Consider the following 41574-nt stretch of genomic DNA (forward strand, 5'->3'; position numbering starts at 1 on the left):
AAATCCAGTTCCTGCCCACAAAGAAGCATACTCTGAATTATTCATTTGTGTAGCTTTTGCTCGAATAGGCTTTGTCATGTAATGAATATGAGGGTAGGCGGATGGTGCTGATTTATCATAGGAAATAAAAAAGGCATTCACAAATCCTCTAGCACGTTTCCCTGTAAAAGCTCGTGTGACACCTGTTTCATTAAAACGCTTTTGAAGAATGCTTTCTTTATGAAGAGCACTCGCTCCGCTTTCTGGACAACAAATAAAAGCCGTACCTAACTGAGCGGCAGAAGCTCCTTCTTGTAACACACGTTTGATGTCAGATCCCGTCATCAACCCTCCCGCAGCAATCAATGGCTTTTTAGTGATTGAACGAACTTCTTTTAGCAATTTCATAAGCGGGTAATCCACCGAACTCTCTAAAAAAGTAGATCGATGGCCGCCGGCTTCAATTCCTTGCAAACATAGAGCATCCGCTCCTGCTCTCAAAACCACTTCGGCTTCTTGAGGTGTTGTAATCGTAACGAAAACACGGCTTCCAATTCCTTTTAAACTTGCTACAATCTCTCGATTCGGGCACCCAAATGTAAAGCTCACAGCAGGTACTCGATGTTTTTGAATGATGTCGAGCTTGGCATTCCATTCATCATCATCATTCTTTGGTATACCAACTTGACACTCCAAATATTCAGCTGCTTTTGACAGTTCTTTTTGGTAACAATCAAGTGCATCAACTGCTATTTTTTCATTTGTCGGAACGAACAGATTCACTCCAAAAGGTTTTTTCGTAAGTGAGTGCATCTCTATAATTTCCTGCTCCAATTCACGCGCACTTTTATATCCCGCAGCTAAAAACCCTAGCCCTCCGCTATTAGATACTGCTGCAGCTAGTTTAGGCGTCGAAACTCCTCCTGCCATGGGAGCTTGTACAATTGGATACTCACATATATTTTCCACACTTATCACCTCAGCCTTTCATGCGTTCTCTCTTCATTCTACTATAATCCCAGAAAAAAAAGCCCTCCAAAAGGGCTTTTCTTCCATATATAGATAGATTATAAATGATGCTAAGGAACGCGCACTATCTGACTATTCCCTCAAAGGTTCACCTAAGCGGATGGCACTAACCCCGCAAGGGGAGTGACATCCGCTTAGGTTTAGAAAGCCAGACCTGATTGTTTTTGGATCAGGTCTGACTTTCTACATCGATTACTTGTAGTGGAGGAACTTTACGCACACAGCTTCTGGAACCGTGACGTTAGATTGAAGAAGCGTTAGCTTTCCACTTTCTTGGTCTCTTTCAAACAGTACCAAGTTTCCTGTTTCTTGATTAGAAGCCACAATAAATTGTTCTGTTGGATCCAAAACAAAATCGCGCGGCCAGTCGCCTTCAGTTCCTGTCCATTCTACGAATGTTAACTGTCCAGAATCCTGATCTACTTTGAATGTTGCAATGGAGTTATGTCCGCGGTTTCCTGCATAGACAAAGCGGCCGTCTGAAGAAATGTGGATCGCACTCCCTTGATTATTTTCTGTAAAATCAGCCGGGATCGCTAAAGTAGCTTGTTGTTGAGTAAAGCTTCCTTTGCTTTCGTCATAAGTTAAAAATAAAACTTCAGAGCTGAATTCTGTCATTGCATAGGCATAGCGGCCATTTGGATGGAACGTTAAATGTCTAGGGCCCGAACCAACAGATGTAGAAAGACTGTTGACTTCCTTCAATTTATTATCTTCCACTTCATATGTCACGATTTCATCAATACCTAAGTCCACAACGGCCACGTGCTTTTCTCCAGGAGTAAAATCGGCATAGTGTACGTGTGGTTTTCCTTTTTGTCCTTTTTTGAGGTCTGAATGAGGATGTTCCACTACGGATGCTACATATTCAATTTCTCCTGTTTCTTCATTAACAGAATACGTCTCAACGCTCCCTTTATGAAAATTAGCAGATAAAACAAGCGTATTATCTTCATTCACTGAAACGTAGCAAGGAGGCGCGCCGTCTAGCAGCTGTTTGTTTACAAATTTTAATTGCCCTGTGTTTGGATCAATCTTAAAAGCAGCTACTCCGCCTTTTTCTCCTTCTTTAATAACTGTATAAAGATGTTTGTTGTCTTTGCTTGCATTTAAGTATGTAGGATTTTCAATTTTAGCCACGGCTTTTACTTCTACAATCTTTTTAGCCTTCGTATCTAACGTAAATGTATAGACACCTTCACTGCCTGCTTTTGTATATGTACCTGCAAATCCAATAAATTTTCCATGTTCACTCATTTTCCTATACCCCTCCTAAAGAATTGTTTTGTTTCATTTATTTTACTATATCATATCGCATTTGTTATAGAGAATGCTCCAATTCAACGTTCATTTATCAGTTTTCCCTACATGCCTATCGTCAAACCCTTCCTTTTAAAGCCTGCATCTTGCATTTTCCTACCATTGGGCGTTATGATTAAGGATGATTTTATATCGCCCAATAGCAGACGGTTCCTGTATTTCTTAGATTTTCAAATAAAGAAGAATGAACTGATGAATAGTCGACTTCCATCGCTATAACCGCTGCTCAACTTTTTTCGTAAAGTTACATCAAAAAAGGAGTGAACAACAATGATCACATTAAAAAGTGAACGCGAAATTAATTTAATGAACGAAGCAGGTAAATTATTAGCTTCTTGTCATAAAGAAATCGCTAAAATGATCAAACCAGGTATAACAACAATGCAAATTGATAAATTTGTTGAAGAGTACTTAGAAAAGCACGGAGCAACGCCGGAACAAAAAGGATACAAAGGATATCAATATGCAACGTGCGCTTCTTTAAATGATGAAATTTGCCACGGTTTTCCAACAACTAAACCGTTAAAAGACGGGGATATTGTAACCATTGATATGGTTGTAAATTTAAACGGAGGCTTAGCAGATTCCGCATGGACTCATACCGTTGGAGAGATTTCAGGCGAAGCGCAGCGTCTAGTAGATGTTACATACGAAGCGCTTTTAAAAGGAATCGAGCAAGCACAGCCAGGAAATCGCACAGGTGACATTGGCCACGCTATTCAAAGCTATGTAGAAGGCGAAAAATTCTCTGTGGTACGCGACTTCACAGGACACGGAATTGGAAATACCATGCACGAAGCGCCTACAATTCTTCACTATGGAAAAGCTGGCAAAGGTACACGTTTAAAAGAAGGTATGGTTATTACAATTGAGCCAATGGTAAACGCTGGTACATGGCATTCTAAAATGGATAAAAACGGTTGGACTGCTCGTACAACAGATGGTAAATTATCCGCTCAATTTGAACATACGCTTGCGATTACGAAAAACGGTCCTCTTATTTTAACGGCACATTAAGAAAACAGCCCTTTTGAGGCTGTTTTCTTAATGTAGAGGAAGTTTAATAACAAAAACTGTGCCGCGGGAAGAAGTAGATAATAATTTAATCTGTCCTCTGTGGCTTTCTAGAATACGCTGAGCAATTGGCAGACCAAGACCTGTTCCGCTATCTTTTGAAGTGGAAAACGGCTGGTACAGCGACTGCTGCATATGCAAAGGAATTCCTTTTCCATTATCTTCAATATACAGACAATAATTATCATCATGAACCTGTGAATAGATTGTAATGACTCCTTCACCATCCATGGCTTCCATACTGTTTCGAATTAAATTATGAAGAACTTGTTTGATTTGTTTTTCATCTACCTTTAGTATATGCGGCTGCAGTTTCACATCAAAGATAAGCTTATCTTTTTCTGTAAATTTACTTGAGTGAGTAATCAAAGGCAATAGCTCGTTAATAATATCCTGCATGCTGACTTTTTTCATCACCGGAGTCCCTGGTTTTGATAACAACAGCATTTCTTCGATGATGTAATTAATCCTCTCTAGCTCTTTCATAAGCAGAGGCAGGTAAAAACGCTTTTTCTCCTCATCAGAAAGAGACTGATTCATAAGAGATATAAATCCATGAATCACGGCAAGAGGATTACGAATCTCATGAGCAGCTCCGGCTGCCACTTCTCCAACCAGGGCAAGTTTTTCAGACTGATGCATTCGCTTTTCTAATTCTTCGGTATCCGATATATCAATAAAATAAAAAATTCTTCCGATGCTCTCGTTCTTCTCATTAAACAGCTGCGTTTGAGAGACTAAAAAGCAATAGCACGTATCTTTCGTTCCAAATAACACTTTTTTATTTTCGTGAATTTCTCCCGAATTCAACATGCTCCAAAATTCAGTATTATATTCAGGACATTCTTCCATATACCCGCAAATATCCTTTTCGTCGAGATCTAAAAACTGCTTTGCTGAGGTATTGGCAAATATACTATTTGTCTCATCTTCCATTGTGATAATTCCAACAGGCAGTGAATTTAAAATCTGCTGGCGATACGCTTTATCTTTAATGATTTTCCAAAATGAATCTTCTAAACTAACCGACATTTGATTGATAGAAGCCGAAAGCTGCTTCAGCTCAATTTGCTTTGTGTCTTGAAGAACAAGACCGTATTCTCCGTCTGCAATGTCATTCACTTTTTCAATCATTTGTTCAATTGGTTTCGTAAGGCTCGCACTCATGCGATAAGAAACATAAAGAGAAGCCATAATAGCACTTACGGTTAAAACTAATAGTAAAATTAATGAATCTTTAATAATGACAGACAGTGTATCTGATAGTGTATCAAGTGAATCAACCGTCTCTTCTTTTGAACTATTAATATCTTTTTTTATCTGGTGCAGATCCGGCAAATAATTTCTCTTAAGATACTCTTTTGCTCCCTCTATATCTCCGTACTTCAACAGTCCCTGCACGTTATTAGAAATCTTAAAATCAAGCAGCTCAATTTTTTCCTTCAGTGGAATCAACGATTTTGGCACAGGCTGCTTATACTTTTCATTGTCTTCAATAACTCTTGTATCATATGATTGATATTCTTCTATCAAAGAGACAGTGGGGTTCTTTAGATTATTTTTCACAATGTATTCTTTTATGTTCAGCTGCTCTTCCCAATAAGAAAGCCACACCATTTGAGGAACATCTTCATCTTTAATTTCGTTGCTTACATGATTCATTTTATCAATGGCATGCACTAAAACTAAAGAGAACCCGCTTAACATAAATGTAATCAAAAGAAGAATCGTTAATATTTGGCTACGGAATGACATGTTGCGAAATAATTGATTCATAATCATCTCTTTCTTTTTCATAGTTACTTCGGCTGTGTAGACATTCTAACTTTCGAATATAAAATTTGTTTTTCCCGTTTACTGTACATCGGTCCAAAAGGCGCTAGTTTATAAACACCATCCCTGGCGTCAAGCTTGACTTCTCCAGATGGAAGACCTTTTTTACTGAAATAGTCTTTCATAATCACGTTGTAAGCTTGAGGAACATCGTTGATCACGCTGGTTAAAATAACAGACCTACCCATGTACGCCTGATCATCTAAATACCCTATTACGTACATTCCTTGTGTTTTTGCTTCTTGAATAACTTCTTGATTATACGAATTTCCTTTAGCATAGACGATATCAACACCTTGATCTTTTAACTCACGGAGCAGCTTTACTGCTTTTGCTCCATCGTCTCGGCTGTTTACAACTCGATAATAAAAAGCAATCGATGAATCATACGCTTTGATTCCTTTTTCAAATCCTGGATTTTTTTCTTTTGCAAATGTATCGAGTAATCCAATTTTTTTCGTTTTTGTCTTCATGGCAGCTGCCATGCCTGCCAGGTGCTCTATTTTTGTTTGATCAAATGTATATACAGTTTGGTTTTTATACATTGAAGTACCGTGAATGGTGACGAAATGAACAGGAGGATACTTAGGAGCTAGTTCTGTAAAAACGGTAGAAAATTCTCTTCCATGTCCAATTACGACTTTTGTTCCATTTTGAATAACTTTTTCAGCAGCTTCCTTCATTTTTTGGTTCGTATTTACTTCGCTAATAACTTGAGCCGAAACAGGATACTGCTGCTCAATGTTGATTTTTCCTTTATAAGCTAGACTGCCCCAGCTTTGATCCGTCAGTACATCAGAGGTGAGAATTGCAACGCTTGTATTTTCTACTTTTTTTGTCGTTTGCTGACTTATAATCCCATGTGTTTTCGAAATAATAATAATTAAAAACGAAGCGACAACAATCAGGGCAAGCAATAAAATCAGCCTTAACTGTCTTGATCGTTGCATAGACCTTCTCCTTTTTGTTTAACATACTTTCATTATATAAAAAAAGCATCTAAAAAGACTACATCTTTAACGAAATTCCAACTTTTTTCGACATTTCTTTCATATCTTACCTTTTTTAACACTTTCACTTCAAAAGAAAAAAGCAGAAAACATCTGTTTTCTGCTTCTGCCTTCAATCTTCATCTTTTACGTCCATATCTTCAGGGATAGGCTCATTTAAGTATTCTTCAATTTGTTTTTTGTACTTTTCCATTTGCTCTAAATGGGTGTTAAACTGCTCTTTATTTAATAAGTAGTTTTCACCATCAAATATAGCTCGTACTTTTCCTTCTTGAATCAATTTCTGCACATATTCTTCAGGAAAAGATAGATACTCTGCTGCTTCTTTTATCGTTAAATACATCCTGCTCCACCTTTTATACGTTGTAGTGTACTTCTTCTGTAGCTTTAACCATTAACTCATACTGACGCAAGCGAAGCTGGAATAATGTTAACGGATCATAGTAAGCTTCAGGATTGGCTTTCATATGACTTAAGACGTCTTGATTTTCATTAATATGCGCCTGTGTTTCTTCAATCGTTTCTTTTAAAACCTCTTTTGGCTTTTCAAAGAATAGTTCAATATCAACTTCTAAATTTTTCTCAAATAAATTAAATTGCATAAAAAACTTTGCCAGCATTGATTCCGTGATATCTTGATAGTCTTGACTTTCAATGTATTTTTTATATTGATTATAAAGCAGCGTTTGGTTTTGAAGAATGGAAGAAAACAGTTTTCCTGCTCCTTTTAACAAGAGCTGCGTTGGATTAACGCGAAGTAAAATATTTTCTTCATCCAGCTGAACCCGATTAGCCATACGATTAACGTCGCGGCGCCAGTCGTCCAGCACTTTAAAATCGCAGGCTAACGTTAATTTTTGCTCATTGTACATCTTATTTAATGACTCTGCTACTTCTTCAATATCTACTTGACTCGCAATCAGCTCTTCATTTGATGTAGCAATCCAGTCCTTTAAAGAAATGCGGAACTTGGGCAGGACATCTTGCTGCAAGTGCTCTTCCACGCGCATATTCATTTGTTTATTCAGCTCAATATGAACCGTACTAAAATCACTGTCTTCCTTCACTAATTCTGAAGACTTTTTGAGTAAACGAGGAATTTTATTTTTTAGCTTTTTGCTAATATCCTCTTTGATGCCGTGATAAGCCGAAACAATACTGCTTGCTTTTTCTTGTTCTAAGTCATCCACTCGATGCAAGAAGCCATTTAATCGCACAAGCATATCTTCGTTCCATTTAATACTTTCGATCAAATGATTTTCTGTTTGATTTCTCTTCTCCACTAAGCTCTTTAGCATGTTTTGAATGAAGAACAACAGTCTGCGCGCACGCTCTTCTACTCCAACGTCGTTTGGATCGTAATAGAAATTAGCTTTAATAAACTGAGCCAAGTCTCCGTGGTGCTGACTCGATACGTAGTGAGGCGTATAGGCTAATACATGCGCCTGCGGGAAATCTGCTCCAATGCTTGCTTCAAATTCTTTTGTAATTCGCTCAATCGTTGCTTGATTATAAAGACTGTCCATATTATTGATGACAAAATGAACTGGCGTATTTGGCGCATGCTCTTTGATCTCCAGCAATAATTCTCTTTCTTCATCAAGCAGCGATTCTTTTGCATCAAGCACAAACAGTAAACCATCTGCTAAAGGAGCATATTTAAATGCATCCTGCTCACGTGCCTCTTGTTCTGTAAAGCTTGGCGTAACAATGCATGAACAATTATGCTTCTCAAGGAACACAAAAGGTTGTTTCACTTCTACAAGCGCCTGGTGAGGAGATTGCTCCGCTCCGTCAATCGTTTCCATCGGAATGATTTCTTGATCAGCGATTTGCTGGATAGATTCTTCCTCATCATGAATGAACACAAAGGTTGTTTCGTGATTTTGCGGTACCTTTTCTTCCGTAATCGACCCCACAAATGAAGACGTTGCAGCATTTGTTCCTGTAATTAATAAGTGTGTCGTATGAGCATCTAATAAAAAATCTACCCACCATTTAAAGGTGTGCCCCACTTCTAAACCATTTTCATTAGCCCATTTAATAATGCCATGGCAAAGCTTATAGTGATATTCAAGACCATCAATGTCGTTACGCGCCTCAAAAATTAATCTGCCTGCATTTTCGATTGTAATGATATCGATAGTTGACGGAAACTTTTCATTCCATGAAAGCACGGCCGCAGACGGAAATAACGCACGTGACTTATTGGTAATTTTAAGCCAGTTTGTTAATACGTTCGGAATGACTTCATGCAATTCCTTTACAGAATGATCACTTTCCATTAAGTCAGTGTACGTCTCTTGATAAAGAGTTGAAATCTCTTGCCAATAATCATAGAGGCCCACTTCAATATTCAAGAAAATATCATTGATGGTTTTAATCCAAGCAAGATAAGGAGGCTGACTCTTATATTGTTTCCATAAAGCTGAGACAAGCTGTTTGAAATACACTTGATCCACTTTGTAAAATGCAATCATCACTTGATAAAAATAGTTAGGGATAAAGTTTGCTGTATATCCTTTATCTACGTAAGTCTTTAATACCGCAAACCAATTCAACGATTCTGTCCGAATACACTCATCTACCGCAAGCTCCACTGCGCTGTTAAAGTCTTCTTGCTCTTCATAAAATCTGCGTGCAATCGCCGTGACGTTTGGATAATCCGGCTGAGAAGCAACCAGCTCGTTAATGACTTCATAAGCTCGTTCAATATTGTTATGATCCGTATAAAGTGAAAACAGCTTTAGCGCTATTTCAGCTTTTAATACTTTTGAATCCGTTTCGATGGATAGGTAAAGCTCTTCAGCGAGCGTAGACAACCCCAATTCATAATGTGCGTCGGCTGTATTTTTCTTCGCCCACAGCTTAAACTCGCCATTTACATTCTCCCACTTAAAAATCGCGGATTCAAAATCTTGGTTATGGAAGTACACTTCTCCCTGCGCTAAGCGAATGAGCGATAAGTCGTACCACTCTTTTTGCTGCTCTTCGTAATAAGCTTGTCCAAGGACTTTTACAGGCGGCTGATTTTCATTTTCTTGCATAAACGTTTCGTAATATTTCTTTTTCGTTAACTGATATTCTACCGTCATATAGTCTCTCCTTTTTGATGTCAATATTTTATGTACTCTATCAAATTCCCTTTTTTATACTTTTCATACACGATATTTTCTTACTCATATTTTACGCAAAAAAAGCCTCAAGAACTACTCTTAAGGCTTTTTTTATAACTTTTATACTATAAAAATGGCTATTTATCATAAATCCGCGCTGAAATAACAAATATATTAATAAGCATCCCGTCGAAACAGCCCCATTACTTCTACCGTTTCCGTAATATTTACGAAAGCTTCGGGATCCACCGATTGAATTAACTGCTTGAGGTTTGCAAGCTCATAGCGCGAAATAACCGTCATTAATATTTTACGGTCTTCTCTTGAATAAGCTCCTTCACCGTTCATTAACGTCACGCCGCGCACTAAATTGGTAAGAAGCTGCTGCTTCATTTCTTCGCCTTTTCTCGTAATAATGGTTAAGGTAAGCTTAATATGGCGAGTATGAATCGCATCCACTACTTTTCCTGTGACGAAAATCGAAAGCATCGTATATAAAGCCGCATCCCAATTCACAAAGAAACCTGAAACAAATACAACCACGGCATTCATCGCTGATAATATAGCGCCAAGAGGAAATTCTTTTTTATGCGTAAGAAGCATCGCAATAATATCAAATCCACCTGTCGAAGCTGACTGACGAAAAACAAACCCTACGCCAATTCCAGTTAAAACTCCTCCAAAAACAGCTGACAGAATAGGATCTGTACTAACAGCTCTCAAAGGAATCACGTATAAAGCAATTGATAAAGCCAAAACGGACAGCAGCGTATGTAAGACAAACCGCTTTCCTAACTTCATAAAACCAATAATTAAAAGGGGTAAATTCAACAAAAAATTCATTGTTCCCGTGCTTGCAGGCGTTAAAATTCCTATAATCATAGCAATACCGCTAATACCGCTGCTTAGCACTTTATGGGGGATTAAAAACCAATTGTATGCAAATCCAATTAACACAGAACCTGCTATAATAGCAATTGCTCTATACATGATGTCCCTTCACCTCTTACAACAAATATAATTTTTTCGTTTATTGCTTCTTTATTATAATTCCTAAAATATTGAAAACCTTAAAAAAAGTATATTCAGAAATTTGCTGTGTTGGTGAGGTGGACAAATGGCAAAATAAAACGGACATACAAGCAGATAATGCTTTTAGTATAGAAATTCCGACTTTACTTTTTCCGTACTTGTTTAAGCAAAAAAGCTTCTACCTTTACTAAGATAGCAGCTTTGATGAAGAGTTATTTTAATTTTAATACCGCCACATTCTCCACATGCGTAGTATGCGGAAACATATCAACAGGCTGAACTTCAACGGTCTCATAGCCGCCTTTTTCTAAAATAGCTAGGTCACGTGCGAGAGTTGCTGGTCCGCATGAAACATAGACAACTTTTTCCGGCTTCATGTCAATGATGGTATTCAAAAGAGCTTCGTCGCATCCTTTTCGCGGCGGATCTACGACGATGACGTCTGCTTTGATGCCTTGTTTGTACCAGTTTGGAATGACGACTTCTGCTTCGCCTACTTCAAATTCAGCGTTGTGAATACCGTTTAGCTCAGCGTTGCGCTTTGCATCTTCAATCGCTTCAGGCACGATTTCAACGCCATATACTTTTTTCGCTTTTTGAGCGAGAAATAATGAGATTGTTCCGATTCCACAGTAAGCGTCAATTACCGTTTCTTCTCCTGTTAAATCTGCATACTCAAGCGCTTTGTCATAAAGCACTTTTGTTTGCTCAGGGTTTACCTGGTAAAATGATTTTGCTGAAATGGCAAATTTAACGTCGCCGATATAATCGTAAATATATTCTTCTCCCCAAAGTACGTTCGTTTGGTTACCTAAAATGACGTTTGTGCGCTTGCTGTTTACGTTTTGAACAATTGATTTCACGTTCGGCACGGCTTCGATAATGTCTTCTATAATACGCTTTTTGTTTGGCAACTCAGCTGTACGAGTCACAATGACAACCATGATTTCACCCGTTACAAGTCCATAGCGCGCCATGATATGACGAAGTGAGCCTTTATGTTTTTGTTCTTGATAAGCAGAAACGCCATGCTTTTCACAGATTGATTTGACAGCTTGAACAACATCATCATTTGCCTGCTGCTGAATCAAACAGGCATCCATGTTAATGATGTCGTGGCTTCGCTGCTGGTAAAACCCAGCGACCAAACCGCCTTCTCGTTCTGCTACGGGAACTTGAGCTTTGTTTCGATAGCGCCAAGGATCGTCCATTCCTAGCGTCGAATGTACCGGAACGTCAGGTAAATGGCCAATTCGCGCCATGACGTCTTTTACTTGCTTTTGTTTAAATTGCAGCTGCCCTTCATAGTTTACATGCTGCAGCTGACAGCCTCCGCACTGCTTGTAGACCGGACAGGGTGCTTCAACACGCTGTTCACTAATTGTATGGTGCTTGATAAGCTTGCCAAACGCATAGCCTTTTTTTACTTTAATGACTTTTACTTGGCCGCTTTCGCCGGGCAGCGCATTTTGAACGAAAACAGGAAATCCGTTCACTTTCGCTACACCCGCTCCGTCATGCGTTAAATCTTCAAACGCAACATCTATATATTCATTTTTTTCTACAGGTGGTTTTAATTTTTCCATTTATCGTTACATCCTTTTAGTCATTTGAAAATGCTGAACTGATTGTACCATAAGAGCCAAAGCCAAACAAAGAAAAGCATGAAAAAAGATCGCAATTAGGCGATCTCATTTTTTTCCATCAATTCAGCTGTTGCTTTTGGAACAAAGATTTCTACATGGCGATATAAGTTTACAAATTCTCCAGGCAATAATCCGCCGTACTCGCCATCTAGATTTAACTGCATTTTATCATTTGTATGAATTTTAACACGGTTCGCTTTTGTGTAGATAATATGAGGATCATTGATGTGTTCTCCTCGCAGCGCAAGTGTCGCAATTCGAATAAATTCAGCTAAATTTGCTTTCTTTAAAATAATTAAATCAAACATGCCGTCATCTAAAGAAGAATCTGGTGCCAGCTTTTCAAAACCGCCGACTGAGTTCGTTAAGGAAACGAGGAAGAACATAATCTCGCCGCCAAAGAATTTTCCGTCATACTCAATTTCAACAGATGTTGGTTTAATAGAAGGAAGCATTTCCATGCCTTTTAAATAGTAAGCTAGCTGTCCAAGCATTGTTTTTAACTTGCTTGGCACTTCATATGTTAATTCAGTTAAACGGCCGCCTCCGGCGATATTTACAAAGTAATGCGTTTCTCCGTCGTTTGTTACACAGCCCAAGTCAATTGGCTTTGTTACGCCTTCTACAATGACATCAATAGCGCCTTCAATCGTACGTGGCACATTAATGGCACGAGCAAAGTCGTTGGTTGTTCCAACAGGAATAATACCTAGTTGCGGACGATAGTCTTGTCCAGCGATACCGTTTACGACTTCATTGATGGTACCGTCTCCACCGGCTGCAATTACAACGTCAAAACGACGTTCTACTGCTACTTTAGCAGCTTCTGTTGCATCACCAGCGCAAGTTGTAGCATGACAAGATGTTTCGTAGCCTGCTTGCTCTAGCTTTTGCAAGACTTCCGGTAAGTTTTTCTTAAAAATTTCACGGCCCGATGTCGGGTTATAAATAATTCTCGCTCTTTTCATATTCATCATCCTAATAATGATAATTTGTCACAAATCTTTGCCTACTTTTATCAGTGAAAGAATGCCCCCTCACATTACATCATCAACAAGAGGGGGCATGAACAAACATATTATAAAGAAATTAACCTTGATATACAATATTCACGTTTCGGTTTTTATTCATACCTTCAGCGCGATCGCCCTTACTCATAATAAATGTGAGATGGATATCCACCTCACATTTAGTTATCAAATTTAGCGTTTATTAATTTCTTCTAAAAGAATTTTATTAACCATCGGTGGGTTCGCTTGGCCTTTTGAAGCTTTCATAATTTGACCAACTAAGAAGCCAATTGCACGATCCTTACCGTTTTTGAAATCTTCAATAGATTGAGGGTTTGCATCTAATGCATCTGTTACGAATTTACGTAAAGTTGCATCATCAGAAATTTGTACAAGACCTTTTTCTTTTACAATTTTCTTTGCATCTCCGCCATTTTCAATTAATTCTTTGAATACTTTTTTCGCAATTTTAGACGAAATTGTACCTTCTTGAATTAATTGAATCATACCAGCTAGACCTTCAGGTGTTAAGGCTACATCTGAAAGTTCTTTTTGTTTTGAGTTTAAGTAAGCAGAAACTTCACCCATTAACCAGTTAGAAGATAGCTTCGCGTCTCCGCCCGCAGCAAGCGTTGCTTCAAAGAAATCAGACATTTCTTTTGTTAGCGTTAATACCATTGCATCATAAGCAGGTAAGCCAAGCTCTTCTACATAGCGCTTTTTACGAGCATCTGGAAGTTCAGGAATCGAAGCACGAACGCGTTCTTTCCACTCTTCGTCGATGTGTAATTCTAATAAGTCAGGCTCTGGGAAGTAGCGGTAGTCGTCAGATCCTTCTTTTACACGCATTAGAATTGTTTCGCCCGTAGACTCGTCAAAACGGCGTGTTTCTTGCTCGATTAAGCCACCAGACAACAACACTTTTTCTTGACGAATTTCTTCGTGTTCAAGACCGCGGCGCACATAGTTAAATGAGTTTAAGTTCTTTAACTCAGCTTTTGTACCAAACTCTTCTTGTCCAACTGGACGTAAAGAAATATTGGCATCACAGCGAAGTGAACCTTCTTCCATTTTACAATCAGATACGCCTGTATATTGAATAATTGATTTTAATTTTTCTAAATAAGCATATGCTTCTTCAGGAGAACGCATATCTGCTTCTGATACAATCTCAATTAGAGGTGTACCTTGACGGTTGAAGTCTACTAGTGAATAGCCATCGCCTGTATGCGTTAGCTTACCAGCATCTTCTTCTAAATGAAGTCGGTTGATACGAATACGCTTCGTTTCACCTTTAACTTCTACTTCAATCCAACCGTTCTCGCCAATTGGTTTATCAAATTGAGAGATTTGATAAGCTTTTGGGTTATCCGGATAGAAATAGTTTTTACGGTCAAACTTTGTATCTGTTGCAATTTCACAGTTTAGCGCAAGCGCTGCTTTCATCGCAAAATCAACTGCTTCTTTGTTTAACACAGGTAATACGCCAGGATAACCTAAGTCAATTACACTTGTGTTAGCATTTGGAGCCGCACCAAATGCGTTTGGACTTGCTGAGAAAATTTTAGATTTTGTCTTAAGCTCAACGTGTACTTCAAGACCAATAATCGTTTCAAAGTTCATCTTTATCTCACCCCTTACAGTGCTGGTTTCGCTTTATGATGCTCAGTTGCTTGTTCGAATGCATGAGCAACACGATAGATTGTGCTTTCGTCGAAATGCTTACCGATAATTTGTAACCCTAATGGCAATCCATTTGATAAGCCGCAAGGCACAGAAATACCAGGTACTCCAGCAAGGTTTACTGGGATTGTTAAAATATCGTTTGCATACATTGTTAATGGATCGTCTGTTTTCTCACCAATTTTGAATGATGGAGTTGGCGTAGTTGGTCCAATGATAACGTCATAGTTTTCAAATACAGACTCAAAGTCTTGCTTAATTAACGTACGTACTTGCTGTGCTTTTTTGTAGTAAGCATCATAATAACCAGAGCTTAACGCAAACGTTCCAAGCATGATACGGCGTTTTACTTCGTTTCCAAAGCCTTCGCTTCGAGACTGCTTGTACATTTCGATTAAGTTCTCAGCATTATCTGTACGATATCCGTAGCGAACGCCGTCAAAACGAGATAAGTTAGCAGACGCTTCAGAAGAAGATAATAGATAATACGTAGCTAATGCGTATTTAGAGTGTGGAAGCGATACTTCTTCCCAAGTTGCGCCTAGTCCTTCTAACACTTTTAGTGCATCTAAAACAGACTGGCGAGCTTCTTCGCCCACACCTTCGCCTAAGTATTCTTTTGGAACAGCAATTTTAAGACCTTTTACGTCACCTGTTAAAGCAGATACATAATCCGGTACATCAACATTAGCAGAAGTAGAGTCCATTGGGTCTACGCCTGAAATTGCTTGAAGTAAGTATGCATTATCTTCAACAGAATTTGTGATTGGTCCGATTTGATCTAAAGAAGATGCAAATGCCACCAATCCGTAACGAGATACGCGACCATACGTTGGTTTTAATCCGACAACACCGCAATAAGCAGCTGGCTGACGAATTGAACCACCTGTATCAGAACCTAAAGAAAACGGAACTTCACCTGCTGCTACAGCTGCAGCTGAACCACCGCTAGATCCACCTGGTACGTAGTCTAAGTTCCATGGGTTGCGCGTTAACTGAAGACCTGAGTTTTCAGTTGAAGAACCCATTGCGAATTCATCCATATTTAATTTACCGATTGTTACCGCTTCAGCTGCCTGTAATTTTTGAACAACTGTTGCATCATAAATCGGATCAAAGTTTGCTAGAATTTTACTAGAGCAAGTTGTACGTAAATCTTTTGTGACAATATTATCTTTTACACCGATTGGCATACCAAATAATAGGCCAAATTCATCTTTTGTTTGTAGTGCTTCATCTAGCTCTTTTGCATAAGCACGAGCATTGTCTTCATTAAGCGCTAAGAACGCACCTACTTTATCATCTACTTCATTAATACGTTTATATGATTCGTCTACTAAATCTTGTACACGTACTTCTTTCTTGTGTAAAAGGCTATGTAGTTCTGAAAGTTTACGATCGAATAAAGACATCGTAAAGCCTCCTTCCTTATTCTAAAATAGTTGGCACTCGAATGTAGCCATCCTTGTGGTCTGGCGCATTTTTTACTACGTCTTCAATTGGTAAGCCTTTAGCTGGCTTATCTTCACGCATTACGTTTTTCATATTCAATACGTGAGAAGTTGGTTTTACATTTGTAGTATCTAACTCATCTAATTGTTCTGCATATGTAATAATAGCATCTAATTGTTTTGTAAATAGTTCTGCTTCGTCATCCGTCACCGCAAGTCTCGCTAAGTTTGCAACGTGTTTTACTTGATCAACAGAAATTCTTGACATGTTCCTTCACCTCCGAATATTCGTCCCACTACAATATACTGATAATACCAAACTTCACTAGCAACAGGCAACATTTCTGAGACTAGTTCCTAAAATATTAAAAACCCCGCCAGACAAGACAGGGCTTACATTTATCACTTCTATTTTATACCAAATCTATTTCATTCAAACAACATTCCATACTTTTCCTTCGTCATAAAATATTTCTCTCTTGCATAGGTATAAAATAACCTTCTTTTTAGAAAAGATAGATAGAAAGAGAAACATGCTTCAGATGAACACACCACCATGTTTTAATTTCACTAGTCTTTGGGAAAGTAAAGAAAACGCATAACTACTTTACCGTAAAAGAGGTGCTATAAAGATTGAATAAAATACTTATACAGTCAGTCATCCACCAGCGCCCTGTGTATCAGCAAAGCGGAAGATGGTTTGTATTAGATGAAGAATTCAAGTGGGATATGCCCACCTTGCAGAAAGATGTTTTTGCTTGTTTAAATAAAGCCTTTCATATTCCTATAATTTTTTGCGATTCATGCGAAGCCAATAAAATTGTCTCTGCTCTTGGAGAAGAAGAAGCAGAATACCTGCAGTTTGCATCAGGCGTCTACTGGCGAGAAGTCGGTATTATATTTATTTTTAAATTTGATGACTACCTCCCGCTTGTTGAAACCATTTTTCACGAGCTGCGCCACTATATTCAAGATCACATCCCTTATTATCAGAAAGAGTTTGAGCTGGATAAAAAACGCACGTATGAAGAGCGGACAACCGAACAAGATGCATTTGCATTTGCTGCTTATTATCTTGCTAAGTTTACAAGACAAAATTCTCACGCCATTCCTTCATAGAATTAGAAAAAGACACTGCTTGAGCAGTGTCTTTTTTTGCTTACTCTTCGTAAATATGAACGAACGGCTTGTCTTCATCTGCTTTTCTAACAATGAGAGCTTCCGGTCCGCTTACTGAGTTAATAGAGATACTCGTTTCCATATATGAAGGGAAATGATCAAGCATTAAACCAGCAACGTACTGAGTAAATCCTACAATTTCACCTTTTCCGTAAAATTGTACGGGAATATCAATCGTCATTTTTTGAAGCTGTCCATCTTTGTAATACCCTTTCCCTACTACGCTTGTAAAGTTCGGGAAATAGTCTTCGATTTGCGCTTTAAACTCATCAAATTTCATCGCATCATCTCGGTGATCTTTTGTTGCATCTGATGATGGGAATAAATAATATTGCTCATCTAAATTATCCCAGCTGCCAACGGCCGTATCATTTGAACCTGCATTTCCGGCAGCTATAAAGTTACCCGGTGTTAAAGAGGACTTAGCACTTTGTTTGAATAATGCTACTCGAACTGGCACATTTTCTAAGCCTTTGATGTTGCGCATACGCTTAACAATCTCATCTGCCATTTGCTTTCCTTGGGCTTCAATCTCTTTATTTGTAAGCTTCACTTCACGGGCATAACCATTTTCTTCTGTATAATAATGAACGGAATTCATCGCCAGGCCAATTGTGACGCCTCCAAGTTTTACCTTGTCGTCTCCGTCTTGAATAAGGTAATCTTGCTCAGTAATGTTCGCTAAGTACATTGGACTTGTTTCATTACGAGTTTTCAAATCGCCTTTTTCTGTATCAATTGGGTTTAATCCATTGTTTTTAAGCTTCTTTTTCGCCGTCTCATCTTTTGTTTTGCTTTGAAGATCTTTAAACTGTTTATCACTCAGCTTACGGCTTAACCAAGAGCGAATAGTATCTTTATCAAGGTACTGGCCTTCTTGATACACATATTTTTTCGGAGAATAGCTATCTGTCGATAAGCGCATTAAGCCTGTTTCAAATTCTTGCGCATCCAAGCGGTTGTTTAAGTTTGCTGCTACTAAGCCTCTTGCCACTCCCGCTTTAAATGGAAGAATTGTTCGGTAATAATCATCTGAAATACTATACTTCGGAATAACTGCTTTTTCTTTCTTGTTGTTGGTTTGTTGAACAGTCTCTTTATCGTCCGAAAGATTCGGTGCACACGCTGAAGTTACAAGCATGACCGCAAGAGAAAGTAACAATATCTTTTTCAACTACACACACCTCTTATTTATTTAATTCCGTAAGTAGCCTTGCCTCATCCCATACTTCAATTTCAAGCTCATTAGCTTTTATCAGTTTGGAACCAGCCTCTTCCCCTGCCACAACAAGGTCTGTCTTTTTACTTACGCTTCCTGTGACTTTACCGCCAAGTGCTTCAATTTGTGCTTTTGCCTCATTGCGAGATAGCTGTTCAAGCTTACCTGTTAATACAACGGTTTTACCAGCAAAAACAGAATCTACATTTTCTACACTTACAAGCTTGGGTCCTTTGTATGTAAGGTTTACTCCATACTCTTTTAATTCATGTATAAGTTCTTGAACCTCTTCTTGTGTAAAGTAAGCGACAATAGCATCAGCCATTTTGGCACCAATTTCATTAATTGCCACTAATTCATCATACGTTGCTTTTGTTAACTTGTCTATGGTTTCAAAGTGCTGAGCTAACGTCTTTGCAGCTTTTGCTCCGACATGGCGAATGCCCAAACCAAAAAGCAAACGCTCAAGTGAATTTTCTTTCGATGCTTCGATGGCTTCAATCAAATTATCAGCAGATTTCTCACCCATGCGCTCAAGCTCGATTAACTGCTGTTTTGTCAGCGTATAAATATCCGCTACATCTTTAATTAACTGTTCACGAAATAATTGTGATATAACTTTTTCACCAAGTCCATCAATGTTCATCGCATTGCGGGACACGAAATGAATAAGTCCTTCACGAATTTGAGCAGGACAGCTTGGATTAATGCAGCGAAGCGCTACTTCTCCTTCTAAACGTACCAGTTCACTTTCACATTCCGGGCAGTGAGTAGGCATCGTAAATTCTTGCTCTTCTCCCGTTCGCTTCTCTTCAATCACATTCACTACTTCAGGAATAATATCTCCTGCTTTTTTCACCACAACATAATCTCCGATACGAATGTCTTTTTCACGAATCAAATCTTCATTGTGAAGAGACGCACGCTGTACCGTCGTACCTGCAACTTGAACCGGCTCCAAAATAGCTGTTGGCGTAATGACACCTGTCCGGCCTACCGTCAGCTCAATATTTACAAGCTTGGTTACAACTTCTTCAGCAGGAAACTTATAAGCAATAGCCCAGCGTGGACTTTTGGCCGTAGTGCCAAGCTCAGCCTGCTGATCAAATGAATCTACTTTTACAACAATGCCATCAATATCATAAGATAATTCTGGACGTTTCGTTTGCCAGCTTTCGATATAAGCAATCACATCATCAATGGTTTCACACGTCTGTCTTTCTTTATTTGTTTTAAAGCCAAGATCATCCAGCAGATTCAAACTTTCGCTGTGGGAGTCGATTTCTAATTCTCCTGTATCAGTCATGGCATAGACAAAGATATCTAAATTACGTTTTGCCGCAATTTTAGGATCTAGCTGACGCAGTGAGCCGGCAGCTGCGTTACGGGGGTTAGCAAACGGAATTTCATCCCTTTCCATTTTTGCTTCATTAAGTGCTTCGAATGATTTTCTCGGCATAAATGCTTCTCCGCGAACTTCCATTGATAACGGTTCTTTAATTCGCAGTGGAATCGATCGAATTGTTTTTAAGTTTTCAGTAATATTTTCACCAGTCGTACCGTCTCCGCGCGTAGCACCCAGCACTAAGTATCCATCTTCGTAGCGAAGAGATACAGCAAGGCCGTCAATTTTAAGTTCACATACATAAGAAAACTCGTCTTCAACGGCTTGGCGCACTCGGCGATCAAAATCTCGAAGGTCTTCTTCATTAAATGCATTTCCTAAACTTAGCATAGAGGTTTGATGCTGAACCTTCTCAAACGCATCGAGCACTTGGCCGCCGATGCGCTGAGTAGGTGAGTCAGCTGTTTTTAATTCTGGAAATGATTCTTCTATTTCAATTAACTCATTCATTAATTTATCGTATTCTGCATCTGGAACAGATGGCTGATCTAACACATAATATTCATAGCCATATTGATTTAATAAGTCACGTAATTCTTGAACGCGTGATTTTGCTGTTTCAAACTCCATATTCTAGCTCCTTTTCACGATTACACTTTCGTAACCGGGGCAAATTTAGCAAGCAGTCTTTTTACACCTGTAGGACTAGGAAAAGCAATGTCTAATTCTTTTGAGTCTCCTTCTCCTTTTACACTTACAACTGTACCAATTCCCCATTTTTTATGCTCGGCCTTATCTCCAACGCTCCATCCAATTGATTCACTGCCTGTTGACACAAGCTTCGTTTTTGCCACAGCCGCTTGTCGGCGCGCTGCAAACGGCGAAGCTGAAGCCCCTGAACGACCAGCAGCAGGTTTGCGCATTGCTTCATTTAAAGATTCCACAAGCTCGCTTGGGATTTCTCCAATGAAGCGGGATTTTGGATTAACGTTTGTTTTACCAAATAGTGTGCGCATTTGAGCATTTAATAAATACAATTCTTGTTCAGCACGCGTAATCCCTACGTAGGCTAAGCGTCGTTCCTCTTCCATTTCATTATCTTCGAATAATGATCGGCTATGAGGGAATACGCCTTCTTCCATACCCATTAGAAAAACAACCGGGAACTCTAGACCTTTTGCCGAGTGAAGCGTCATCAGAATCACTTGTTCGTTCTCTTCTTCTTCCTCGTCTTCAAGCTTATCGATATCAGCAACAAGTGCTAAATCGGTTAAAAATGCTACTAAGCTTTTATCTTCACTTGCTTCTTCAAACGTTTTTGTGACAGATAAAAACTCATCAATATTCTCTAAGCGGCTTTGTGCTTCAATTGTTTTTTCCACTTTAAGCGCTTCACGGTATCCTGTTCTTTCTAATACTTGTTCCACAAGCTCTGTAACAGACATATAGTCTTGCATTTGAGCTAAGTTCGAAATCATCGATTGGAAATCACGAAGGGCTTTTGTTGCTTTGCCTGTTAACCCCATTAATTCTACTTCATCCAGCGCTTTGAAAATAGAAATGTCATGAACGTTTCCGTAATTGGCCACTTTATCGACTGAAGTAGCTCCAACTCCGCGCTTTGGAACGTTCACAATACGAGCTAAGCTAATGTCATCATCTTGGTTGGCAATTAAGCGCAAGTATGCAAGCAAATCTTTAATCTCTTTGCGGTCGTAGAACTTGATGCCGCCGACAATTGTATAATTAATATTGGATTTTAACAGCACTTCCTCCATCACACGAGACTGTGCATTTGTACGATACAAAATGGCAAAATCACTGTATTTACGCTTTCCGCTGTCTACTGCTTCTTTAATTTTACGTGCTACAAACTGTGCCTCATCATGCTCACTCATTGCTTGGTAATGATAAATCTTCTGGCCTTCATCGTTTTCCGTCCATAAGTTTTTCACTTTACGATTCATATTGTTTGCAATGACGCCGTTTGCCGCAGCCAAAATCGTTTTAGTTGAACGATAATTTTGTTCAAGCAAAATAGTTTTGGCTTTTGGGTAATCTTTTTCAAATGACAAGATATTTGTAATATCAGCCCCGCGCCAGCGGTAAATAGACTGATCTGAATCCCCTACTACGCATACATTTTCAAATCTTGCAGCTAGCAAGCGAACCAGCATATACTGTGCATGATTTGTATCTTGATACTCGTCCACATGAATATATTGAAACTTGCGCTGATAGTAAGTTAACACTTCAGGAACTCGTTTAAATAGCTGAATCGTTGTCATAATCAAATCATCAAAATCGAGCGCTTGGTTTTTCTTTAAACGCTTTTCATACTCTTTGTAGACTTTGCTTACAACTTCTTCATACGGTCCCGCTGCTGTTTTATCAAATTCTTCCGCTACTTTCAGTTCATTTTTAGCTGAACTAATGCTTCCTAATAACGAGCGCGGATCGAATTTTTTTGGATCGATGTTTTGATCTTTTAAAATATTTTTAATAACGGAAAGCTGATCCGTTGAATCTAAAATCGTAAAGTTACGATTAAAGCCAATACGATCAATATCTCTTCGTAAAATACGCACGCACATCGAGTGGAACGTTGAAATCCAGATATCTTCTGCCACTCCGCCAACGATATTTGAAACACGCTCTCTCATTTCACGAGCTGCTTTGTTTGTAAAAGTAATGGCTAAAATATTCCAAGGTGCAACTTCTTTTTCTGCCATTAAAAACGCAATTCGATGCGTTAATACACGTGTTTTTCCACTTCCTGCACCGGCCATAAGTAATAGTGGTCCGTCTGTCGTTTTAACTGCCTCTTGTTGCTGAGGGTTTAATCCTGTTAATAATTTTTCACTTAAAAAATTCACGTTTTCACCGCCTATATCGAACATATATTCTCTATTCTACTTTATTTATTTTTCACTGTGCAATATTCTTTTTTACTGCTTTTACAGTTTTTAACGCTTCCGATAAATTTGTATAAATAACATTTCCTACAATAACCGTATCGGCTAGCTCTCCCATCTCACTCGCTTGCTCTTTTGTCTCAATACCTCCGCCGTAAAATAACTTCGTCTCATTTAGTGAATTTTTCACTTCTGCCACTAATTCAGGATCTCCATACGTTCCGCTGTATTCTAGATAGAAAACGGGCAAATGAAACATGCGTTCAGCCATACGAGCATACGCTACAACGTCTTCTGCATCCAAATCTGTTTTCGCTTCCGTTAGCGCAGCTACTTTTGCTTCGGGGTTAAGTACGCAGTATCCTTCTACAAAAATTTCATCCCAGTCCATGATCTCTCCGTATTCCTTCATCGCCGCGTGATGTAAATCAACAATCCACTTTGGATCCTTGCTGTTTAAAACGGTCGGAATAAAATAAGAATCAAACCCAGGTGTTACAGAGTCAATTGTTGATACTTCAAGCGCACACGGCACCGTGTAGCGGCGAATACGCATTAACAGCTGCAGTACATTGTCTAGAGTCACTCCATCAGATCCTCCGACAAGAACCGCATCCGTGCCGGATTCGCAAATTTTCTCTAAATCTGCATCTGAAATCTCTTTATTAGGATCTAATTTAAAGACATGTCTCCACTCTTTAATATCATACATATATGTTCCTCCATTTCTTTACACTTAAAAGTTCGCGCTCGTCCATTTGTTCATTATAACAAAACTAAGAGGGTGAAATGAAAGGAAAACCGAACTTTTCATCACGTTTTTTGTTTTCAAAAAATATGTATAAAAGATATGGTTTTATCCTCAAATCCCGGAAGAAAACATCACAAAAAAAGCCCATTTTGCACAAGGTTATTGTTTCTCTGCATAGGATATGCTAATATATAGCTACTAAAATTCATATGATATACGCTGAAGGATCAATAGTACTTAAATCCTCTTCACAAAGCGAACTAGGGACGGTGAGAGCCTAGAGAATGGTTTAAGGAAAAGGCAATCTGGAGTATATACAGACGAAGGTGGATACATTTTGTATCAACCAGGGTGGAACCGCGGGAAAAACTCTCGTCCCTGGGCATATTGTTGATATGCCCAGGGACGAGAGTTTTTTTGTACCCGCTCTTTTTGTTTCGCTTGAATCACTACCATTTACAGGAGGAATTAGAATGTCAAAAACAATGGATCAAATCGTATCTCACGCTAAACACCGCGGCTTTGTATTTCAAGGATCTGAAATTTACGGCGGTCTTGCAAATACATGGGATTACGGCCCGCTTGGCGTAGAATTAAAAAACAATATTAAAAAAGCATGGTGGAAAAAATTCATTCAAGAATCTCCATACAACGTTGGTTTAGACGCTGCGATTTTAATGAATCCAAAAACATGGGAAGCTTCTGGTCACTTAGGAAACTTTAATGACCCAATGATCGACTGTAAGGATTGTAAAGCCCGTCATCGTGCCGATAAATTAATTGAAGAAAAACTTCAAGAAAAAGGCATTGAAATGATCGTAGACGGCCTTTCATTTGATGCAATGGCTGACTTAATTAAAGAACATGAAATTACATGTCCTGAGTGTGATTCAGCTAACTTCACTGAAATTCGTCAATTTAACTTAATGTTCAAAACGCACCAAGGTGTAACTGAAACATCAACAAATGAAATTTACCTTCGTCCTGAAACAGCTCAAGGTATTTTCGTAAATTTTAAAAACGTTCAGCGCTCAATGCGTAAAAAGCTTCCGTTCGGTATCGGCCAAGTGGGTAAAAGCTTCCGTAACGAAATTACACCTGGTAACTTCACATTCCGTACGCGTGAATTTGAACAAATGGAACTTGAATTCTTCTGTAAACCAGGCACTGAATTAGAGTGGTTTAACTACTGGAAAGAAACATGTAACAAATGGCTTCTTTCTCTTGGTATGAAAGAAGAAAACGTTCGTCTTCGCGACCATGATGATGATGAACTTTCTCACTACAGTAATGCAACAACAGACTTTGAATACAAGTTCCCATTCGGCTGGGGAGAACTATGGGGCGTAGCTTCTCGTACAGACTATGACTTAAAGCAGCATATGGAACACTCTGGAGAAGACTTCCAATATGTTGATCAAGAAACAAACGAACGCTATGTACCTTACTGCATCGAGCCTTCTTTAGGTGCTGACCGTGTAACATTAGCTTATATGATTGATGCATATGAAGAAGAAACGTTAGAAGATGGCTCTTCTCGTACAGTTATGCAGCTTCACCCTGCTTTAGCACCATTTAAAGCTGCTGTATTGCCACTTTCTAAAAAGCTTTCTAACGAAGCTCGCGCTGTCTTTGAAGATTTAGCAAAATACTTTATGATTGACTATGATGATGCTGGTTCAATCGGTAAACGTTACCGTCGCCATGATGAAATCGGTACACCGTTCTGTATTACATTCGATTTCGATTCATTAGAAGACAATCAAGTAACAATCCGTAACCGCGACACAATGGAACAAAAACGTGTAGCAATTAGCGACCTTAAAAATATCATTGAAGAAGCAACTCAATTTTAATTAAAAAATAAGCGTATGGCTGCTTCAGCCATACGCTTTACTTTTGATTCGAATCTTCTTGAAGGCGTTCTAACACCATTTGATACGCATCGCTTCCATAATTCAAGCAGCGTTTAACACGGGAAATAGTCGCTGTGCTTGCTCCAGTTTCCGTCTCAATTTTATGGTACGTGTTGCCTTCTCTCAGCATTCTTGCTACTTCTAAGCGCTGTGCTAATGATTGAATTTCATTAACTGTACATAGGTCATCAAAAAATTGATAGCATTCTTCAAGGTTTTCTAATGATAAAATCGCTTGAAATAGCTGATCTAATTCTTTTCCTCGTAGTTTGTTGATTTGCATCGTATCGAACTCCTTTATCATTGGCTTTCTTTACTGGTTGTTTCTATCTATAAAATACAGTTTCTATATTTATTTGCACATACATTCATTCTGTATGAAGACAGCCAATTTCATACAAATTTCAAATTCCTTTGATACTTTTATATTTTAACGCATTATAGACGGAAAAAGTACTTTTTTATTCATAACATCATAAATTCCTACTGGCGTGATACGAATATAGGGCAAATGTGTAGACGAAAAGAACAGCAGTGAATAGACAGGATCATCGTGCTTGTATCCTCGCTCACCCAGCACTTTCTTGAGTTCTACCTCTCGTTTACTTAACTCCTCCATCGGCAGATTCGACATGACTCCTTTTAACGGAAGATCCAGTTCGTATACTACTTTCTCATCTTCTGTAATGACAATACCGCCTCCAATTTCTTTCATACGTTTAAATGCACACATCATATCTTTTTTCGATTTTCCAATTAAAATAAAATCACCTGTATTTGAAAATGAACTCGCCAGTCCCGATACATTTGTCGCAAATCCTTTTAACAGCGTATTGATCCGCCACTTGCCCTCTCGGTCCACCAGCACTAAAAAACTTTCATCATGATCAGAGGCTAATACATCTCCGCTCACATTCAAGTGAATTGAATACGGCTCCATAATAACAGCATTTTTCATTTTCACGCCTACTGGCATTGAAAATTGAAAATCGTCCATCGTTAAATCAAAGTCCAACTTTAACGGTGAAAAACCAAACTTTTCCCAAGGAAATTCTACTGAGGCTAATGCTTGTTCTTTGCCTTCTTTTTTCATCCACTTTCCTTTTGCTAGCACAGAGACCGGAGTAGGCCGCATAGGATTTTCTAAAATATTAATATTAGCCACACAGCCTGTTGCTACATGCCCGTGCAAATGTTCCATGTTATAATAGCGAGCAATATTTACAGACACCATATTATAAGCATCTAACACGGGAACCCCTTCTGAAATAGCTAATGTAATTAACATATCTGACACGCCATTTTGGTAAAAAGAAGGCGGAGAACCGTCTGTATTCATCGTAATATGGTCAAAATAATCTACCTGCAGCTCTTTTAACTCCTGCAGCAATTTTGGCAAATCCGGCCGAATTGAAGAGTGGCGCAAAGCAACGTCATAGCCTTGTGTTAACCGAGCAACAACATCTTCCCCAGTCATAGACTCATGATCGCTGTCTGCTCCGAGCAATTTCATTTTTGCCAAGGTAAATGCTGACGCCCCTGGGAAATGTCCTTCAATGTGCTTTCTCATCCGTTTTGTCTCTTGAACCCAGTGAAGCATTAAATCATCTCCGTCTAAAAGCTTCGGCCAACTTGTCAGTTCGCCTCCTTGTAAGACAGCTTCATTTTGTAGCCAAGAAGTAATGTTCGTATGTGAGAAGATGTCAGCCTCTTCATCAATTTCCGTCTGCGAATCAAATCTGCACCACCAATACAGCGATTGTGGTAACGTTTTCATTTCTTCAATCAATGAAAACGCCGTTTTTTGTTCGAGCTGTAAAGCGAGAATTAAATTATCATTAAACAAAGTCGTTGTTCCGTGCTTGGCTGCATATTGGGAAAAAGTCTGGGGATTATATAACTGAAACGGGTGAACATGCGGCTCAATATACCCAGGAACCACATATTTCTCACTGCAGTCTATAATCTCTGTAGAAGCGTCTGTGTGCTTAGGCATCTCTGAGCCGACGTATACAATACGATCTTGGTAAACCCAAATATGTGCTTTTTTCCACTGCTTCATTCGAGCGTTCAAATATGTTGCATCTTTTAAGACAATAGTTGGTGCTTTTTGACCGTTTAATACTAAGAGCTGCTGTCTAATATGTTTGCTTTTCCAGCGGTATCTTTGTTCCGGCATGCTAAATTCCCCCTAATTTACTATGTATTTTTATCGTAACATATCCGTGATGTAAACGCATTCAGAAACTGTTATTAATTTTATGAATAAAGGTGATAAAACATGAAACCAAATATCGGTATTGTTAACGCATTAATTCGACTTACACTGGGCTTTACCCTTCTTTCTTGGACAACATCTCGTTTATCTCGCAGACCGTACAAAGATTCATACATCTTCTTAGGGTTAATGGGAGCTTTAAAAGTGGCAGAAGGCATCACGCGTTTTTGCCCTCTTACGTACGCATATGATTCATGTCAAAAACATGATGAACATGAATACCATCCAAATGGAAATGAAGAAACGTATAATCCTTCATAAGGTAAAAAGGAGAGCCGGAGCTCTCCTTTTTTATTTTAAAGCTGCTTTTGTTAATGCACGATGGCCGATGTCTTTGCGGTAGAAAAAGCCTTTTTCTACATCGATATGAGCCATTTGTTTGTATACTTCTTGCTGCGCTTCTTGAAGAGTTGCACCTTTAGCACCTACTAATAGAACACGGCCGCCGTTTGAAACGTATGTGTCGTTTTCTAAAGCTGTACCAGCGTGGAAAACAAGCGCGTCTTCACTAATCGCATCCAAACCGTTAATTGGCGCACCCTTTTGATAATCTTCTGGATAGCCTGCTGCTGCTAATACGATTCCGATAGCCGCTTCATCATCCCATTCAATTTCTACTTTTTCTTCTTTCAAAATGCGAAGAAGCACATCTACTAAATCGCTTTTCATACGCGGCAGTACGACCTGTGTTTCAGGATCTCCAAAACGCGCATTAAATTCAATAACTTTTGGTCCTTTTTGTGTTTGAATCAGACCAGCATATAGAATTCCTGTATACTCACAGCCTTCTTCAGCTAATCCTTTAGCCATTGGAAGTAAGATGTTTTCTACAGCCTCTTGTACTTCTGCATCACTGATTTGCGGAACAGGAGAATAAGCTCCCATGCCTCCTGTGTTCGGACCTTGATCGCCGTCAAAAGCACGCTTATGATCTTGTGCAATTACCATTGGATATACATTTGTACCGCGTACAAATGCCATTAATGAAAATTCTTCACCATCCAAAAATTCTTCTACAACTACTTTTGCACTTGCTTCTTTAAATTTTTGGTCAACTAGAAAATCACGTAATGTATCTACAGCTTCTTCCACTGTTAAAGCAACAGTTACACCTTTACCAGCCGCTAAGCCGTCTGCTTTAATAACAATTGGAGCGCCTTGCTTTTCCACATATGCTTTTGCTTCCTCGTAAGACGTAAATGTTTCATACGCTGCGGTTGGAATATCATACTTTTTCATGAGCTCTTTTGCAAAGCTTTTGCTTCCTTCAATCATCGCTGCTTGTTTGCGCGGTCCAAAGACTAGAAGACCTTCTTGTTCAAATCGATCAACAATGCCTTCAATTAGCGGATTTTCTGGTCCAACAATTGTTAATCCAATCTTGTTTTCTTTTGCAAATAGCACAAGCTCTTCTTGGCTGCTTTCATCGATTGGTACAATCGTTGCCACATCTCTCATGCCCGGATTTCCTGGTGCTACAAACACTTCGTTAACAAGTGGACTTTTTGAAGCTTTCCATGCAATTGTATGCTCTCTTCCGCCTTTTCCAATAACTAAAACATTCACGTTCTTCACCTCATTAATGTTTAAAATGTCTTACGCCTGTAAATACCATTGCAATGCCGTATTCATCTGCTTTTGCAATTGACTCTTCATCACGAATTGATCCACCTGGCTGAATAATAGCTGTGATTCCTGCTTTAGCTGCTGCTTCTACTGTATCGCCCATTGGGAAGAACGCATCTGAACCTAAAGCTGAACCTTGTGCTTTTTCACCAGCTTGTTCAATCGCAATTTTTGCAGCGCCTACACGATTCATTTGACCAGCCCCTACGCCGATTGTCATGTCATCTTTTGCAAGTACAATAGCATTAGACTTAACATTTTTAACAACTTTCCATGCTAATTTTAAATCTGCCCACTCTTTTTCTGTTGGCTCGCGTTTCGTTGGAACAGTAATCGTTGCATCATCAAATCCGAACACATCTTCATCCTGAACAAGAACGCCGCCTTTTACAGATGTTAAGAAAGCTTCTTTTTCTGCTTTTTCATCAAGCTCTATCGTTAGTAAACGAAGGTTTTTCTTAGCTGTTAATACATCTAATGCTTCTTGATCGAACGCAGGAGCAATGATGATTTCTAAGAAAATTTCTTTTAACTGAATAGCCGTTTCACGGTCGATAGGACGGTTAGCTGCTACGATACCGCCAAAGATAGATGTAGGATCCGCTTCGTATGCTTTTTGATAAGCTTGAGCAATTGTTTCACCCACACCTACACCGCAAGGATTCATATGTTTGATCGCTACGATAGCCGGCTCTTTGAATTCTTTTACGATTTGAAGAGCTGCATTTGCATCGTTGATATTATTGTATGATAACTCTTTTCCATGCAGTTGCGTAGCTGTTGCAATAGAACCTTTTTGTGTTAACGGCTTTTTATAGAAAGAAGCTTGTTGGTGAGGATTTTCTCCGTATCGTAAGCCTTGAACACGCTCATACGTTACTGTTAATTTCTCAGGAGTTGTTTCACCTGTAATGTTTGTTAAGTATTCAGCGATTAATGCATCATAAGCTGCCGTATGACGGAATACTTTTGCTGCTAATCGTTGATTGGTTTCAAATGAAACATTGCCATCAGCTTTTAACTCTTCTACTACGGTTGCGTAATCGCTTGGATCTACTACAACTGAGACAGAACGATAGTTTTTCGCAGCTGAACGAAGCATTGTAGGTCCACCGATGTCAATATTCTCAATCGCTTCAGCAAGCGTTACATCCTCTTTTTCAATTGTCTTTTTAAACGGATATAAGTTTACAACTACAAAGTCGATTGGCGAGATATTATGCTCTTTCATTTGTGCTTGATGCTCTTCATTATCGCGTAACGCTAATAAAGCACCGTGAACGTTAGGATGCAATGTTTTTAAACGACCGTCTAAAATTTCTGGGAAATCAGTTACTTCAGAAATTCCGATAACGTCAATGCCGTTTTCTTCTAGGGTACGCTTTGTACCGCCAGTTGAAATGATTTCTACTCCTAAGTCCTTTAATTCTTGTGCAAATGAAACAATACCTTCTTTATCAGATACGCTAATAAGTGCGCGTTTTGCTGTCATTTTGTAAACTCCTCCTGATCCGATCTCTCATTTAAAATCTTTCTTTCACTACTACTCTACCATAGTAAAGGATTAAAACTTTTTTGACAAGGTTACATCCTATTTATTTAACTGCGGCTTGTTCAAATAATTCATTTAGTACCGCGGGATAAAATTGGTGTTCAATTTCATGAATGCGGGCCTCGACTGTTTCTCTTGTATCGCCTTTTTCAATGCGAATAGCCTGCTGATCAATAATTGGTCCTGTATCCATTCCTTCATCTACAAAATGCACGGTAATTCCAATCACTTTTACTCCTGCATCAAAGGCTTGACCAATAGCATCAATCCCAGGAAATGCAGGTAAAAGCGACGGATGAATATTAACAATACGATTTTTGTATGGCTTAAGCAACGTCGAACCAACTAATCGCATATATCCTGCTAAAACAAGAAATTCTACTTTAGCTGATGTAAGCTCTGCAAGAATTGCTGCTTCATACTCTTCTTTATTTTCATAGTTTTTAGGCGAACAAACAAAGCATGGTATTCCACATGCTTTTGCTCGTTCAATTACGTATGCATCGGGTTTATTGCAAACAACAAGCGCGATATTTGCTTTTAATCGACCTGACTGAGTTGCTTCGTAGATGGATTGAAAGTTACTGCCGTTTCCAGAAGCAAACACTGCAATATTTATCATGCAAACGTCCCTCCAGCAAATTCAACACCTGTTCCTTCTTTGACACGTCCGATAACAAATGCTTTTTCGCCTTCGTTTTCAATTGCTTCAATGACTTTATTCATATCTTCAGGTTCAACAGCTAAAACAAATCCGATTCCCATGTTGAATACTTCGAACATTTCTTTACGGTCTAGCTTGCCTTGCTCTTCAAGGAAATCAAACACGTATGGAATTGGCCAAGAACCATAATCGATTTCTACACCTAAACCTTCAGGAAGCATACGAGGGATATTTTCAACAAATCCGCCTCCAGTAATATGAGCCATACCTGCAATCTTAGCTGCGTGTAATGCTTTTAGGACCGGCTTCACGTATATTTTTGTTGGTGTTAATAACTCAACTCCAAGCTTTTCGTTAAAACCAGCGTAAGTTTCTTGAAGATTTAATCCTTGATCATCAACGATTTTACGTACAAGAGAGTAGCCATTGCTGTGGATACCGCTAGATGAAATACCGATCAACAGCTGTCCAGCTTTAATCTCATCTCCAGTAATAATTTCTGACTTTTCTACTGCTCCTACTGTAAACCCTGCAAGATCATATTCATCTTCTTCGTATAACCCTGGCATTTCAGCTGTTTCTCCGCCAATTAACGCACAGTTGGATTGTTCACAGCCGTCTGCAATTCCTTTTACAATCGATTCAATTTTTTCAGGAACTGCTTTCCCGCAAGCAATATAATCTAAGAAGTAAAGAGGCTCTGCTCCTTGTGCTAAAACGTCGTTTACACACATGGCCACTGCATCCACACCGATTGTGTCATGCTTATCCATTTGAAAAGCAAGTTTCAATTTTGTTCCTACTCCATCCGTACCAGAAACAAGAACAGGCTCTTTTAAATTCAATGTAGATAAATCGAACATTCCGCCAAAGCCGCCCACTGTTCCCATAATACCTGCACGAGCAGTGCGTTCTACGTGCTTTTTAATACGTGAAACAGCTTCATATCCTGCTTCTAAGTCAACTCCAGCTTGTTTATATGAATATGACATGTTGTCACTCCTTTTTTACGTTAAAACTAACAAGTTACCTTTTCATGAGGGTGTACAGTATCTGGATAAATTTCAGTTGGATACTTTCCAGTGAAACATGCCATACACTGTCCGCCGTTGCCTTCATACTGTCTGCCGATTGCATCTACTAACCCTTCGTTGCTTAAGAAAACAAGTGAATCAGCTTCAATCAATTCACGAATTTCTTCAACAGAGCGCGTAGCAGCAATTAGCTCAGAGGATGACGACGTGTCAATTCCATAAAAACATGGATTTTTGATAGGGGGTGAACTGATGCGTACATGTACTTCAGTTGCTCCTGCTTCTCGAAGCATACGAACAATGCGACGGCTTGTTGTGCCGCGAACGATAGAGTCATCTACCATGACAACACGTTTACCCTCTACAATTTTACGTACAGGAGACAGCTTCATTTTTACACCTTGTTCACGCAATTCTTGTGAAGGCTGAATGAACGTACGGCCTACGTATCGATTCTTAATTAAACCCAATTCGTATGGAATTCCTGACTGTTCTGCAAAACCGATGGCTGCTGAAATACTTGAATCGGGAACGCCTGTTACAACGTCTGCTTCAATCGGTGACTCAACTGCAAGTTGTTTCCCAAGGTTTTTACGAGCAGAGTGAACATTGATTCCATCAATATTACTGTCTGGTCTTGAGAAATAAATATATTCCATACTGCAAATTGCGCGGTTTACGTTTAATGTGAAACGTTCTGATTGAATACCTTCATCGTTAATAATGAGTAATTCACCCGGCTCTACATCACGCTCATGAACTGCTCCAACAATATCAAACGCACATGTTTCAGAAGCTACTACATAGGCATCACCTAATCGTCCAATTGATAACGGACGCAATCCGTGAGGGTCAAGTGCAACCATCATCGTATCTTCTGTTAAGATAACGAATGCGTATGCGCCTTTAACCATGGATAAAGCATTTTTTACTTTATCTTTCATATCTTCATAGCCGCTTCGTTTAATTAAATGAGCAAGTACTTCTGTATCTGATGTTGATTGAAAAATACTCCCTTGGTTTTCCAGCTGATGCTTTAATGCATTTGCATTAACCAAGTTTCCATTATGAGCTAACGCAAGGCTTCCGCTATGAGAGCGGAAGTGAAGGGGTTGAACATTTTCAAACCCTCCGCCTCCAGCTGTTGCATAACGAACGTGTCCAATTGCTGCTTTACCGTTTAGTTGCTCTAACTCTCCGTGGCCAAATACTTCGTTAACAAGACCGACACCTTTCATTACTGTCACTTTTTCTCCGTCTGTTACAGCAATACCAGCGCCTTCTTGTCCGCGGTGCTGCAAGCTATGCAAACCGTAATAAGCAATCTGGCTTGCATTTTCATGTCCCCATACACCGAATACGCCACATTCTTCGTTTAAGCCTTTGATTTCAGCAAGCATGGAAGCGCTCCTTTCCAAGCAGTAGTTAATTCTTCAACTGATAATTGAACAAGAACATTTTCTTGATGTTTAACAGTTAATGTTGCGTCTTCTGTTACGCGTCCTACTAATGTTACATCTTGTACAAGCATTTCGAATTTTTCTTTATTCTCTGGAGAAACCGTTACGATAAAACGTGATTGTGTTTCACTGAATAGCTCTGCTGTTGCTTCGCCGTCTACCGTTACGTCCACACCTAATCCGCTGCCGTTCATCACTTTTTCAGCTAGGGCTACCGCGAATCCTCCTTCTGCAATATCGTGAGCAGATTGAACTGCGCCTTCACGAATTGCTTGAAGAAGCTGATCTTGACGTGTTTTTTCAACTGCTAAATCTAATTTAGGTGAATGCCCAAATACCGTACCGTTTTCTAGTACTTTTTGAAGCTCAGTACCTGCGAATTCTGCTTCAGCTTTACCAATAACATAGATTAAGTCATCTTTTTGCTTCGCATATTGAGTTGTAATATGGTTGATATCGTCGATCAAACCAACCATTCCGATAACAGGAGTTGGGTAAATTGCTTCACCTTTTGTTTCATTGTAAAGAGATACGTTACCGCCGATAACCGGAGTCGATAGCTCACGGCAAGCGTCGCTCATACCGTCTGTTGCTTTTTCAATTTGCCAGAAGATTTCTGGTTTTTCAGGGTTACCGAAGTTTAAGCAGTCTGTAATTGCAAGAGGCTGTGCACCTGAACATACAAGGTTACGAGCAGCTTCTGCTACTGCAATACGGCCGCCTACTTCTGGGTCTAGGTATAAATAGCGAGAGTTACAGTCTGTTGTCATCGCTAATGCTTTATTTGTATCACGTACACGAACAACCGCCGCATCAGATCCAGGAGATACAACTGTGTTTGTACGTACTTGATAGTCATATTGGTTGTAAACCCACTCTTTGTTTGCAATAGTAGGCTGTTTTAAAAGTGTTACTAACATATCACTGTGATTTTCAACAGTAGGAGCATATGCTGATTGCTCTTGGAACTCACGATAGTATGCTGGTTCTTGAGATGGCTTGTGGTATACCGGTGCATCTTCTGCTAATGCATCTACAGGAACATCTGCTACTACTTCTCCGTTATGAGTTAAACGAAGGCGCTTATCGTCGGTTACGTGACCAACTGAAACAGCTTCTAATCCGTATTTTTCTACGATTTCTACGATTTCATTTTCACGGCCTTTTTCAACAACGATGAGCATGCGCTCTTGAGATTCTGAAAGCATCATTTCATATGGTGTCATACCTGTTTCACGCTGAGGTACAAGATCAAGGTTCATTTCAATACCAGAACCCGCTTTACTTGCCATCTCTGCTGAAGAACTTGTTAAGCCCGCAGCACCCATATCTTGAATACCGACTAAAGCGTCACACTTGATAAGTTCTAGGCAAGCTTCAAGAAGAAGCTTTTCCATAAATGGATCTCCTACTTGTACAGCAGGACGTTTTTCATCTGACTGATCAGATAGTTCTTCAGAAGCAAATGTTGCGCCGTGGATGCCGTCGCGGCCTGTTTTTGCTCCTACGTACATAACCGTGTTGCCAACGCCTTTAGCTTGACCTTTTTGAATATCTTCGTGATTAATTAAACCCACACACATAGCGTTAACAAGCGGATTTCCTTCATATGAAGCTTCAAACTGAATTTCTCCGCCTACTGTTGGGATTCCTACACAGTTACCGTAACCCGCGATTCCCGCTACTACTTCCTCAAACAAATGACGAACCTTTGGAGATGTTAATTCACCAAAACGCAAAGAGTTTAAAAGTGCAATCGGTCTTGCTCCCATTGAAAAGACGTCACGAATGATACCACCTACACCAGTTGCTGCTCCTTGATAAGGTTCAATCGCTGATGGATGGTTATGACTTTCGATTTTAAATACAACGGCTTGGTTGTCACCAATATCAACGATACCAGCTCCTTCACCAGGACCTTGTAATACTTTTTCACCCGTGATAGGGAATTTTTTCAGTACAGGCTTAGAGTTTTTATAACTGCAGTGCTCTGACCACATAACAGAGAATAAGCCTGTTTCTGTATAATTAGGAGTACGACCAAGCAGTTGCTCTACATTCGCAAACTCTTCGTCTGTTAATCCCATGTCTCGATATAACTTTTGTTCTTTAATTTGCTCTACATTTGGTTCAAGAAGTAACGACATTTTGTTCCCTCCACTGCTTTACGATTGATTGAAATAATTTAAGTCCGTCCGCGCTTCCTAAAAGATCGCTTACCGCTCTTTCTGGGTGAGGCATCATTCCTAATACGTTGCCTGTTTCGTTCGTAATCCCTGCAATATCTTGAAGACTTCCATTTGGATTATCACCTGCGTATTGGAAAAGAATCTGGTTGTTTTCAATCAATTTTTGTAACGTGTGTTCATCACAATAGTAGTTGCCTTCACCGTGTGCCACTGGAATAGCAATTACTTCATCTTTGCCATAAGCATTTGTAAACATTGTTTCGTTATTAGCTACTTTCAAATTCACTGTTTTACAGATGAATTTTAAGTTTTCATTACGGCGCATAGCACCTGGTAGTAATCCTGCTTCTAATAAAATTTGGAATCCATTACATACACCTAGTACTGGCTTTCCTTGGCTTGCTGCTTTTTTTACAGCGTCCATTACATTTGAGAAGCGAGCGATAGCACCTGAACGAAGGTAATCTCCATATGAGAAACCACCTGGAAGCAAGATACCATCATATTGATCTAATGATTCTGTATCGTGCCAAACGTAATCTACTTCTTCACCAAGCTCATCTTTGATAGCATGATACATATCGACGTCACAGTTTGATCCTGGAAAAACAATTACAGCAAATTTCACTGTACGACAACCTCCTCAACCTCGTAACGGTAATCTTCAATTACTGTATTAACTAAAAGCTTTTCACACATTTCTTTTACTCGTTCATCTAATGAATCTGTGCTGTCGATTGTTAGCTCTAAAAATTTACCGATGCGTACTTCTTCTACTTCTTCATAAGACATACGGTGCAATGAATTTTTAACGGCTACTCCTTGAGGGTCTAATACACTTTCTCTTAATGTGACAAATACTTTTACTTTATACATGGTTGGGTTATCCTCCGATTCGCTGTAAGATTTTTTCGTATGCTTCTGTTAAACCGCCTAAATCTCTGCGGAATACATCTTTATCTAATTTTTCGTTCGTATGAACATCCCAGAAGCGGCAAGTGTCAGGTGAAATTTCATCCGCTAAAATAATGTCGCCTTGAGAAGTACGGCCGAATTCTAATTTAAAATCCACTAAGAAAATATCTTTATCTTTGAAAAATTTCGATAATATTTCGTTGATTTGAAGTGCTTGTGCCTTTAAACTATCAATCTCTTCTTGAGTTGCAGCTTTAAGGAAAATCGCATGTTCTGCAAGAATTAATGGATCACCAAGCGCATCATCTTTGTAGTAAAGTTCAACGATTGGCTGTTCAAAACGAATACCTTCTTCTACGCCAATTCGCTTCGCAAGGCTTCCTGCTGTAGCATTTCGTACAACAACTTCAAGCGGGACAATTTCTACTTTCTTAACCGCTTGTTCATGATCTGAAAGCTGCTTCACAAAGTGAGTTGTAATCCCTTGCTCATGTAACATTGAAAATAGTAAACTACTAATTTGATTGTTCAACTGTGCTTTTCCGTTAATCTCCGCTTTTTTCTGACCGTTGAATGCTGTAGCTTCATTTTTATAAGCAACCCACAATACATCTTGCTCATCAGTAGCGTAAATTTTTTTCGCTTTTCCTTCATAAAGTAACTCTTGCTTTTCCATGCCGTCACCTCTACATACAGAATATTCAGATACACTTTCTTAGATAAAGGCAAGGACGTGCCTTGCCTTTTTTATTAAAGACCTAAACGTTCAAAAATCATATCTACATTTTTTAAATGGTGCTTATGATCGAAGCAATCTTCAATCTCTTCTGGTGATAAGTGGCGAGTAATGCGCTCTTCGCCTTCAATTAAAGAACGGAAAGGAACTTGCGTTTCCCATGCTTCCATTGCTTTTGGCTGTACTAAGTCGTATGCTTCTTCGCGTACCATGCCTTTATTGATTAGTGTTAACAGTACACGCTGTGAGTAAATTAATCCTAGTGTACGATCCATGTTGCGTTTCATGTTGTCAGGGAATACTGTTAAGTTTTTAACAATGTTTGCAAAACGATTTAACATGTAATTTAAAGCAATCGTTGCATCAGGTAAGATGACACGCTCTGCCGATGAATGAGAGATGTCACGCTCATGCCAAAGCGGTACATTATCATAAGCTGTAACCATATAGCCGCGAATTAAGCGAGCAAGTCCCGTTACGTTCTCAGAACCGATTGGATTACGTTTATGAGGCATTGCAGATGAACCTTTTTGACCTTTTGCAAAGTACTCTTCAACCTCACGTGTTTCACTCTTTTGAAGACCGCGAACTTCTACTGCAAATTTCTCAATAGATGTCGCAATTAACGCTAGTACTGACATATAGTGTGCATGACGGTCACGCTGTAATGTTTGCGTAGAGATTGGTGCTGGTGAAATTCCTAATTTCTCACATACGTATTTTTCAACGAAAGGATCGATGTTAGCGAATGTTCCAACTGCTCCTGACATTTTACCGAATTCCACTTCAGCTGCAGCACGTTTTAAACGCGCTAGGTTACGCTTCATTTCTTCGTACCATAATCCCATTTTCAAACCAAATGTCGTTGGCTCAGCGTGTACACCGTGCGTACGTCCCATCATAACCGTATACTTATGTTCTTGAGCTTTTTCCTTTAGTACTTCTACAAAGCGCTCTACGTCACTTAGCAAGATTTCATTAGCTTGCTTTAATAAATAAGATAGAGCTGTATCAACTACGTCAGTTGAAGTCAAACCGTAGTGTACCCACTTGCGCTCTTCACCAAGCGTTTCAGATACTGCACGAGTGAAAGCTACTACGTCATGACGCGTTTCTAGTTCAATTTCATTGATGCGGTTAATATCAAAAGATGCATTTTGACGAATTAACTTTACATCTTCTTTCGGAATATGTCCTAATTCTGACCATGCTTCGCAAGCTAGAATTTCAACTTCTAACCAAGCTTTAAATTTATTTTCTTCTGTCCAAATAGCTGCCATTTCTGGTCTTGTATAACGTTCAATCATGTTGTTACTTCCTCCGTTCTTTCCCAAATTCCTAGAGATTCGGCTTTTTCTATCGCCTCATCTATCTTATCAGCTAATACCGTGATATGTCCCATTTTTCTCTTCTCTTTTGCAACTTTTTTTCCGTACAAATGCAAGTGCATATCATCTAAACATTCGATTTTTGCCATTGTGTTCTCAATATGTTCCCCTAATAGGTTAACCATAACAGCAGGTTTTAATAAAGTCGGTTGTGCTAGGGTCCAGTTACAAATGGCTCTTACATGCTGCTGAAATTGAGAAAGATCACAAGCATTGATTGAATAATGACCTGAATTATGAGGTCTAGGTGCCATTTCATTTATATAAAGCTGACCTTCTTCAGTTAGGAACATCTCAACTGCTAATGTACCAACTAAATCTAATCCTTTTGCTATTTCTTGCGCATATTGAAGAGCTTTCGCTTCTTGATCTGCTGTAATACGTGCCGGAACAATCGTTTGGTGCAAAATATGATGCTTATGAATGTTCTCAGCTACTGGTAAACATACCGTTTCGCCTTTTGCATTGCGGTGTACAATAACTGATACTTCTTTATCTAAGTTCATCCACTGTTCTACAATGCATTCCGACTGTGCTAATAGCTCAGCTGCTTCACAAATATTATTCTCATTTTTCACTAGAACTTGCCCTTTACCGTCATATCCGCCTCGGCAAGTTTTTACGACACATGGATAACCAATTGTTTCAACAGCTTTTAAAAGTTCTTCTTCAGTCGTAACGATTGCGTAATCAGGAACGTCTAGATTAAGCTTTGTAATCATTTCTTTTTCTAAACGACGATTTTGTGTAACGGCTAGTAAATGACTGCCTTGTGGCACGTAGCATTTTGTTTCTAGCCATTTCATCATCTCAACATCAACGTTTTCAAATTCATAGGTGATGACATCTGACACTTCAGCAAGCTGTTCAACCGCTTTTCTATCATCATAGTTGCCAATGACTTTAATATCTGCTACTTGACCGCAAGGAGAATCTTCTGTTGGTTCAAGCACTGCAATGTAATAACCCATTTCTTTAGCAGATAGTGCAATCATTCTTCCTAGCTGTCCACCGCCTACGATTCCAATTGTTTTACCAGGAGGTATAAGTAAATTAGACAAGTTGATCACTACTTTCTAACACGGATGATTTAATAGACTCTCTACGATTTTCAAGTTGATCACTTAACGTTGGATCCTGTGTTGCTAAGATTTGTGCTGCTAGCAGGCCAGCGTTCGTAGAACCAGCTTTTCCAATCGCTACTGTAGCCACCGGTACGCCGCCTGGCATTTGAACAATCGATAAAAGTGAATCTAAACCGTTTAAGTTACTTGATTTAACCGGTACACCTATTACAGGTAAAATTGTTTTTGCAGCAATCATACCAGGTAAGTGAGCAGCGCCACCAGCGCCAGCAATAATAACTTTAATCCCTCGTTCTTTAGCAGTTTCAGCGTACTCAAACATATAATCCGGCGTTCGATGTGCTGATACAACTTTCTTTTCATATTCAATATTTAATTCATCTAAAATGTCACACGCATATTTCATAGTGCTCCAGTCTGACTGACTGCCCATTACAACAGCAACTTTTACATTCATGAATAAAAGCTCCTTTTTCACGTTATAAAAAAACCTAGGGTAAAGTTATGGCTCACTAAAGGAAAGCCACAACTACCCTAGGTTTCATGTATCAACATTCCTTTTGAAAAGGAATCATGTTTACCTATTTAGTAATTGTACTCTCCTCATAGTCCAATGATTTACGGTCATCGGGTAGAAACTCGTGGGCCATATTCCCACTATTATATGAGGTTTCGGATATCTCAATTGACAACTTAATAATAACAGCCAAACCGGAAAAAAGTCAACCTAAAAATCGAATATTTACTATTTTTATCATTAAAATGTTCGTATTTAGAGACTTTTCCCTTCGAAAACAATCTGTTGCTTTACCGGAACACACTCTTTTTTACCATTTATTTCTTTTTCTTCAAAGATAGGCTTTTCCATGCGTCGAACGGGCATATACCCATCTTTTTTCATCCGATCTAAACAACTTGCGATTGTTTCATTTTCCTGTAATTCGTATAGTACTTTTTTTGATTTCTTACCCAAAATGCAGCCTCCAGTTTGAAAGAAGTTTCTTACAACGTCAAAAAGAACTTTTATAATAAAAAATTAAATGAATCCACTATAGTGTAACATAATTTAAAAGTTAAATTCACGCTGTAATTTTTAGAAACAAAAAAGACTAGTCATTGAATGACTAGTCTTTTTATTT

The 41574-nt window shown here is 39.0% G+C and carries 35 protein-coding genes and 1 riboswitch (1 of these 36 cut by a window edge); of the genes, 4 read left to right on the forward strand and 31 right to left on the reverse strand.

Features of this window, described 5'->3' with window-relative positions; genetic code table 11:
• Together POF52_RS23290 and POF52_RS23295 are read right to left on the reverse strand one after the other, a co-directional pair.
• Window positions 1–948, reverse strand: partial view of a nitronate monooxygenase gene (locus POF52_RS23290; protein ID WP_271995269.1) — the 5' portion only. 66 nt of this gene lie to the left of the window's left edge; the window shows 948 of its 1014 coding nt (coding positions 1–948); the start codon lies at window positions 946–948; its stop codon lies off the left edge, out of view.
• Between the two features lie 252 nt (window positions 949–1200).
• Window positions 1201–2265 carry a lactonase family protein gene (locus tag POF52_RS23295; protein WP_176585532.1) on the reverse strand — a complete coding sequence of 355 codons (1065 nt, stop codon included), beginning with the start codon at window positions 2263–2265 and terminating at the stop codon, window positions 1201–1203.
• A 333-nt stretch (window positions 2266–2598) separates the two neighbouring features.
• Between POF52_RS23295 and map the strand changes: the two genes are divergently transcribed.
• Entirely contained in the window at window positions 2599–3345 is a 747-nt protein-coding gene (gene map / locus POF52_RS23300) for a type I methionyl aminopeptidase (RefSeq protein ID WP_271995271.1), read from the forward strand.
• Between the two features lie 27 nt (window positions 3346–3372).
• Here map and POF52_RS23305 read toward each other — a convergent pair whose 3' ends face one another.
• The 10 genes from POF52_RS23305 to gatC all read right to left on the reverse strand — a co-directional run bounded on the left by POF52_RS23305 (window position 3373) and on the right by gatC (window position 16451).
• Complete coding sequence (locus tag POF52_RS23305; protein ID WP_271995273.1) at window positions 3373–5178, reverse strand: ATP-binding protein; 1806 nt, start codon at window positions 5176–5178, stop codon at window positions 3373–3375.
• A 23-nt stretch (window positions 5179–5201) separates the two neighbouring features.
• Entirely contained in the window at window positions 5202–6185 is a 984-nt protein-coding gene (locus tag POF52_RS23310; RefSeq protein WP_271995275.1) for a BMP family ABC transporter substrate-binding protein, read from the reverse strand.
• A gap of 172 nt (window positions 6186–6357) precedes the next feature.
• Window positions 6358–6588 (reverse strand): helix-turn-helix domain-containing protein, encoded by a 231-nt coding sequence (locus tag POF52_RS23315; RefSeq protein ID WP_013055062.1) that lies wholly within the window; start codon window positions 6586–6588, stop codon window positions 6358–6360.
• Window positions 6589–6601: 13 nt separating this feature from the next.
• Window positions 6602–9340, reverse strand: a complete 2739-nt coding sequence (locus POF52_RS23320) for a GTPase domain-containing protein (RefSeq protein WP_271995278.1) — start codon at window positions 9338–9340, stop codon at window positions 6602–6604.
• Between the two features lie 195 nt (window positions 9341–9535).
• On the reverse strand, window positions 9536–10351 hold the full coding sequence (locus POF52_RS23325; RefSeq protein ID WP_116078199.1) for a YitT family protein: 816 nt from the start codon (window positions 10349–10351) through the stop codon (window positions 9536–9538).
• A 254-nt stretch (window positions 10352–10605) separates the two neighbouring features.
• A complete protein-coding gene (gene rlmD, locus POF52_RS23330; protein WP_271995282.1) occupies window positions 10606–11979 on the reverse strand; it encodes a 23S rRNA (uracil(1939)-C(5))-methyltransferase RlmD in 1374 nt (457 codons plus the stop codon).
• Between the two features lie 95 nt (window positions 11980–12074).
• Complete coding sequence (locus POF52_RS23335) at window positions 12075–13007, reverse strand: diacylglycerol kinase (RefSeq protein ID WP_016762783.1); 933 nt, start codon at window positions 13005–13007, stop codon at window positions 12075–12077.
• A gap of 234 nt (window positions 13008–13241) precedes the next feature.
• Window positions 13242–14672 (reverse strand): Asp-tRNA(Asn)/Glu-tRNA(Gln) amidotransferase subunit GatB, encoded by a 1431-nt coding sequence (gene gatB, locus POF52_RS23340; protein ID WP_221816195.1) that lies wholly within the window; start codon window positions 14670–14672, stop codon window positions 13242–13244.
• 14 nt (window positions 14673–14686) lie between these two features.
• The gene (gatA, locus tag POF52_RS23345) at window positions 14687–16144 is read right to left on the reverse strand and encodes an Asp-tRNA(Asn)/Glu-tRNA(Gln) amidotransferase subunit GatA (RefSeq protein WP_013055056.1); all 1458 of its coding nucleotides are present in this window, start codon (window positions 16142–16144) and stop codon (window positions 14687–14689) included.
• A gap of 16 nt (window positions 16145–16160) precedes the next feature.
• Complete coding sequence (gene gatC, locus POF52_RS23350) at window positions 16161–16451, reverse strand: Asp-tRNA(Asn)/Glu-tRNA(Gln) amidotransferase subunit GatC (RefSeq protein ID WP_016762781.1); 291 nt, start codon at window positions 16449–16451, stop codon at window positions 16161–16163.
• A gap of 365 nt (window positions 16452–16816) precedes the next feature.
• On the opposite strand from gatC, the gene POF52_RS23355 reads away from it, so the two are divergent.
• Window positions 16817–17302, forward strand: a complete 486-nt coding sequence (locus tag POF52_RS23355; protein ID WP_176585538.1) for a DUF3920 family protein — start codon at window positions 16817–16819, stop codon at window positions 17300–17302.
• Window positions 17303–17342: 40 nt separating this feature from the next.
• Here the strand turns inward: POF52_RS23355 and POF52_RS23360 are convergent, their stop codons facing one another.
• The 4 genes from POF52_RS23360 to POF52_RS23375 are packed head-to-tail and all read right to left on the reverse strand — an operon-like array spanning window position 17343 to window position 23553.
• Window positions 17343–18536, reverse strand: a complete 1194-nt coding sequence (locus POF52_RS23360) for a CamS family sex pheromone protein (RefSeq protein ID WP_074896808.1) — start codon at window positions 18534–18536, stop codon at window positions 17343–17345.
• 13 nt (window positions 18537–18549) lie between these two features.
• Window positions 18550–20556 (reverse strand): NAD-dependent DNA ligase LigA, encoded by a 2007-nt coding sequence (gene ligA, locus POF52_RS23365; protein ID WP_271995287.1) that lies wholly within the window; start codon window positions 20554–20556, stop codon window positions 18550–18552.
• A gap of 20 nt (window positions 20557–20576) precedes the next feature.
• Window positions 20577–22802, reverse strand: a complete 2226-nt coding sequence (gene pcrA, locus POF52_RS23370; RefSeq protein ID WP_026106486.1) for a DNA helicase PcrA — start codon at window positions 22800–22802, stop codon at window positions 20577–20579.
• Between the two features lie 52 nt (window positions 22803–22854).
• A complete protein-coding gene (locus POF52_RS23375; RefSeq protein WP_016762776.1) occupies window positions 22855–23553 on the reverse strand; it encodes a heptaprenylglyceryl phosphate synthase in 699 nt (232 codons plus the stop codon).
• Between the two features lie 512 nt (window positions 23554–24065).
• On the opposite strand from POF52_RS23375, the gene POF52_RS23380 reads away from it, so the two are divergent.
• Window positions 24066–25448, forward strand: coding sequence for a glycine--tRNA ligase (locus POF52_RS23380; protein WP_271995290.1), 1383 nt, complete (start codon window positions 24066–24068; stop codon window positions 25446–25448).
• 37 nt (window positions 25449–25485) lie between these two features.
• On the opposite strand, the gene POF52_RS23385 is transcribed toward POF52_RS23380, so the two are convergent.
• Both POF52_RS23385 and POF52_RS23390 read right to left on the reverse strand, forming a co-directional pair.
• Complete coding sequence (locus POF52_RS23385; RefSeq protein ID WP_013081447.1) at window positions 25486–25791, reverse strand: YerC/YecD family TrpR-related protein; 306 nt, start codon at window positions 25789–25791, stop codon at window positions 25486–25488.
• Window positions 25792–25938: 147 nt separating this feature from the next.
• Complete coding sequence (locus POF52_RS23390) at window positions 25939–27687, reverse strand: adenine deaminase C-terminal domain-containing protein (RefSeq protein ID WP_271995292.1); 1749 nt, start codon at window positions 27685–27687, stop codon at window positions 25939–25941.
• Window positions 27688–27789: 102 nt separating this feature from the next.
• On the opposite strand from POF52_RS23390, the gene POF52_RS23395 reads away from it, so the two are divergent.
• Window positions 27790–28047 carry a YgaP family membrane protein gene (locus POF52_RS23395; protein ID WP_013081445.1) on the forward strand — a complete coding sequence of 86 codons (258 nt, stop codon included), beginning with the start codon at window positions 27790–27792 and terminating at the stop codon, window positions 28045–28047.
• A gap of 30 nt (window positions 28048–28077) precedes the next feature.
• Here POF52_RS23395 and purD read toward each other — a convergent pair whose 3' ends face one another.
• From purD to POF52_RS23460, 13 genes are all read right to left on the reverse strand, one after another.
• Complete coding sequence (purD, locus tag POF52_RS23400) at window positions 28078–29352, reverse strand: phosphoribosylamine--glycine ligase (RefSeq protein ID WP_271995295.1); 1275 nt, start codon at window positions 29350–29352, stop codon at window positions 28078–28080.
• A gap of 13 nt (window positions 29353–29365) precedes the next feature.
• The gene (gene purH / locus POF52_RS23405) at window positions 29366–30904 is read right to left on the reverse strand and encodes a bifunctional phosphoribosylaminoimidazolecarboxamide formyltransferase/IMP cyclohydrolase (RefSeq protein ID WP_013081443.1); all 1539 of its coding nucleotides are present in this window, start codon (window positions 30902–30904) and stop codon (window positions 29366–29368) included.
• Between the two features lie 103 nt (window positions 30905–31007).
• A complete protein-coding gene (gene purN / locus POF52_RS23410; protein ID WP_271995297.1) occupies window positions 31008–31586 on the reverse strand; it encodes a phosphoribosylglycinamide formyltransferase in 579 nt (192 codons plus the stop codon).
• A complete protein-coding gene (gene purM, locus POF52_RS23415) occupies window positions 31583–32620 on the reverse strand; it encodes a phosphoribosylformylglycinamidine cyclo-ligase (protein ID WP_013081441.1) in 1038 nt (345 codons plus the stop codon). The genes purN and purM overlap by 4 nt, the downstream gene beginning before the upstream one ends.
• 26 nt (window positions 32621–32646) lie before the next feature.
• Window positions 32647–34062, reverse strand: a complete 1416-nt coding sequence (gene purF / locus POF52_RS23420; RefSeq protein ID WP_013055041.1) for an amidophosphoribosyltransferase — start codon at window positions 34060–34062, stop codon at window positions 32647–32649.
• Window positions 34038–36269 (reverse strand): phosphoribosylformylglycinamidine synthase subunit PurL, encoded by a 2232-nt coding sequence (purL, locus tag POF52_RS23425; protein WP_013055040.1) that lies wholly within the window; start codon window positions 36267–36269, stop codon window positions 34038–34040. Before purL ends, purF begins: the two co-directional genes overlap by 25 nt.
• Entirely contained in the window at window positions 36253–36939 is a 687-nt protein-coding gene (gene purQ, locus POF52_RS23430) for a phosphoribosylformylglycinamidine synthase subunit PurQ (RefSeq protein WP_013055039.1), read from the reverse strand. The genes purL and purQ overlap by 17 nt, the downstream gene beginning before the upstream one ends.
• Window positions 36936–37187, reverse strand: coding sequence for a phosphoribosylformylglycinamidine synthase subunit PurS (gene purS / locus POF52_RS23435; RefSeq protein ID WP_013055038.1), 252 nt, complete (start codon window positions 37185–37187; stop codon window positions 36936–36938). Before purS ends, purQ begins: the two co-directional genes overlap by 4 nt.
• A 7-nt stretch (window positions 37188–37194) precedes the next feature.
• Complete coding sequence (purC, locus tag POF52_RS23440; protein ID WP_271995301.1) at window positions 37195–37902, reverse strand: phosphoribosylaminoimidazolesuccinocarboxamide synthase; 708 nt, start codon at window positions 37900–37902, stop codon at window positions 37195–37197.
• Between the two features lie 74 nt (window positions 37903–37976).
• Entirely contained in the window at window positions 37977–39269 is a 1293-nt protein-coding gene (gene purB / locus POF52_RS23445) for an adenylosuccinate lyase (protein WP_271995302.1), read from the reverse strand.
• Window positions 39266–40411 (reverse strand): 5-(carboxyamino)imidazole ribonucleotide synthase, encoded by a 1146-nt coding sequence (gene purK / locus POF52_RS23450; RefSeq protein ID WP_271995304.1) that lies wholly within the window; start codon window positions 40409–40411, stop codon window positions 39266–39268. Before purK ends, purB begins: the two co-directional genes overlap by 4 nt.
• Window positions 40404–40892, reverse strand: a complete 489-nt coding sequence (gene purE / locus POF52_RS23455) for a 5-(carboxyamino)imidazole ribonucleotide mutase (protein ID WP_013055034.1) — start codon at window positions 40890–40892, stop codon at window positions 40404–40406. Before purE ends, purK begins: the two co-directional genes overlap by 8 nt.
• A 129-nt stretch (window positions 40893–41021) precedes the next feature.
• A riboswitch (purine riboswitch) is annotated at window positions 41022–41123 on the reverse strand.
• Between the two features lie 84 nt (window positions 41124–41207).
• Window positions 41208–41408, reverse strand: coding sequence for an NETI motif-containing protein (locus tag POF52_RS23460; protein ID WP_271995306.1), 201 nt, complete (start codon window positions 41406–41408; stop codon window positions 41208–41210).
• Between the last annotated feature and the right edge of the window lie 166 nt (window positions 41409–41574).

The sequence above is a fragment of the Priestia sp. AB genome, from assembly GCF_028369225.1.
Taxonomy (GTDB): Bacteria; Bacillota; Bacilli; order Bacillales; family Bacillaceae_H; genus Priestia; species Priestia megaterium.

Excerpts from the sequence above, each read along its gene's own strand:
- purE (WP_013055034.1), bottom strand. The coding sequence starts at position 40,892 with ATGAATGTAAAAGTTGCTGTTGTAATGGGCAGTCAGTCAGACTGGAGC.
- POF52_RS23320 (WP_271995278.1), bottom strand. The coding sequence starts at position 9,340 with ATGACGGTAGAATATCAGTTAACGAAAAAGAAATATTACGAAACGTTT.
- gatA (WP_013055056.1), bottom strand. The coding sequence starts at position 16,144 with ATGTCTTTATTCGATCGTAAACTTTCAGAACTACATAGCCTTTTACAC.
- purB (WP_271995302.1), bottom strand. The coding sequence starts at position 39,269 with ATGATTGAACGTTATACAAGACCAGAAATGGCAGCTATTTGGACAGAA.
- POF52_RS23375 (WP_016762776.1), bottom strand. The coding sequence starts at position 23,553 with ATGTATGATATTAAAGAGTGGAGACATGTCTTTAAATTAGATCCTAAT.
- POF52_RS23335 (WP_016762783.1), bottom strand. The coding sequence starts at position 13,007 with ATGAAAAGAGCGAGAATTATTTATAACCCGACATCGGGCCGTGAAATT.
- POF52_RS23325 (WP_116078199.1), bottom strand. The coding sequence starts at position 10,351 with ATGTATAGAGCAATTGCTATTATAGCAGGTTCTGTGTTAATTGGATTT.
- purN (WP_271995297.1), bottom strand. The coding sequence starts at position 31,586 with ATGATAAATATTGCAGTGTTTGCTTCTGGAAACGGCAGTAACTTTCAA.
- purF (WP_013055041.1), bottom strand. The coding sequence starts at position 34,062 with ATGCTTGCTGAAATCAAAGGCTTAAACGAAGAATGTGGCGTATTCGGT.
- gatB (WP_221816195.1), bottom strand. The coding sequence starts at position 14,672 with ATGAACTTTGAAACGATTATTGGTCTTGAAGTACACGTTGAGCTTAAG.
- ligA (WP_271995287.1), bottom strand. The coding sequence starts at position 20,556 with ATGGAGTTTGAAACAGCAAAATCACGCGTTCAAGAATTACGTGACTTA.
- purS (WP_013055038.1), bottom strand. The coding sequence starts at position 37,187 with ATGTATAAAGTAAAAGTATTTGTCACATTAAGAGAAAGTGTATTAGAC.
- gatC (WP_016762781.1), bottom strand. The coding sequence starts at position 16,451 with ATGTCAAGAATTTCTGTTGATCAAGTAAAACACGTTGCAAACTTAGCG.
- map (WP_271995271.1), top strand. The coding sequence starts at position 2,599 with ATGATCACATTAAAAAGTGAACGCGAAATTAATTTAATGAACGAAGCA.
- POF52_RS23295 (WP_176585532.1), bottom strand. The coding sequence starts at position 2,265 with ATGAGTGAACATGGAAAATTTATTGGATTTGCAGGTACATATACAAAA.
- rlmD (WP_271995282.1), bottom strand. The coding sequence starts at position 11,979 with ATGGAAAAATTAAAACCACCTGTAGAAAAAAATGAATATATAGATGTT.
- POF52_RS23385 (WP_013081447.1), bottom strand. The coding sequence starts at position 25,791 with ATGCAAATCAACAAACTACGAGGAAAAGAATTAGATCAGCTATTTCAA.
- purL (WP_013055040.1), bottom strand. The coding sequence starts at position 36,269 with ATGTCGTTACTTCTTGAACCAAATGTAGAGCAAATTAAAGAACAAAAG.
- POF52_RS23390 (WP_271995292.1), bottom strand. The coding sequence starts at position 27,687 with ATGCCGGAACAAAGATACCGCTGGAAAAGCAAACATATTAGACAGCAG.
- POF52_RS23315 (WP_013055062.1), bottom strand. The coding sequence starts at position 6,588 with ATGTATTTAACGATAAAAGAAGCAGCAGAGTATCTATCTTTTCCTGAA.
- POF52_RS23310 (WP_271995275.1), bottom strand. The coding sequence starts at position 6,185 with ATGCAACGATCAAGACAGTTAAGGCTGATTTTATTGCTTGCCCTGATT.
- POF52_RS23395 (WP_013081445.1), top strand. The coding sequence starts at position 27,790 with ATGAAACCAAATATCGGTATTGTTAACGCATTAATTCGACTTACACTG.
- purM (WP_013081441.1), bottom strand. The coding sequence starts at position 32,620 with ATGTCATATTCATATAAACAAGCTGGAGTTGACTTAGAAGCAGGATAT.
- POF52_RS23305 (WP_271995273.1), bottom strand. The coding sequence starts at position 5,178 with ATGAATCAATTATTTCGCAACATGTCATTCCGTAGCCAAATATTAACG.
- POF52_RS23380 (WP_271995290.1), top strand. The coding sequence starts at position 24,066 with ATGTCAAAAACAATGGATCAAATCGTATCTCACGCTAAACACCGCGGC.
- purC (WP_271995301.1), bottom strand. The coding sequence starts at position 37,902 with ATGGAAAAGCAAGAGTTACTTTATGAAGGAAAAGCGAAAAAAATTTAC.
- purH (WP_013081443.1), bottom strand. The coding sequence starts at position 30,904 with ATGACAGCAAAACGCGCACTTATTAGCGTATCTGATAAAGAAGGTATT.